The 54,042-nt window shown below is 39.8% G+C and carries 46 protein-coding genes, 2 tRNA genes and 1 pseudogene; 25 read left to right on the top strand and 24 right to left on the bottom strand.

What is annotated here, in order from left to right:
- On the top strand, positions 1-238 hold a 238-nt coding region (locus FJR11_RS11725), incomplete at its 5' end, for a WD40 repeat domain-containing protein (protein WP_217358227.1).
- 37 nt (positions 239-275) lie between these two features.
- Here the strand turns inward: FJR11_RS11725 and FJR11_RS11720 are convergent.
- Complete coding sequence (locus FJR11_RS11720) at positions 276-2,657, bottom strand: phosphoketolase (RefSeq protein WP_168503840.1); 2,382 nt, start codon at positions 2,655-2,657, stop codon at positions 276-278.
- Positions 2,658-2,837: 180 nt separating this feature from the next.
- Here FJR11_RS11720 and FJR11_RS11715 point away from each other — a divergent pair, with 180 nt between their 5' ends.
- Complete coding sequence (locus FJR11_RS11715; RefSeq protein WP_168503839.1) at positions 2,838-3,281, top strand: VOC family protein; 444 nt, start codon at positions 2,838-2,840, stop codon at positions 3,279-3,281.
- A gap of 8 nt (positions 3,282-3,289) precedes the next feature.
- Positions 3,290-3,568, top strand: a complete 279-nt coding sequence (locus FJR11_RS11710; protein WP_168503838.1) for a hypothetical protein — start codon at positions 3,290-3,292, stop codon at positions 3,566-3,568.
- A gap of 226 nt (positions 3,569-3,794) precedes the next feature.
- On the opposite strand, the gene FJR11_RS11705 is transcribed toward FJR11_RS11710, so the two are convergent.
- Positions 3,795-5,363 (bottom strand): metallophosphoesterase, encoded by a 1,569-nt coding sequence (locus tag FJR11_RS11705; protein ID WP_168503837.1) that lies wholly within the window; start codon positions 5,361-5,363, stop codon positions 3,795-3,797.
- Between the two features lie 65 nt (positions 5,364-5,428).
- A complete protein-coding gene (locus tag FJR11_RS11700) occupies positions 5,429-5,917 on the bottom strand; it encodes a hypothetical protein (RefSeq protein ID WP_168503836.1) in 489 nt (162 codons plus the stop codon).
- Positions 5,918-6,082: 165 nt separating this feature from the next.
- Here FJR11_RS11700 and FJR11_RS11695 point away from each other — a divergent pair, with 165 nt between their 5' ends.
- Entirely contained in the window at positions 6,083-7,915 is a 1,833-nt protein-coding gene (locus tag FJR11_RS11695; RefSeq protein WP_168503835.1) for a serine/threonine protein kinase, read from the top strand.
- Positions 7,916-7,922: 7 nt separating this feature from the next.
- Here FJR11_RS11695 and FJR11_RS11690 read toward each other — a convergent pair.
- The 3 genes and pseudogenes from FJR11_RS11690 to tmk form a co-directional block, all read right to left on the bottom strand.
- A pseudogene (locus FJR11_RS11690) lies at positions 7,923-8,375 on the bottom strand (M48 family metallopeptidase); the annotation flags it as partial.
- A gap of 3 nt (positions 8,376-8,378) precedes the next feature.
- Complete coding sequence (locus FJR11_RS11685; protein ID WP_168503834.1) at positions 8,379-9,332, bottom strand: DNA polymerase III subunit delta'; 954 nt, start codon at positions 9,330-9,332, stop codon at positions 8,379-8,381.
- A gap of 2 nt (positions 9,333-9,334) precedes the next feature.
- Positions 9,335-9,961, bottom strand: coding sequence for a dTMP kinase (tmk, locus tag FJR11_RS11680; RefSeq protein WP_168504208.1), 627 nt, complete (start codon positions 9,959-9,961; stop codon positions 9,335-9,337).
- A 231-nt stretch (positions 9,962-10,192) separates the two neighbouring features.
- On the opposite strand from tmk, the gene FJR11_RS11675 reads away from it, so the two are divergent.
- From FJR11_RS11675 to FJR11_RS11665, 3 genes are all read left to right on the top strand, one after another.
- Positions 10,193-11,749, top strand: coding sequence for a Na+/H+ antiporter (locus FJR11_RS11675; protein WP_168503833.1), 1,557 nt, complete (start codon positions 10,193-10,195; stop codon positions 11,747-11,749).
- Positions 11,750-11,900: 151 nt separating this feature from the next.
- A complete protein-coding gene (purD, locus tag FJR11_RS11670) occupies positions 11,901-13,178 on the top strand; it encodes a phosphoribosylamine--glycine ligase (protein WP_168503832.1) in 1,278 nt (425 codons plus the stop codon).
- 191 nt (positions 13,179-13,369) lie between these two features.
- On the top strand, positions 13,370-15,400 hold the full coding sequence (locus FJR11_RS11665; RefSeq protein ID WP_168503831.1) for a cation:proton antiporter: 2,031 nt from the start codon (positions 13,370-13,372) through the stop codon (positions 15,398-15,400).
- A gap of 46 nt (positions 15,401-15,446) precedes the next feature.
- Here the strand turns inward: FJR11_RS11665 and FJR11_RS11660 are convergent, their stop codons facing one another.
- Positions 15,447-15,731, bottom strand: a complete 285-nt coding sequence (locus FJR11_RS11660) for an RNA chaperone Hfq (protein WP_168503830.1) — start codon at positions 15,729-15,731, stop codon at positions 15,447-15,449.
- 114 nt (positions 15,732-15,845) lie between these two features.
- Between FJR11_RS11660 and dapF the strand changes: the two genes are divergently transcribed.
- The 8 genes from dapF to FJR11_RS11620 all read left to right on the top strand — a co-directional run bounded on the left by dapF (position 15,846) and on the right by FJR11_RS11620 (position 24,193).
- On the top strand, positions 15,846-16,685 hold the full coding sequence (gene dapF, locus FJR11_RS11655) for a diaminopimelate epimerase (protein WP_168503829.1): 840 nt from the start codon (positions 15,846-15,848) through the stop codon (positions 16,683-16,685).
- A gap of 239 nt (positions 16,686-16,924) precedes the next feature.
- Entirely contained in the window at positions 16,925-18,268 is a 1,344-nt protein-coding gene (locus tag FJR11_RS11650; protein ID WP_168503828.1) for a histidine phosphatase family protein, read from the top strand.
- Positions 18,269-18,523: 255 nt separating this feature from the next.
- On the top strand, positions 18,524-19,786 hold the full coding sequence (locus tag FJR11_RS11645; protein WP_168503827.1) for a dihydroorotase: 1,263 nt from the start codon (positions 18,524-18,526) through the stop codon (positions 19,784-19,786).
- 92 nt (positions 19,787-19,878) lie between these two features.
- Complete coding sequence (locus FJR11_RS11640) at positions 19,879-21,315, top strand: FAD-binding domain-containing protein (protein WP_168503826.1); 1,437 nt, start codon at positions 19,879-19,881, stop codon at positions 21,313-21,315.
- Between the two features lie 393 nt (positions 21,316-21,708).
- Entirely contained in the window at positions 21,709-22,026 is a 318-nt protein-coding gene (locus FJR11_RS11635; protein WP_168503825.1) for a 2Fe-2S iron-sulfur cluster-binding protein, read from the top strand.
- Between the two features lie 74 nt (positions 22,027-22,100).
- Positions 22,101-22,283 (top strand): hypothetical protein, encoded by a 183-nt coding sequence (locus FJR11_RS11630; protein ID WP_168503824.1) that lies wholly within the window; start codon positions 22,101-22,103, stop codon positions 22,281-22,283.
- Between the two features lie 169 nt (positions 22,284-22,452).
- Entirely contained in the window at positions 22,453-23,496 is a 1,044-nt protein-coding gene (locus FJR11_RS11625) for a DUF3326 domain-containing protein (protein WP_168503823.1), read from the top strand.
- A 115-nt stretch (positions 23,497-23,611) separates the two neighbouring features.
- On the top strand, positions 23,612-24,193 hold the full coding sequence (locus tag FJR11_RS11620) for a CPBP family intramembrane glutamic endopeptidase (RefSeq protein WP_168503822.1): 582 nt from the start codon (positions 23,612-23,614) through the stop codon (positions 24,191-24,193).
- A 220-nt stretch (positions 24,194-24,413) separates the two neighbouring features.
- Here FJR11_RS11620 and FJR11_RS11615 read toward each other — a convergent pair whose 3' ends face one another.
- The 3 genes from FJR11_RS11615 to FJR11_RS11605 all read right to left on the bottom strand — a co-directional run bounded on the left by FJR11_RS11615 (position 24,414) and on the right by FJR11_RS11605 (position 27,481).
- Positions 24,414-24,893 carry a plasmid segregation centromere-binding protein ParR gene (locus tag FJR11_RS11615; RefSeq protein ID WP_168503821.1) on the bottom strand — a complete coding sequence of 160 codons (480 nt, stop codon included), beginning with the start codon at positions 24,891-24,893 and terminating at the stop codon, positions 24,414-24,416.
- A gap of 5 nt (positions 24,894-24,898) precedes the next feature.
- Complete coding sequence (locus tag FJR11_RS11610) at positions 24,899-26,050, bottom strand: ParM/StbA family protein (protein WP_168503820.1); 1,152 nt, start codon at positions 26,048-26,050, stop codon at positions 24,899-24,901.
- A 348-nt stretch (positions 26,051-26,398) separates the two neighbouring features.
- A complete protein-coding gene (locus FJR11_RS11605; protein ID WP_168503819.1) occupies positions 26,399-27,481 on the bottom strand; it encodes a Gfo/Idh/MocA family protein in 1,083 nt (360 codons plus the stop codon).
- 573 nt (positions 27,482-28,054) lie between these two features.
- On the opposite strand from FJR11_RS11605, the gene queC reads away from it, so the two are divergent.
- A complete protein-coding gene (gene queC, locus FJR11_RS11600; protein WP_168503818.1) occupies positions 28,055-28,741 on the top strand; it encodes a 7-cyano-7-deazaguanine synthase QueC in 687 nt (228 codons plus the stop codon).
- 309 nt (positions 28,742-29,050) lie between these two features.
- Here the strand turns inward: queC and FJR11_RS11595 are convergent, their stop codons facing one another.
- Both FJR11_RS11595 and FJR11_RS11590 read right to left on the bottom strand, forming a co-directional pair.
- Positions 29,051-30,397 (bottom strand): hemolysin family protein, encoded by a 1,347-nt coding sequence (locus tag FJR11_RS11595; RefSeq protein WP_168503817.1) that lies wholly within the window; start codon positions 30,395-30,397, stop codon positions 29,051-29,053.
- A 119-nt stretch (positions 30,398-30,516) separates the two neighbouring features.
- On the bottom strand, positions 30,517-31,221 hold the full coding sequence (locus tag FJR11_RS11590) for a hypothetical protein (RefSeq protein WP_168503816.1): 705 nt from the start codon (positions 31,219-31,221) through the stop codon (positions 30,517-30,519).
- Positions 31,222-31,477: 256 nt separating this feature from the next.
- Here FJR11_RS11590 and FJR11_RS11585 point away from each other — a divergent pair.
- A tRNA-Ile gene (locus tag FJR11_RS11585) sits at positions 31,478-31,550 on the top strand.
- A gap of 244 nt (positions 31,551-31,794) precedes the next feature.
- Here FJR11_RS11585 and FJR11_RS11580 read toward each other — a convergent pair.
- The 4 genes from FJR11_RS11580 to FJR11_RS11565 all read right to left on the bottom strand — a co-directional run bounded on the left by FJR11_RS11580 (position 31,795) and on the right by FJR11_RS11565 (position 34,748).
- Positions 31,795-31,867: transfer RNA gene (locus FJR11_RS11580), tRNA-Phe, on the bottom strand.
- A gap of 77 nt (positions 31,868-31,944) precedes the next feature.
- Positions 31,945-32,778 (bottom strand): metal ABC transporter permease, encoded by an 834-nt coding sequence (locus FJR11_RS11575; protein ID WP_168503815.1) that lies wholly within the window; start codon positions 32,776-32,778, stop codon positions 31,945-31,947.
- Positions 32,779-32,891: 113 nt separating this feature from the next.
- Positions 32,892-33,674 carry a metal ABC transporter ATP-binding protein gene (locus FJR11_RS11570; RefSeq protein ID WP_174763007.1) on the bottom strand — a complete coding sequence of 261 codons (783 nt, stop codon included), beginning with the start codon at positions 33,672-33,674 and terminating at the stop codon, positions 32,892-32,894.
- Positions 33,675-33,764: 90 nt separating this feature from the next.
- Entirely contained in the window at positions 33,765-34,748 is a 984-nt protein-coding gene (locus FJR11_RS11565) for a metal ABC transporter solute-binding protein, Zn/Mn family (protein WP_168503814.1), read from the bottom strand.
- 283 nt (positions 34,749-35,031) lie between these two features.
- Between FJR11_RS11565 and FJR11_RS11560 the strand changes: the two genes are divergently transcribed.
- Positions 35,032-36,600 carry an iron uptake porin gene (locus FJR11_RS11560; RefSeq protein ID WP_168503813.1) on the top strand — a complete coding sequence of 523 codons (1,569 nt, stop codon included), beginning with the start codon at positions 35,032-35,034 and terminating at the stop codon, positions 36,598-36,600.
- Positions 36,601-37,062: 462 nt separating this feature from the next.
- Here FJR11_RS11560 and FJR11_RS11555 read toward each other — a convergent pair whose 3' ends face one another.
- From FJR11_RS11555 to FJR11_RS11530, 6 genes are all read right to left on the bottom strand, one after another.
- Positions 37,063-38,787, bottom strand: coding sequence for an NFACT family protein (locus FJR11_RS11555; protein WP_168503812.1), 1,725 nt, complete (start codon positions 38,785-38,787; stop codon positions 37,063-37,065).
- A 179-nt stretch (positions 38,788-38,966) separates the two neighbouring features.
- Positions 38,967-39,242, bottom strand: a complete 276-nt coding sequence (locus FJR11_RS23560; protein WP_168503811.1) for a hypothetical protein — start codon at positions 39,240-39,242, stop codon at positions 38,967-38,969.
- A gap of 120 nt (positions 39,243-39,362) precedes the next feature.
- The gene (locus FJR11_RS11545) at positions 39,363-40,631 is read right to left on the bottom strand and encodes a glycosyltransferase family 1 protein (RefSeq protein WP_168503810.1); all 1,269 of its coding nucleotides are present in this window, start codon (positions 40,629-40,631) and stop codon (positions 39,363-39,365) included.
- 635 nt (positions 40,632-41,266) lie between these two features.
- Entirely contained in the window at positions 41,267-41,773 is a 507-nt protein-coding gene (locus tag FJR11_RS11540) for an RNA-binding protein (protein ID WP_168503809.1), read from the bottom strand.
- Between the two features lie 469 nt (positions 41,774-42,242).
- A complete protein-coding gene (locus FJR11_RS11535) occupies positions 42,243-44,369 on the bottom strand; it encodes a zinc metalloprotease HtpX (RefSeq protein ID WP_168503808.1) in 2,127 nt (708 codons plus the stop codon).
- 94 nt (positions 44,370-44,463) lie between these two features.
- Positions 44,464-46,092: a peptide chain release factor 3 gene (locus FJR11_RS11530; RefSeq protein WP_168503807.1), complete on the bottom strand. Its 1,629-nt coding sequence runs from the start codon at positions 46,090-46,092 to the stop codon at positions 44,464-44,466.
- A 321-nt stretch (positions 46,093-46,413) separates the two neighbouring features.
- Between FJR11_RS11530 and FJR11_RS11525 the strand changes: the two genes are divergently transcribed.
- From FJR11_RS11525 to FJR11_RS11515, 3 genes are all read left to right on the top strand, one after another.
- Positions 46,414-46,773, top strand: coding sequence for a DUF4870 domain-containing protein (locus tag FJR11_RS11525; protein WP_168503806.1), 360 nt, complete (start codon positions 46,414-46,416; stop codon positions 46,771-46,773).
- Between the two features lie 283 nt (positions 46,774-47,056).
- Positions 47,057-48,034, top strand: coding sequence for a porphobilinogen synthase (gene hemB / locus FJR11_RS11520; RefSeq protein WP_168495014.1), 978 nt, complete (start codon positions 47,057-47,059; stop codon positions 48,032-48,034).
- Positions 48,035-48,238: 204 nt separating this feature from the next.
- Positions 48,239-48,520: a hypothetical protein gene (locus FJR11_RS11515; RefSeq protein WP_168503805.1), complete on the top strand. Its 282-nt coding sequence runs from the start codon at positions 48,239-48,241 to the stop codon at positions 48,518-48,520.
- An 84-nt stretch (positions 48,521-48,604) separates the two neighbouring features.
- Here FJR11_RS11515 and FJR11_RS11510 read toward each other — a convergent pair whose 3' ends face one another.
- Both FJR11_RS11510 and FJR11_RS11505 read right to left on the bottom strand, forming a co-directional pair.
- Positions 48,605-49,093 (bottom strand): putative toxin-antitoxin system toxin component, PIN family, encoded by a 489-nt coding sequence (locus FJR11_RS11510; protein ID WP_168503804.1) that lies wholly within the window; start codon positions 49,091-49,093, stop codon positions 48,605-48,607.
- Positions 49,094-49,175: 82 nt separating this feature from the next.
- Positions 49,176-49,640 (bottom strand): hypothetical protein, encoded by a 465-nt coding sequence (locus FJR11_RS11505; protein WP_168503803.1) that lies wholly within the window; start codon positions 49,638-49,640, stop codon positions 49,176-49,178.
- A 252-nt stretch (positions 49,641-49,892) separates the two neighbouring features.
- On the opposite strand from FJR11_RS11505, the gene FJR11_RS11500 reads away from it, so the two are divergent.
- The 4 genes from FJR11_RS11500 to FJR11_RS11485 all read left to right on the top strand — a co-directional run bounded on the left by FJR11_RS11500 (position 49,893) and on the right by FJR11_RS11485 (position 53,989).
- Positions 49,893-50,876, top strand: coding sequence for an alpha-ketoacid dehydrogenase subunit beta (locus FJR11_RS11500; RefSeq protein ID WP_168503802.1), 984 nt, complete (start codon positions 49,893-49,895; stop codon positions 50,874-50,876).
- Positions 50,877-51,024: 148 nt separating this feature from the next.
- On the top strand, positions 51,025-52,437 hold the full coding sequence (secD, locus tag FJR11_RS11495; protein WP_168504204.1) for a protein translocase subunit SecD: 1,413 nt from the start codon (positions 51,025-51,027) through the stop codon (positions 52,435-52,437).
- Complete coding sequence (secF, locus tag FJR11_RS11490; protein WP_168503801.1) at positions 52,434-53,414, top strand: protein translocase subunit SecF; 981 nt, start codon at positions 52,434-52,436, stop codon at positions 53,412-53,414. The genes secD and secF overlap by 4 nt, the downstream gene beginning before the upstream one ends.
- A gap of 164 nt (positions 53,415-53,578) precedes the next feature.
- Positions 53,579-53,989, top strand: a complete 411-nt coding sequence (locus FJR11_RS11485) for a hypothetical protein (protein ID WP_168503800.1) — start codon at positions 53,579-53,581, stop codon at positions 53,987-53,989.
- Positions 53,990-54,042 lie beyond the last annotated feature (53 nt).

The following is a 54,042-nucleotide window of genomic DNA, read 5'->3' as shown; positions in this document are numbered from 1 at the left end:
TGGCAAGGAACTGCAAACCTTCAGTGGACATCTGGACAGCCTTGCAAGTGTTGTCTTCAGCCCCAATGGTAAGACTCTGGCTACGGCTAGTTATGACGATACTGTAATTTTGTGGAATTTAGATAATCTGACTCTAGATCCACTTTTGGTTAGTGCTTGTGATTGGGTAAAGGACTATCTCAAAAATAGCGATGGAGTAGAGAAAGATGATAGGATTTTGTGCGATCGCATTGATTAGGTAGAGACATTTCTGGAAACGTCTCTACATTCTCATCCTAATATGGCCAAGTCCAATCGCGGATTTCTGGCATATCTTCACCGTGTTGCTGGATATATTGCTTATGTTCAATCAACTTATCTTGCAATTTTTGCTTCACATAAGCTGCTTGAGAACCTAATTTTGGGACACGGTCAATCACATCCATAACTAAATGGAATCTATCTAAATCATTCATTACCACCATATCAAAAGGTGTGGTTGTTGTTCCTTCTTCTTTATAACCACGCACATGAATATTCTGATGATTTGTATGCCGATAGGTGAGACGATGAATTAACCAAGGATAACCATGAAAAGCAAAGATCACAGGTTTATCAGTTGTGAAAATAGTATCAAAATCTTTGCTATTTAAACCGTGAGGATGTTCACTCTTCGGCTGTAAAGTCATCAAATCCACAACATTCACAACCCGCACTTTTAAATCTGGGAAATGTTGCCGTAAAATATCCACAGCCGCTAAAGTTTCCAAAGTAGGAACATCTCCAGCACAAGCCATAACTACATCGGTTTCACTGTCTTGATCACTACTTGCCCATTCCCAAATTCCTAAACCTTTGGTACAATGTTTAATTGCCGAATCCATGTCTAAATATTGCAATGCAGGTTGTTTACCGGCAACAATCACATTGACATAATTCCGACTTCTTAAACAATGGTCGGTTACTGATAGCAAAGTGTTAGCATCAGGTGGCAGATAAACACGAATGATTTCGGCTTTTTTGTTAATTACGTGGTCAATAAAACCAGGATCTTGGTGAGAGAAACCATTATGATCTTGTCGCCAAACGTGGGAAGTGAGAAGATAATTTAAAGAGGCAATTGGTCTTCTCCAAGTAATATGACGAGTTGTTTTCAACCATTTGGCGTGTTGGTTGAACATCGAATCAATGATGTGAATAAAAGCTTCATAACAGGAAAAGAAACCATGACGACCTGTTAACAAATATCCTTCTAACCATCCTTGACAAGTGGTTTCGCTGAGGATTTCCATAACTCGACCGTCCGGTGATAAATGGTCATCTTCCGGGAGAGTTTCCGCATCCCAAGCGCGGTTTGTCACTTCAAATAAAGGATCTAAACGATTTGAGGCGGTTTCGTCAGGCCCAAAAACCCGGAAGTTGCGGCTTTCGTCGTTGAGTTTCATAATGTCACGCAGAAACTTACCCGTAACTTTGGTAGCTTCAGCGTTAACTGTTCCTGGTTTCGCTACTTCTACAGCATAGTTGCAGAAATCAGGCATTTTCAAATCCCGCAGCAAAATTCCACCGTTAGCGTGGGGGTTGTCTCCCATGCGACGCTGACCTTTGGGGGCTAATTCTGCGAGTTCGGGAATCAGTTGACCGTTTTCATTAAACAGTTCTTCGGGTTTGTAACTTTTTAGCCAATCTTCCAGCAGTTGCAGATGTTCGGGATTACCAACAACATTAGCAAAAGGAACTTGGTGTGATCGCCAATAATCCTCTGTTTTCTTCCCGTCCACTTCCTTGGGTCCAGTCCAACCTTTAGGAGTGCGTAAAACAATCATCGGCCATTGCGGTCTTTCTTTGCAATCATGTACCCGCGCTTCTCTTTGGATACTTTGAATTTCGGGAATGATTGTATCTAATACTGCTGCCATCTTTTGGTGAACTTCGGCAGGATCTGAACCTTCAACAAAGTAAGGTTTATAGCCATAGCCGATAAATAGGCTTTCTAACTCCCCATGCGGTATCCGTGCTAATACGGTAGGGTTAGCAATTTTGTATCCATTCAAATGCAGAATTGGTAAAACCGCACCATCAGTAACCGGGTTAATAAATTTGTTAGAATGCCAGCTAGTTGCTAGGGGTCCAGTTTCCGCTTCTCCGTCACCGACAACCGCCGCAACTATCAAATCAGGGTTATCAAATACTGCCCCGTAAGCATGAACTAAAGCATAGCCTAATTCTCCCCCTTCATGGATAGAACCGGGGGTTTCTGGGGCGACGTGGCTAGGAATACCACCAGGGAAGGAGAATTGCTTAAATAGTTTTTGCATTCCCTCTGCATCTTGGGAGATGTTGGGGTAATATTCGCTATATGTTCCTTCTAAGTAGGTATTGGCAACAATTCCCGGTCCACCATGTCCGGGCCCAGCTATGTAAATTGCGTTGAGATCGTATTTTTTTATAACTCGGTTGAAGTGGGCATAAATTAAGTTTAGCCCTGGAGTAGTTCCCCAATGTCCTAATAGTCGAGGTTTGACGTGTTCTTGTTTAAGGGGTTCTCTCAGTAGAGGATTGTCGAGAAGGTATATTTGTCCGACTGAGAGATAATTGGCTGCACGCCAATAGGCGTTAATTTTTTGTAATTCTGTGTCTGTTAAAGGTTTTGCTGGGGTTGTGGTTGCTAAGGTCATTTTCAACTCCAAAAAGGTATTTGCACGAATCAGGTTTATTGTAACATCGCTCCTTAATTCCCTACAAAAAGAGGGATTATTCTTGTATTCAATGACTTAGTTAATTTCCCTAAATATTATTGGCTGATATTTGCTAATAATCTTTGATATCTTTATATTAAAAATTATCACTTATCAAAGATGAATAACAAGACAATTCCCAACGGCTACCTCCGCAAAGTCCATCATATCGCTTTTAACGTCCGTGATATGGTAGCATCTCGCCATTTTTACGGTCATATTTTAGGATTACACGAACTCACAGGAGAAGAAGTACCTGCAACATTAATAGAACTGGTCAATACGGGAAAAGTCGCTAATTTTATCACTCCCGACGGGACAATTATTGATTTATTTGGAGAACCAGAATTATTACCACCAGATCCTGATCCTAGTAAGTCTTTTACTAGAGCATATCATTTAGCGTTTGATATTGATCCAGAATTATTTGATCAAGCATTGACGGTAATTCAAGAAAATAATCTAGTCATTGCTTATGGCCCAGTTTCCCGTCCCACTGGTAGAGGAGTGTACTTTTATGACCCCGATGGGTTTATGATTGAAATTCGTTGTGATCCTCATTAAATACCAAAATGGAAAAAGTATTAAAGGTCATTGAAGACGTAATTACTAACCCACCAATTCCCCACGAACCCCAGAAACAATCTTTAAAAAATTGGGCAATGTATTGCTTGCGGGATAGAGGTTTTATAGTTGTTTTTGCCCAAAATGCTGATTTTGCTGTGCAGTTTAAAAATGGGGACAAGTTCTATTTCAAAGTGACTAATAATGCCGATAATTTAGCCAATGATATCAACTGGATCGTTTGGGATGGTATTAATAAAACTACCAATTTGATTCCCCAAGCATAGATTTATGGGCGTTGCTGATAGGCTGCGTGGCGATAGCCATATTGAGGTATGAAATTCCCAAATTGAACCTTTAAAACTCTTACCTTTGCGCCTTTGCGTGAAACTAAAATTCATACCCTTAATCAGCAATGCCGATTTATGATTAATAACCGCAGACTCTGAATTAATCTGCGGTTTTCAACTACGATAGCAGTAATATTTGCCTAATTCGTCACCACTCAGAAGATTAAATTATCAAAGGTTTTAATTGCTGTTCACACCATTTTCCTGCAACTAATTCTGTAACTAGTGGTGTGATGATAAACTTAGCAGGAAAACCCTCCTTGACATCCACACGCACACAAGAATAAGGTTGTCTTTTTTCAAAACCATGACCACTCCGTCCTACATACAACAGCGAATCTGCAACTTTGCGAATAGAAAGATTATTATTATTAGTAAAGGTTTCCAGTAATTCTCCTCCTTCTTGGCGTTGGGAACGAAGACGGCGACCGCTACCACCAGAGATAATATAATTAATATGAGCATCGGCGTGTCCTGTGTTAACTGTCCGCAAATGTTCTAAACAATGAGCGTGTCCGCTAAATACTATATCTACTAATGGGCGTTCCTGGGTAATATTGCCTAAACTTTTCGCTACCTCATCAAAAACCCCCCGTAAACGATGACGGACAGCTAAAGTCTGTCTTTGATTCCATTTACTTCCTTCTGTAACATAAGATGGATGGTGGAAAAATAGGACTCGTCCCCTAACGGCTGAATTTTGCCAAGATGCAATCAATCTATCTTTTAACCATGCCAACTGTTCAAAATCAATATTAGTATTTGTGTGAGATTTTAATTGCTTTTCAATATCAATTTTGACTTCATTAATTTGGTCTAATTTTGCCCCAAGTTCAGCTATTAGTTCGGCTTCGTCAGGGTTTTCGGGATTTAGTTTGTCACACTTCGTCAATATCTGTAATTCTTCTGCATCAATTTCTTGACGACGGGTTTCTAATTCCCGACGGAAATTGTCCCCAGCTTGATTATTGGGTAAAGGATCTGGAGTATTAAAAGTATTAGAATCTAAGGCAAAAAAATCAATCCCACCATAACAAAAAGTATAATAGCGATTAGGTAAACGAGTAAAATTTCCCGGTTGATAACGTAAACACCGACCTTGATCAGTTTTTGCATTATAATGCTGATTTAAATGCTGTTCTAACTCGGCTGGAGAAACTGCCGCTAAATAATCTAAAAATGCTCTAGCATAAGCATCACCTTGATTTGAGCCATGCCAACCAATTTCAATATCTTTATAACGAAACATCTGCCGCAAAGATAAAGTTGGGCCAGTTAGCAACCGATATAGTAAAGGGACATCATAATAATCATGATTACCCAATACTGGTAAAATCGGTAACTTAAATATCATGTGATCATAAGCAATATTTTCTGGGTAATTACCACCAACCAAAAATTCCCGATAAGGGGCAATAAAATTGGCTGGGTAATATTCACGAGAACCCACCATATAAATCACATCACCAGTGTGCAACACAAACCGGCAATCATCACCATGATTTAACATCATTTTGGCAACTTCCCGTTGGGGATGATGTCCAGAATGGGATTTACTCCCAGTATCACCCATCACCATAAAAGAAAATTCTGAACTTTCTTCACTGCCATCATCTATCACCATAGAAGTTTGGTCAATTCCCTGCTGTAAAATACTCGGATGCTGCCACCGTACCCGTTGTTTCATCTTGTGAATTTTGACAGAAATCGCTGGTTCAGAAATCAATCTCATGGCAAAAAATTAGCTAATGTCTAAAGTGATTGTAACTAGAAAATCCTAGTAGTAGGCAATAAGACTCAATCTGCGGGTAAATTAGCAAACACCTGTTTTACCAAGTTCTGAGTTTTATTTTCTAATTGTTGCCAATCTACATCACCATATTCATCAATTAAGCTAGTATCAATATTAACTGCTGGATTCTCTGGACTATAATTCAGAAAACATACTTGATAACACAAATCCCACAAATCTATATTTGCTTGTTGCTGTTGACGTTGTAAAAGCAGGTGATATCCTGGATGGGGCATGGGCAAACTAGCCAGAGTTTTTTTTATTTCCTCTGCTTGTATTGGTGTTGCAGTTTCTATTTCTTGCACTAAGTGAGTGACTAAAGCTTTTGTATCATCATTAGTATTAGCAGGCCAAGTCAGCACATCTTGGTAAGTCCCTTGCCAATTGGATATATCCAACTGCTTGCGAATATTATCAACCACGCGAATAAAAGCAGGTTGCATCAAGATTTCAGCTTGTTCCCATGAGGTAGAATTAGTTATCTTAGGTGGCATAGCTAGTAAATAGGGATACTGATAGCAAAATTAACGATTTGATTTGATGAGAGAACTATACTTTTTATTTAAATCTTTTCTCAAGATACCTGATTTCAGAAAGGGAAATTTGGAGATATTTACTACTAGCGGGAAAATTAAGCTGTAAAGTTGGGGAGGGAAATTATGATAGGAAAATTACTAGATCATCGCTACCAAGTCATTCGCATCTTGGCGACAGGGGGATTTGGTCAAACCTATATTGCCCAAGATACCAGGCGGCCAGGTAATCCCATCTGCGTGGTTAAGCACCTAAAACCAGCTAATTCTGACTCTAACATCTTTACCACTGCTAAACGGCTGTTTAATAGTGAAGCGGAAACTTTAGAAAAATTGAGTAACCATGACCAAATACCCAGACTTTTAGCTTATTTTGACGAAAATAAAGAATTTTTTCTAGTCCAAGAATTTATTGATGGACATACTCTCAATGAAGAACTTATCCCCGGACAGCCTTGGAGTGAATCCCAAGTTATGCAAATGCTGTTGGAAATTTTAAGTATTCTAGAGTTTGTTCACCAAGAAGGTGTGATTCACCGCGATGTTAAGCCCGATAATATTATTCGCCGTGCGGCTGATTATAAATTAGTTTTAGTAGACTTTGGTGCAGTTAAACAATTACGATCCCCCTTGATAATGGTCGGTGGACAACAAACAGCTACGGTAGCTATTGGTACGCCTGGCTATATGCCTACAGAACAGGGTCAAGGGAAACCCCGTCCTAATAGTGATATTTATGCTTTAGGGATTATCGCTATTCAAGCATTAACGGGAGTCCCAGCTAGTCAATTGCAAGAAGACCCAGATACAGGGGAAATTAACTGGCAGCACTTGATTCCTGTTAATCCTGAATTAGTAGCAATTTTAACTAAGATGGTGCGTTACCATTTCAAAGAACGCTATCAAACAGCAACGGAAGCCCTGCAAGCTTGTCGAGAGTTGGTGAATATCACCCCGGAATTTTCCCAACCTCCCACGTCTCCACAAATTATTTATCAATCTCCTCAAACCCTAGCTTCCAGATTTACACAGCAAACAATGGCGGTTTCTCCCGCTAATCATCTTCGTTCTCAACCTGCACCTCAACAATATATTCCCCAAGAATCTAATAAACCTGATCCTTTACCTTTATTAATTGGCATATTATTGGCAGGTGGTGTGGCGGCTTTATTTACAAATATATTTCCCAATTTCAAGAATTTAACTGTTAATTGGACAGGAGAAAGTAGCAAATCCACAAATAAATGTTTGGCTGTAGTTAAGGCTGATTCTAATATTCGTTCTGAACCCAGTGCCATTAATTCTGATAATATCGTGAAAACTTTGGGTGCTGCGAATGAATTTGAGGTAACGGGTAAGCGAACAAAGCGAGGTTGGGTAGAAGTAAAACTTTCATCTGGACGTTTGGCTTGGGCGCATTCTGATATTATTTCTAATAATGATACATGGATTTCTTGTGTTCGGGATAAGGGTTTGGCAATTCAAATTGTAGATGATAGTCCTTTAATTGCATCCCGTCCTGTTCCTTCAGTTTCAGTTAAACCTAATGTAGAAACTCCCCAGCCTCAAGTATCTACACCACCGACTGAAGATAAATCCACAACGGTGGCAAAAGCTAGACAAAAGTTTGAATCAGGAGATTTGCAAGGGGCAATTTCTCTACTAAAATCAACTTCAGGAAATGCTGTTTCTAGTATTAAAGAAACCGTTGATACTGTTAATCAATGGCAAAGTGATTGGGCAAAGGCTGAAGCTTTAGCTAATGATATTAATAAAGCTATTGATAATGGTCAATGGGATCAGGTTTTAGCTTATCGAGATCATCCTGAAAAGCTTCCTAATATTAAATACTGGCGTGATAAATTAGAACCAATGTTTAAACAAGCTGCTGATAATGTTGTTAAACAGGCATTACCCCAGGAAAATAAACCAACTCCCACAGCAACGCCAACAAACTAATGATAACTTAATCCTCATTCAATTGATAACGGTTCAATTGTTCTTTATATATTCTCCAATTGGGCATAAATTTATCCATTAAAGCTTGGAATTTAGCCCCGTGAGTCCGTTCTAATAAATGGGTAATTTCATGGACTATCACATATTCTAAACAGAGAGGATCTTTTTTAGCTAATTCTAAATTTAACCAAATGCGTTTAGCTTGAATATTGCAAGTTCCCCATTTGTTTTTCATGATTTTTATTCCCCATTCATTTATATTCACATTAATTACCTTTTCCCATTTAGCTATTAATGGGGGAATTTGTGCTTTTAATTGTTGACGATACCAAGCGGTTAAGACTTTTTGACGTTGTTCTTTGTCGCTGCCTGGTTTTACCTTGAGACTTAATTCTTCATCTTTTAAGGGAACTCCAGAAGCATAATGATAACGATAAATTAAATTTTTTCGTCCATCCCATAATTAACTTATTTGCGATATCTGAAACAAAGCTAAAAAGGTACATTCCCAAACCAAACGAGGTTGAGCATAACAAAGTAAATATTTCCGAGTTTTTTCTAACTGTTGAATAATTTTCGGTTCATGTATTTGTTGCCAATAATATTGTTGTAAATAATCAATTAACCATAATTGCGCTTCTGTATCTAATTCCTTATCAATTTTCTTGCCTAATTCTAAAGCATGACGATAAGATGTTGGTGTTTTTTTCACCTGTGCAATAAACTCGCTAGGAATAGTTTGCAATTGTTGGTAAGATGAAATCGCATTTCCTGGACTACCAGCAGCTATATTCAAAACCTCTGGATGTTGCAAAATCTCCTCATTTCTTGTTTGCGTCAATACCTGAGTCATAGCCCCAGTATCCAAACGATAAAAAGGTATTTTTTGACAACGGGATACTAAAGTTGGTAACACAGATTCTGGGGAAGGGGCAATTAAAATTAACGTCGCTTTTCCCGGTTCTTCCAAAGTTTTTAATAAGGCATTTGCCGCAGATTCCGCCATAGTTTCCGCTTGTTCTAAAACTATGACATTTCGCGCTGCTTCTAACGGTGGCCGAGATAGAAATTGGGTAATTTCTCGAATTTGTTCCAACCGAATTACTGGTGGTGCTTTGCGTTTAACTCCCTTTTCTGCTGCTTCTGCTGGAGTTAATCTTTGTCCTTGATATTGATAAGTTGGTTCTACCCACAATAAAGCCGGATGATTTCTTTGCTGAATGCGATTGTGTAAAATGGGAATTTGATCAGGTTTTATCGAACTAGAAAAAAGTAATTCAATAAAACATTTTGCTGCTAAACTTCTGCCCACACCTTCTGCACCCACAAACATATAAGCAGGTGCAACTCGGTGTTGTTTCACGGACTGAGTTAATAATTCTACCGCTTGCTGTTGTCCGATTAATGGCGAAAACATAATTATGAAAACAGGCGTTGCTGTAAAATTTCCTGTATACTTTGTTGCACAAAATCTTGACTACCACTACCATCTATCCGCAGAATTCGGGATGGATTGGATGCAGCTAACTCCGTATATCCCTGCTGTACCCGCCGATGAAAAGCAATTGTTTCCTGTTCAATTCTGTCTAGTTTAGCTTGTCCACGTTTGCGCGATAGCCCTACTTCCACATCCACATCTAACCAAATCGTTAAATCACTGGCTAAACCACCCGTAGCAATTTGATTGAGTTGATTAATTATACTCATATTTAAACCCCTACCATAACCTTGATAAGCAATAGTAGAATCAATATAGCGATCGCACAAAATAAATTTCCCTGTAGCTAAATTCGGTTTTAATTCCTCTTCAATATGTTGCGCCCTATCCGCAGCGTACAATAATAGTTCCGTAACTTCCCCTATCGGCCTATTTGGTGACTTCTCCAATAATAATGCCCGCAAATCCTTTCCTAACTCTGTTCCCCCCGGTTCACGAGTCAGCACCACGGATATATTTAAACTTTCTAGCCACTGAGAACACAATTGCATCTGGGTAGTTTTACCACAACCTTCCACCCCTTCAAAAACAATGAATTTACCACTCATGTTGTTAAATTTTGCTACTACTGATTTTTTACCCATCCCTATTGATATAAACTTTATCACCAAAAGCCTGATGGGATAACAAGTACGGAAGAATCTTAATTCTTCTAGATATTCATCATTAATATATTGTTTATCTATGATTTTCGGCATAAAATTTGACTGCAAATATTTCTGGGAGGCACTAATGATTTTTTGTGCAAGTTCGCAATCACCATTCATCCAAAAAATATTATGTCACTAGAATCTGCGGTGGGTAATGCAGTTATTGAAACCAATTTAAAATCCTTCCTTTTGGTACTTTCTGTATCTTTAAGTGTAGCCACACTACCACAAATCTTTGCTTGGTTTCATCAAATTCCCTATACCTTACTGCTAGTAATTGTGGGTTTAGGACTAGCAACAGTAGACGTACGACTAGTCAATCTTTCTCCAGAGTTAATTCTTTCGATTTTTTTACCACCTCTCCTATTTGAAGCCGCTTGGAATTTGAAATGGACGGAGTTAAAACGGGATTTAGTGCCGATTTGCCTTTATGCCGTGTTTGGAGTCGTAATTTCCATTGCAGGTATAGCACTGGGTTTGCATGAATTGACTGGATTGTCTATGACGACGGCACTTTTAATTGGGGCCAGTCTTTCTGCCACTGATCCTGTATCTGTAACTGCTTTATTTAGAGAATTGGGTGTACCCAAGCGTTTGACTACTCTAATGGAAGGTGAAAGTCTGTTTAATGACGGTATGGCAGTTGTTGCCTTTGGCTTTTTGGTGACATTACCTTTAGGAACTAGCCAATTAGGACTGCAACCAATTTTGATTCAATTATTTGCTGTGGTTGGGATTGGGATGGCTGTCGGTGGTCTGATTGGGTTTGGGATTTCCTACCTGACACAACGCTTTGATTTGCCATTGGTGGAACAGTCGTTAACCTTGGTTGCTGCCTATGGGACTTATATTATTACTGAAGATTTAGGGGGTTCTGGGGTAATTGGAGTTGTGACTACAGGCTTAATTTTAGGTAACTTTGGCTCTCGCATTGGGATGAATCCCCGGACGCGGATTATTGTCAGCGAGTTTTGGGAGTTTTTGGCTTTCTTTGTCAATTCCATTGTCTTCCTGCTGATTGGTGACCAGATTCGGTTTGAGACTTTACAAGCCAATTTGGGAACAATTGCGGTGACAGTGGCCGCGATGATATTAACACGAGCGATCGCTATTTATCTTTTAGGTGGTTTAAGTAACTGGTTGGTTAAATCGGAAATCCCTATAGGGGAGCAAACTGTTCTTTGGTGGGGTGGACTGCGCGGTTCGGTTTCCATTGCCCTGGCCTTAAGTGTACCCGCGATTCTGCCGGGACAAGATGAAATTATTGCTACGGTGTTTGGAGTAGTGTTATTTACACTTCTAGTCCAGGGTTTAACGGTCAAGCCGTTGCTAGACAAGTTAAAACTATTGGGCAACCAACCCCTCCGTCAGCAGTATTCGGAAACCGTGGCTCGTCAAGTGGCACTAAATCGGGTACTACAACATTTACAACAACCTGAAAAACGTCCTGGGATTGATCCAGAGTTTTACCGTTACCAAGAAACACTAATTCGGGGAGAAATTGATCGCTTGCAAGCAGAAATAGAGCAATTGCAGGACGAATACCCAGATTTAGTTAAATTTATGTCTGAACAACTGCACACAGAACTACTGGCAATTGAAGCAGATGCCTATGCAGAATTTGTCAGAACTGGTTGGTTGAATAAGGAACTTGCTCCTTTACTACAACAAATATCTGATTCTTGAAGAGGCGACAAAGAAGTTAAAGAGGTTGCGGTATAAGTAGTCAGGACAATAGTAAATTATTAAATTTAATCATGACAATACCTTTCTAGCTTTCACAATTCAAGATGGTATCATATATTCTCGTTTTGCTTGATTAAGTGTGAGGAAATAAGTGAAAGTTTTAGTTATCGGTAATGGTGGACGGGAACACGCCCTAGCGTGGAAATTGCTACAATCTGATCAAATTGAGCAAGTGGTATGTGTACCAGGTAATGGCGGTACTGCAAGTATGCAGGGTTGTCAAAACTTGCCTTTAGCAGTGGATGATTTTGCTGGTATTAGCCAATATGCAGCAGCTAATAATATTTCTCTTGTAGTAGTCGGTCCAGAAGTGCCTTTGGCTGAGGGAATTACCGATTATTTGCAAAATCAAGGCTTAATGGTATTTGGTCCAAATAAAGAAGGGGCGCAAATAGAAGCAAGTAAAGCATGGGCTAAAGCTTTAATGGCAGAAGCAGGAGTTCCCACCGCCAAAGCTGCGGTATTTACGGAAGCATCACCAGCAAAAGCCTACATTCAAGCTGAGGGAGTGCCAATTGTCATTAAAGCCGATGGTTTAGCTGCTGGGAAAGGTGTCACAGTCGCCGAAACCATTGCCCAAGCTGAAGAAGCAATTGAAGCGATTTTTCAAGGACAATTTGGATCTGCGGGTAGTTCGGTTGTTATCGAAGAGTGTTTAGTCGGACAAGAAGTATCTGTTTTAGCTCTAACCGATGGTTTAACCATTCGCCCCTTATTACCTGCTCAAGATCATAAGCGCGTCGGTGAAGGTGATGCTGGAGACAATACTGGAGGCATGGGTGCTTATGCTCCTGCACCAATAGCCACACCGCAGTTAATGGCACGGGTACAAACTGAGGTATTAGAAAGAACTATCACAGCTTTACGGGCTAGGGGCATTGACTACCGAGGCATTTTGTATGCGGGGTTAATGATTTCGCCAGATGGTGATTTTCGGGTTTTAGAATTTAACTGTCGCTTTGGTGATCCCGAAACCCAAGTGATTTTACCAATGCTAGAAACTCCTTTGGAAGATTTGATCTTGGCTTGTGTAGAACAGCGGTTAGCAGATATGCCGCCGATTGCTTGGAAACAGGGGGCTGCGGCGACAGTGGTGGCTGCTTCTGGTGGTTATCCGGGAGAGTATGCCAAGGGTAAGGTAATTACTGGTTTTGCCGCCGCCCAGACAGCCGGAGCGACGGTGTTTCATGCCGGGACAAAGTTAAATGCAGCCCAGGAAATTGTTACAGATGGCGGTAGGGTGCTAAATGTGACGGGATTAGGTGCGGATTTCCAGGAAGCGATCGCCCAAGCTTATGCAGGTATCAAACATATTCAATTTGATCAGATGTATTATCGCCGAGATATTGGTTATCGGGTTTTAGGGTGATTTTTGGGTACATGAATTAAATTTTTTTCTCACGCAAAGGCGCAAAGGCGCAAAGGAAGAAGTGCGGGGACTTGATCACTTTTTGGTGGTCGGTCCAAATTTTTTCTTCTTGTATCCCAGCCCTCCCCGCAAATAGATAAAACTTTGTATGCTGAATCTATATGGTTCTTTATAGTTCTTAATTAAAACTGGTGCAAGAAGATTTTCGGTTAATTGTTGATTTGGTTTCGGTGTTTGCTGTCGCTGCTTGCGGTGGGTTACTGGCTGCGTTGTTAAAGCAACCTGTTTTGTTGGGATATATCATCGGTGGGATGGTTGTCGGTCCCACTGGACTGGGATTAATTAAGGAACTTGTCCAGGTGGAAACCTTGGCTCAGTTTGGGGTGGCGTTTTTATTGTTTGCTTTGGGTGTGGAGTTTTCTTTAACGGAACTCAAAAAGGTGAAGGCCATTGCTTTGGGAGGTGGTGGTTTACAAATTACCCTCACTATTCTTATCACTGTCTTGATATGTGCCGTTACAGGTGTTTGGGGTGCTTTACCCGCTAAAGGTGTATTTTTGGGTGCGATTTTGTCTTTGTCTTCTACGGCTGTGGTTCTCAAATGCCTGATGGAACGCAATGAGACGGAAACACCCCACGGACAGGTAATGCTGGGAATTTTGGTAGTCCAGGACTTGGCATTAGGATTAATGTTAGCTGTATTACCTGCCCTCCATCAACCAGGAGAAGCCATTGGCATCGCTGTGGTCATGGCATTGATTAAAATCGGCTTATTCGCCGCTGGTGCGGTTGTGGCGGGGATTTGGTTAATTCCCCCTTTACTGAGATTATTAGCCAGCACGGAAAGCAAGGAATTATTTTTATTAGGTATAGTCACTATCTGTTTAGGAATTGCCCTGCTCACAGAATATTTAGGACTATCTATTGAAATGGGGGCATTTGTCGCCGGTTTAATGATTTCTGAGGTGGAATATGCTGATGAAACTTTGACTATTGTTGAACCATTACGAGATATATTTGCTAGTTTATTTTTTGCGGCTATTGGGATGTTAATTGATCCAGTATTTTTGTGGCAAAATCTGGAATTAATTCTCGGATTAGTGGCTTTAGTTTTTGTGGGTAAGTTTTTAATTATTACTCCTTTAGTCAAGTTATTCCGCTATCCTTTAAAAACAGCTTTAATTGTTGGGTTGGGACTAGCACAAATAGGAGAATTTTCTTTTGTTCTGGCTAGTGAAGGGCAAGCTTTGGGTTTGGTTTCTCGGCGGATATATTTACTAATTTTAGGAACTACCGCTGTGACTTTGATGCTGACTCCTTTTGTCTTGCGGTTAGTGCCATTTTTATTCGATTTTGCTGAATCTATGCCTTGGCTGAAACCCTACTTGGTAGATGATCAAGCCCGCGATTTTTCGGAAGATTTACCCCGGAAAAATCATATAGTTGTTTGTGGTTATGGACGGCTTGGTAAGAATTTGGTGAAGTTGTTCCAGCAATATCAATTGCCTGTGGTAGTGATTGACCAATCAGAAAGTCGCATTCAGCAATTGCGAGAAGCAGGAATCCCCTATGTTTATGGTAATGCTGTCAGTCTTCATGTCTTAGAAACTGCGGGTGTAAATCAGGCTCAAGGTATGGCGATCTCTCTTCCAGATCCTGCCAGTATTCGGCTATGTTTAAAACGGGCTTTGGAAGTATGTCCAGAATTAGATACGGTTGTCCGTGCCACCCAAGATAAAAATATTGAAGTGCTTTATCAATTAGGTGCAAAGGAAGTCGTCCAACCAGAATTTGAAGCTAGTTTAGAAATGGCAACTCATCTCTTAATTGGTGTGGGTTTGTTACCAGAAGTTGTCCAACAAAAAATGCAGCAAATTCGCCAAGATCATTATTTGGATTTACGCCCTGAACGTTCCGCTGATGAAGTTTCTCAATATTTACAAAAAGTTACCCGTGATCTAAATCGTCGTTGGTATGATTTACCATCAGATTCACCTTTTATTGGCATGAGTTTAGAAGAAGTCAATATGCGTTATTTAACTGGGGTAAGTTTAATGGCTATTCGTCGGGCTGATGGGGAAGAAATTGATTATCCTAATAGTCAAACTACATTTCTTTTAGGCGATCGCTTATTAGTGGTAGGATCAGAGGAAGAACTCACAGCATTAGTCCAATTTGCCGAGGGAAAAATCACTATTGCCAACGAAATAGAGGCAGAGTAGAGACATTCTATCAAACATCTCTACCAGGATTTTTGAAGCACTTCCTCTAAGTCTCTACAGCCGCAACTTCAACATTAGCATTTTGTGGAATTAACCCTCTTTCGCTTACTATATCAGTTTGTGCTTTTATATAGGCGATCGCTTGCTTCCAAACCATAATTTGCTCATTGTTGCCATCGAAAACACATATGCAATTGTGGTCTTGCCAAAATATCCGACCTGTGATTAAATCACCAGTCATTAACCGAAATTCGACTGTGATTTTGTCTTTAATCCACTTTTGCACTTGACGGGTGCTAGGTAGTGATGTATCAAATTGATTACTTGCCATATTTGAGTGATTGGTACTTGGTGATTTGTGATTGCTCTTAAAAAATGACTAATTCCGCAGTTTTTGAATAGGATTAATGTAAGTTTCTTTGATAAATTATTTCAACAAGGCAAAATGGCAATCGAATTTACTAAGTATCACGGACTCGGTAATGATTTTATTCTCATTGATAACCGTTCCTCATTGACACCAGTATTGACACCAGAGAAAGCGGTACAGTGGTGCGATCGCCATTTTGGTATCGGAGCAGATGGTGTTATTTTCGCACTTCCTGGACAAAATGGCACTGATTACACCATGCGGATTTTTAACTCCGATGGTTCAGAACCGGAAATGTGTGGCAATGGAATTCGCTGTTTAGCCGTATTTTTGACAGAATTAGAAGGCATTGCCCGCACCCAAGATAAATATCGTATTCATACCTTAGCAGGTGTGATTACACCCCAACTCACAGATGAGGGTCAAGTCAAAGTAGATATGGGTGAACCTCGGTTACTAGCAGGGGAAATTCCCACTACCCTAGCACCTAGTGAGTTTCAAGTTATTAATCAACCCTTAGAAGTAGCTGGGAAAACTTGGGATGTTACCTGTGTGAGTATGGGAAATCCCCACTGTATCACCTTTGTCGAAGATGTTGCGGCGATTAATTTAGAAAGCATTGGCCCCCAATTTGAAAGTCATCCCGTATTTCCTAAAAAAACTAACACCGAATTTATTGAAATAGTCAATCGTAACTATTTGAAAATGCGCGTTTGGGAACGGGGGGCAGGAATTACCCTCGCTTGTGGAACCGGTGCTTGTGCGTCCTTGGTAGCGGGAGTATTGAATGATAAATGCGATCGCACTGCTACTATTGAACTACCCGGTGGACCCCTAGAAATTGAATGGTCAGAAATTGACAACCGGATTTACATGACAGGCCCTGCTGAACGGGTGTTTACAGGAAAATATTAAATTCCGCCTGATCGGTTGAGTAAGATACAAAAACCCCACCCCCAACCCCCTCCCCGCAAGCGAAGAGGGGGCTATAATTTTGGGTTAAGCGACAGCCCAACAACCTACGTAATTCTATTGTTTGAGCTTAACCGAAAAGTATTGATTGCTATGGGAGCGAGAAAACGAAAAAAATTAGCAATTACCTAGATAGGACATTTTGCAGTAGAATTAGGGCTTTAAATAGAGGAAGACAAAAAATGACCCGTGTGATCATCGTGCGTCATGGTCAAAGTACCTACAATATAGAAAAACGTATTCAAGGGCGTACAGATGCCTCATCATTAACCGCAAAAGGTGAAAATGATGCCAGTCAAGCAGGTAAAGCCCTCAGTAGTATTTCCTTTCAAGCTATTTATAGTAGTCCCCTCCAGCGAGCAAAATCTACAGCGGAAATTATCCGCAATCAATTAGCTGCACAATCTCCTGTGATTCAAATTGATGAACAGTTGGTAGAAGTTGATTTACCCCTGTGGGTAGGAATGACAACCAGTGAAGTTCAAGAACAGTTAACAGAAGACTACCGCACTTGGAAAGAACGTCCCCACGAATTGCGGATGCTAATCAAGGAAGATTCCGGGACTAGAGAACATTTCCCTGTACTGGCTTTATACGCTCAAGCCAAACAGTTTTGGCAAGAGGTTCTCCCCCAACATCAAGGAGAAACTATCCTGATTGTGGGTCATAATGGCATCAATCGCGCCTTAATTAGCACAGCTTTGGGAATTTCTCCCAGTCGCTACCATTGTTTACAACAATCTAACTGTGGCATTAGTATCTTAAATTTTGCCGGTGGTTTGGGTGAACCAGTGCAGTTAGAATCCATGAATCAAACCCAACATTTGGGGGAAACTTTCCCTTCTCTGCGTCCTGGTCACAAAGGCGTAAGATTATTATTAGTCCGTCATGGCGAAACAGAATGGAATCGTCAAGGCAAATTTCAAGGACAAATTGATATTCCCCTCAATGATAATGGCAGAAACCAAGCCGGAAAAGCCGCCGAATTTCTCAAAGACGTAAATATTGACTTTGCTGTTAGCAGTACCATGTCCCGTCCCAAGGAAACAGCGGAAATTATCTTAAAATATCATGCTAGTTTGAAGTTAGAACTATTTGCTGGTTTAAGAGAAATTAGTCATGGACTTTGGGAAGGCAAATTTGAATCAGAAATTGAGCAAGAATTTCCTGGAGAATTAGAAAATTGGCGCACAATACCGGCTCAAGTGCAAATGCCAGAAGGGGAAAATTTAACACAGGTAAGAGAACGTAGTGTTGCTGATTGGCATACCATAGTTAAAAATGCCGAAGCGCAGCAATTACAACTAGGCTTAGTAGTCGCCCATGATGCCACTAATAAAACCTTATTGTGTAATATTCTCGGTTTATCTAACGAGAATTTCTGGAACTTCCGTCAAGGTAATGGGGCTGTGAGTGTGATTGATTATCCCAATGGTAGTCAAGGTTATCCAGTGCTGCAAGCCATGAATATTACTGGACATTTAAGTAATAGTGTTCTGGATAAAACTGCGGCTGGGGCGTTGTAATTTGCAAGAATAAACTACTTATCGGAGATGTCTACTCCATTCCAGAAAATTCTGTTTAGTCAGGTAGACACAATTAAATATGAAATGGGCGGACATGACTTCGACATAAGCGTTTAGTCTAAAGCTGCCTACTCCACAAGAGTAATATATTGATTGTGGGGTGGGTTTCTAGCCCGCTCTAGTATTAAATCGCCAATTTGTATATTCAAACTGTAAAATAGACAACGGCTAGAGCATTGATAAGTAATATTCCCCATGACTAAAGAACTATTAAAACAAGTAAGAGTAATTGATCCTGTCCAGAAAACTGACACTGTAGCTGATGTATTAATTATTGACGGTTATATCCAATCTATCGCCCCACAAATTACAGATTTTAGTGCTGATACTTCTATTCGTGATTGTCAAGGCTTAGTTCTTGGGGCTGGATTAGTTGATTTATATAGTCATTCCGGCGAACCTGGTTTTGAAGAACGAGAAACCCTCAGTTCTTTCTTACAAGCTGCCGCTGCTGGTGGTTTTACTAGAATTGGTGTTTTACCAGATACATTACCAGTGATTGATCAACCTGCTTTGGTGGCACAGCTACAGCAACACAGAGATCGGGAAAAACCTTGTCCTCATCTCCACATCTGGGGGGCAATTACTTTAGATTTAGCAGGTAAACAGTTAACAGAAGTAGCAGATTTAGTTACAGCGGGGGTTGTGGGTTTTACTGATGCTAAACCTTGGGAAAATTTAGGGATAGTCAGACGGGTTTTGGAGTATCTGCAACCCTTTGGCAAATCGGTGGCTTTTTGGCCATGCGATCGCCATTTAGCAGCCAGTGGGACAATGCGGGAAGGTGCAGAAGCCTTGCGAATAGGTTTACCCCCCATCCCAGCTAGTGCGGAAACAACAGCGATAGCAGCTTTATTAGAATTAGTCGCGGATATTGGTACACCAGTCCATATTATGCGTGTTTCCACGGCTCGCAGTGTAGAATTAATCGCTCAAGCCAAAGCTCAAGGTGTCCCCATTACTGCTAGTACAACCTGGATGCACGTTTTACTCGATACAACATCTGTTAGAAGTTATCACACATCTTTGCATTTAGATCCGCCTTTGGGAAATCATCACGATATGTTATGCTTGCGGGAAGCGGTAAGAACTGGGGTAATAGATGCGATCGCTATTGATCACGCACCTTATACTTATGAGGAAAAAGTTCAAGCCTTTTCCGAGTCCCCACCGGGAGCAATTGGTTTAGAATTAGCATTACCCCTACTTTGGCACAATCTCGTAGCCACTGGGGAATTTACAGCTTTAGAATTATGGCGCGTTTTGAGTCATCAACCTGCGGCTTGTTTACAACAAGAGGTTACAGCCATTCAACCTGGTGAAAAAGCTGAATTAACATTATTTGATCCTCAGCAAGTCTGGAATGTAAATAAAGCAAATCTCCAGACGCTTTCTTATAATACTCCTTGGTTTGGGCAGGAAGTTACTGGTCGGGTTGTGCAAGTTTGGTATAATTGAATAAAATTTACAGGATTTCTATTTGATTTACCAGCATTATTCTTTTTAACTAACCGCAGAGGCGCAGAGGGCGCAGAGGTAAAGAAAAATAGATGTCTGATCTAATTTTGTTTTGGCATCGTCGGGATTTACGCATTTCTGATCATACGGGACTGGCTGCGGCTAGAGAAAAAAGTGCGAAGATTGTGGGTGTGTTTTGTTTAGATCCCCAGATTCTCGAAAGTGATGATATTGCTCCTGCTAGGGTAAAATATATGCTTGGCTGTTTGCAAGCACTTCAAGAAAGATATCGGCAAGCGGGTAGTCAATTATTGATTTTACAAAATGATCCTATCATCGCAATCCCTAAGTTAGCAGCAGCATTAAAAGCTAAAGCTGTATTTTGGAATTGGGATGTTGAACCTTATTCCCAAATACGAGATTTAGCAGTAATTGATGCTTTGAAAGTTCAAGGAATTGAGTTTCTTACTCACAATTGGGATCAATTATTGCACTCTCCAACGGAAATTTTTAGCGGTGCAAAAACTCCCTATACTGTTTATACTCCTTTCTGGAAAAATTGGATTACTAAATCTAAAGCTAAACCCGTTAAAACTTTAGCAAATATTGAAGGTTTAACAGCTAAAGAACAAGAAATTTCTCAACAAGCGGGAACAATTAATTTACCTTCTGCTGAAGATTTAGGTTTTATTTGGGATACAGAATTAATAATTTCTCCCGGAGAATTGGCAGCACAAGCACGATTAGATAATTTTGCAAAATCTGCTATTAATGAATATCAAGAACAGCGGAATTTTCCCGCAATTGATGGTACATCTCAATTAAGTGCGGCTTTGAAGTTTGGTGTCATTGGGATGAGAACTATTTGGGAAGCTACTATAGAAGCATTAGCCAATAGTAATAGTGAAGAAGTAAATGCCAGTATCCAAACATGGCAAAAAGAATTAGCATGGCGGGAATTTTATCAACACGCTATGTACCATTTTCCAGCCTTAGCTACTGGTGCATATAGAGATACTTTTAAAACCTTCCCTTGGCGAAATAATGAAACATATTTTCAAGCTTGGTGTGAGGGAAAAACAGGTTATCCAATAGTTGATGCGGCTATGCGGCAATTAAATGAAACCGGCTGGATGCACAATAGATGTAGAATGATAGTGGCGAGTTTTTTGACTAAAGATTTAATTATTAATCCTCAATGGGGAGAAAAATATTTCATGCAGAAACTCATTGATGGTGATTTATCTGCTAATAATGGAGGTTGGCAATGGAGTGCTTCTAGTGGTATGGACCCCCAACCATTACGCATTTTTAACCCAGCGAGTCAAACTCAAAAATTTGATGCAGAAGCAGAATATATTCGTCAATGGGTGTCAGAATTGCGTTCTATAGATACAGAATATTTGGTAACTGGGAAAATTCCCCCTTTAGAATGTCATCGTGTTAATTATCCCAAACCAATTGTTGATCATCAAAAACAGCAAGCTTTATTTAAACAAATATATCAGCAACAAAAAGCTGTTAGTTAATTTATTTGTCTGAATCAGGATTTCCAGGATTTGAGGATGTACAGGATGTTATTTACCAATTACCCATTGTTGAATGATATTATGTTCATAATTTTCTGAATTGAGATTATCAAAATCATTCTACATTCTATCCTGTAAATCCTTTAATCCTGGACATCCTGATTTAGACAAAAGCCTCATCTGTCAATTAATCTATTTTGATACAATAGCTACTAATTAATTATAATATATTATCCATATATACGGATATAAATTAATTAGTTAATGGCACAGTATCCTCTAAAAAGTTAGCAACATTAAAAAAGATAAACTTTCGCAAATCAGACAAGATTACTATATATTATCAGGTAGAATAAGATATTTGTCCGTTGTCAAAAGTTGCTGCTATATAATATGTCCAAAACTTACACCGTAGAAATTAACCACCAAGGTACAAAATATACTCTGCAAGTTCCCGAAAATGAAGTTATCCTCACAGCCGCTTCAGCTATTGGTTTAGACTTACCGACTTCTTGCGGCGCTGGTGTTTGCACAACTTGTGCGGCTTTGGTTACGGAAGGAACTGTAGAACAAGCAGATGGTATGGGTGTAAGTCCAGAATTGCAAAAACAAGGCTATGCACTACTTTGTGTTGCTAAACCTCTTTCTGATTTAAAAATTGAAACAGAAAAAGAAGACATCGTTTATCAAGCGCAATTTGGTAAAGCCTAGGTAATAATTGATAATTACCAATGTCCCAAAAATTGCTGTATTCTCAAAATCACAAATACAAAGGATTTAGGATCATGACAACTCACTTTATTACAGCCGAAATCGAATTACAAGAAACCCCAACCGAGTTAGAAAAAGCCATTACAGCGGAATTGCAAAAACAAGGTGAACCTCTGCGTTGGGCTATTACCGCTATTGACGAAGAACAACAAACCGCAACAGTGGAAGCTGTAGTTACAAGTCAAAATGTTCACTAATTAATTTAATAATTAATAGGTAGCGATCGCCTATAATCATACCAAGCGATCGCACATTTTTTCAACTAAAATCTATTAACTGTAATTTCATTTTAAACTAATTTGTTCTGATTTATTGGGTTTAGGTAAACTCCTAAATTTTGCTACAAATTAGCACTGATTATTAACTATGTACAAACCATATACCGTAATTTTAATTATACCCACAGGCATTGGGGCAGCCATTGGCGGTTATGCTGGTGATGCGTTACCAGTAGCTAGAGTTATATCACAGGTATGCGATCGCTTGATTACTCATCCCAATGTCATGAACGGCGCAAGTTTATACTGGAACATTCCCAACACTTTCTATGTTGAAGGTTATGGTTTAGATAAATTTGCGGCTGGAGAATGGGGTTTACGTCCCGTTCGTAGTAATAGAGTAGGTTTACTTTTAGACCAGGGTATCGAACCAGAATTAATGCTGCGACACTTGCAGGTAGCCGACGCAGCCAAAGCCACCCTAGGATTAAATATTACAAATCATGTTATTACTGATGCACCTTTAAACGTAGAATTACGAACTTCTCCATCAGGGACAAGTTGGGGAACAATAGGGAATCCTGATAGTTTATTACGGGCTGCTGAGAAATTAATTATAGAAGAAAAAGCCGAAGCGATCGCAGTTGTTACCCGGTTCCCCGACGACATGGACGAAATCGCAGTTCAAAACTATCGCCAAGGTGAAGGAGTAGACCCTCTAGCAGGTGCAGAAGCTGTCATTAGCCATTTATTAGTTAGAACTTTTAAAATTCCCTGCGCCCATGCTCCCGCCCTTGCTGCTGCCCCCCCAGCCCCCAATTTATCACCCCGTGCAGCGGCTGAAGAAATAGGTTACACATTCTTACCTTGTGTTTTAGTTGGGTTAAGTAACGCCCCGCAATTTATCATGAATACAGAAGTTCAAAATTCTTTATCAACTGATATTTGGGCGAATCAAGTTGATGCTGTAATTATTCCTGCCACTGCTTGTGGAAGCAGTGCTTTATTGAGCTTAAGCCAAAAACAATGTCAAATAATTACAGTTGCAGAAAATAAAACCTTAATCCAAGTTTCTGCTCCCATGTTAAGAATTCCAACCTTACAGGTAAACTCATACTTGGAAGCAGTCGGCCTATTAGTCGCTGATAAAGCAGGTATTAATCTTGGCTCATTAGTCACTAGTAATTGGTAATAACGGAAGTTGCTAATTAGAAATGTATAGGAAACAGGGGAATTAACAATCACTAATTACCAATTACCAATTACCAATTACCAATCATCAATTACCATTATTTATCTAAATTCCCGTGGTTGAACAACAAAATCAAGAACCAGAAATTCCTTACCTATCACGTACCCAAGTTTTAGTAGCAATGGGTGTAACTGCGATTATTCTCTGGATAGTTGCCAAGTTATGGTTGCGCTGGGGTAACATTATTCTCTTTAAGTGGCATTGGCGCGAACAAGACTTATTATTAGGAATTAGTTTAGGCATAATCATTACCATGTTAAGTGGTTTAGCTTATCGCCTTTTTCCTCCTTATCGTAAAAGTGCAGATTCTTATCTAGAAATGGTTCTCAAACCTCTAGCTTTACCGGACTTAATTTGGTTAGGATTACTCCCCGGTTTAAGTGAAGAATTATTATTTCGAGGTGTAATGCTACCCGCTTTAGGTGGAGATCATACCGCTGTGATAGTATCAAGTCTTTGTTTTGGAGTTTTACACCTTAGCGGTTCCGAACAATGGCCTTATGTAATTTGGGCAACTATAATTGGTATTATTTTAGGTTATAGCGCCCTATTAAGTGGCAACTTGTTATTACCAATAGTTGCTCATATCGTGACCAATTTGCTATCTAGCTATTTATGGAAAATCCAAAAACTTTAGATAGAGGGTAGTACCGCAGGGTGGAAGTCAAAAGTAATATACAGTGGGATTTTTGGCGATTTAAAATGGTTGCTATATTTACGCCGTGATGTAGTAGGGATTTTTGCTAATTTTTAATTTTTACACGAAATATCCCACCAATAATGCTGAAATAGCTTAGTGGTGGGACTTACGGTAGTTTAGTTAAGAGTTTTTCTCAAAGTAAAAACCCGGTCTTTTCTTAGAAATCATCAAGAAATTGACCAATACGACTAATTACAGGGTCTAATTCTTGAGGTTCAGATTTATGTTCTGGTATGCCTTGGGCCACGCTAACGCTATCAGGAGGAATATAAGTAAGTGGTTGCTGATTCAGGATGACTGCCAACTTTGCGACTTGTTGAGTAAGTTGCAACATTTGACTTTCCATAGCCTCCAAACGATGGGACTCCCTCATAAAAAAGCGTTCCTCAAAACCTGCCATTTGACGTTGCATCTCACCAATTTTTTGTTCAACCGTAGTTATACTTGCTGTATTAGAAGCTGGTTGTACAGATTCTGGGACACATAAAACTTTCCAGAGAGCCTCTTTACATAGGTCGCTAAAAGTTTTATCTGGCTGTGCCTCTAAGTAGTTTTCCACCTGCGCTAACAAGCTTTCATCAGCAATGTCTGGATTGAACGTAACGGATTTAACTACCTTTTTTGACCATTGGAACATCAGTTTTATGACCTAGCAGAGCGACTAGCAGCAGATAATTGCGCTTCTCCATAAATATACTGCCCCAAAGCATTGGCCTGCCGAGAAGGTGCAGCTAAATAAGCGTTGATTTGAGCTTCCTTGAGCAGACGTTGTATATCTTCCCAGAAAAACTCTCCACCACCACCTGTAATAATCACATCAGTTACCCGCTCTGGCAACCACGCTAACACACGAGAGCAGATTTCCCGTGAAAACTGCTCTGTCAAATTGGGGAGAAAATCATCCAAATTAGTAGGCTTACTAGCACCTTTGGGACGGTAAAAGCGATCGCCTTTAGGCTTATTAACCGCAGAAATTAATGCTAAAGATTGACTATCAGCGCCGCCTATTTCCGCAGCTACCATTTCATAAAACTTGCTCATCCCAAAGTCTTCACTTTTAGAAGCGGCTCTGGCAAAGCGGAAATTATCCACCATGAGCATATCAATGGTTTGGTGGCCAATATCAACAATCCCCACAGATATTTTTGTAAAATCGGGAACTGCTGTTGCTTTATTCGGTTGAGTTTCTGACCACAGCAAACTACCATATCCTTCAGGCATTACCCAGACTTTAGTAATGTTCAAAGATAAAGATTCACCTCGAAAATTCACTACATGAGGTCCAGTTACCAAGCTAGTTAACTGTGCCTTTTCTTTTTCAAATTGTTCCAAAGATAAGAAAGGTAGACCGAGGACAACCGCAATTTCATCTTTAAGTTTAAAGTACCCGGCAGATGATAACACTTTGATCAGTGCATCCTCTACTTTAGATTGGCCAACACCAAGACTTGCGCCAAAATCGGCGGCTAATTGCCCAACAGCATAGCCAGTACCTTGGTATTCCAGCCACAAATCCATTAGTGGGTCAGTTGCCTTAGCTTCAAATACACCACCGCGAACTTGCTCAATTGACATTCGCTTCACATTAGAAGAAATGAAAGCCACATTACCAGGTTCACGGCTCACACAGGTCTTTGTGGAGGTTCTACCTAAATCCACACTGAGAATAGTTTTACCGGAAACATTGGCTGGCTTTGCAGATCCAGCATTCATAGGTGTGGATGCTGCTGGAACTCGGTTCATGGGAATCGCAGCGGCATTCATTGGCGTAGCTGCGGAGGGTTGGTCTGTCATTGAAAGCTCCTCTGTAAAAAGTTATCACGCTCATCTTACAAAAAGGTGAGCTACAAAAAATTTTAGACTGGGTTAAGTGTAACTAGAAATACGTCAAAATTGATAATGGGCGATGGTCAATTTTTTATGATTTAGCATTTATGATGGCAGTTTTAGGCAGGTGTCAAGGTTTTATTCCTGATTTGGTGTTTTTACGCTTTTACTTGAGTTGCCGACAAATAAACACTATAGCAAGCAGTCCTACTTTCACTCCTAAAATGACTTCCAGAGGAGTTGCGGATAAATTCCCAGTCTCCACTTGTAATAGTGGGAGAAACAATCATTAATTCCCCCCACTGCCAGTGTTAGCTAAATAGTTGATGTCAAAGATTGGACTCTCGATTCCGAAGACCACTCTAATGGGTTCCAAACCCTTTCTTCTAAAGCCATCTGCTCAATTAAACTAGCCAAGCGCAAAGCTTTAAGAGCTTGTTCCCCACCCACAGAAGGCTGATTACCACCACGCACACAGTTGACAAAATGCTCTAACTCTGCACTGAGAGGTTGAACATTACTGGTATAAACCTTTTCGATTAAACCATCTTGTCTATATAAGACTTTTTGGTTGTCAAGATGAGGATTGATGGCGGTTTGCCGATGTACTAAAATCTCATTATTGAGAAAATCTGCTTCTGTAAAGGAATTTTTACAATGGGCAACTATGCGGCGAATTTTGCGGTGAGTAACTTTGCTGGCCGTCAGAGTAGCAACAACACCATTGGCAAAGCCCAATGTCGCTGTCACATAATCTAAATAACCTGAGTCTAAGGAACGAGTCCCACTGGCAGTCAATTTCACCACTGGTGAGGCAGCTAATTCTAGTAGTAAATCAATGTCATGGATCATTAAATCCAGCACTACGGAAACATCATTCGCCCGCGCTGAATAAGGACTCATGCGGTGAGATTCTAAAGCCAAAACTTCCTCGGTTTTGAGGACTTGACTAAGTTCCCTAAATGCGGGATTGAATCGCTCAATGTGACCAACTTGCAAAATACACTGAGATTCTGCCGCAGCGTTAACTAGAGATTCTGCCTCAGAAATACTAGCTGCTATCGGTTTTTCAATTAAAACATGGATTCCTGCTAACAAACAGTTGATACCCACAGCATAGTGGAGCCGTGTAGGTACAGCCACACAAATTGCGTCTACGTGGGGTAGTAAGTCGCAGTAATCTTCAAAAAAACGGGCTTTGTATTTGCTGGCAGTTTCTAAACCACGTTCGACGTTAATATCGGAAACACCGACTAGTTCCACATCTTTCATGGAACTCAGCACGCGGGTATGATGTTGTCCCATGTTGCCAACCCCAATCACGCCTATGCGGATATGGTGTGACTGATTGCGCTGTGAATATAGATTTGGTTCTGACACTGATATGCTATCTTGCACTATTGTTCTCTCCTCAACCACCAAATTTAGAGACGCTACGGTCGTTGGCCTTTATACTTAAACGCCAGGTTTGATTTGTCTTAAACCATCCAGATGGTAACATAGTGATTATCTTTATGAAGAATTTCAAAGTTTGGGTTCAGTTCCCGCCATCTGGTTATCTTTTCAGTCAACAGTTGTTAATTATCCTGTTTTATTCATCTAGGAGAAAAATTATGTGTTTTTTTTGTTGACTTTGTAAATTTCATAACTCCTTAATAGAAATTATCAGGTACGTATTGAGGGAATTAACTAAATCCAATAAATACCCGGTTTTTATAGTGGTCAATTAATCACCTTTTCTATAAGTAAAATTACAAGTCATCAAATAGTTAATACTCAGAGTATAATGTTTTGGACGATTTATACAATTAATATTCTCATTTGTGAGAGTCTTTTTGTACATATTTAATTTTTATTTGTGGTATTTTGTTGATTTTCCCATCTTTTGGCGGCAATTTGTGAAGAAATAGGTAATTGGTAAAATTGCCCTTTAATGTCCCTATTTCTTGATCTTCCCTTTCCCATTCCCATATGAAAGCTGTAATTCTCTTATCTGGTGGCTTAGATTCCTCGACTGTTCTTTACCAAGCAAAGGCTGATGGCTGTGAATGTTACGCTATTTCTTTTGATTATCAACAACGACATCGCAAAGAATTAAATTCCGCTTTAATGGTTGCCAAGGCGGCTGGAGTAATTCAACATCAAGTAGTTAATTTTGATTTACGACAATGGGGTGGTTCAGCACTTACGGATAACAAAATTGATTTACCTGAAGGGCGATCGCTCGATGACATGGCGCATAATATTCCTATCACCTATGTTCCTGCCCGAAATACCATCTTTTTAAGTTTCGCTTTGGGTTATGCAGAAGCGATCGCTGCCCAAAAAGTATATATTGGTGTTAATGCTCTAGATTATTCTGGCTACCCAGATTGTCGTCCTGATTATATCCAAGCCATGCAGGATGTTTTCCGCTTGGGAACAAAACAAGGACGTGAAGGACAACCAATTGAAATTATTGCACCACTTATTAATTTGAAAAAAACCGAAATTATCCAACTGGGCAACCAATTGGGAGTTCCTTGGGATCTCACTTGGTCTTGCTATGCTGGTGGTGATATTGCCTGTGGTGTCTGTGATTCTTGCCAATTAAGGTTAGCCGCTTTTGCCGAGTTGGGTTTAGAAGATGCTGTTCCTTATGCTGGGACAAACAATTAAAGAACTGCGCCCATTACCAAAGGAATGAAGGAAGCTGAAACCCTTATTTGGTAAGTATTACAGCGATTTTTGTTCGATTTTGAAAAAAATTTTGTTTGATCAGGGTTCATTTGCTGTTGGGCGTGGTAATATGAATATACTATTATAATGGAACATGAGCAAAATTATTATTTAGGCACGCATTCCCATTATAAGAATATCACCCTTGGCGGAAAAAGTCAACCGATTCAAACCTAAAAAAAAGAAATTTTTTTTAAATTTTTGCCAAAATTTTCACTTTTATCGCCTTTTTAGACCAATTACCATATCCTAAGAATTTAACATTTTAATTTGGATTTGGTGAAGACGGGGACCGATAACTGAGATGACAGTAAATTCAAGATTGTCATAATGGAAGATTTCGCCCTTATTAGGCATTTTCTGGCATTGATAGAGGAGAAAGCCGCCCAAAGTCTGATATTCTCTAATTAAAGGTAAATTGAGATGTAAGATTTGGTTAACTTCTTCTAAGTTAATTTGAGCTTGAACGAGAAACGTCTGTTGGTCTACCATTTGAATGAGCAAATCATTGATACCGTCAAGTTCCCCAGCATGACCAATAATTTCGGCAATAATATCTTGAATAGTTACCAGTCCCACAGTGCCGCCAAATTCATTAACTACCATCACCATAGCGGGTTTCTCTTGCTGCATCATTGGCAAAAGTTCACTTAAAAGAGTTTGTTCTGGCACAAATCGGGGGGGACGCATCCACGGTTGAATTTGTGTCTCTGGGGTGATTTTTCCTAAAGCTAAGGGTTGTGCTAAATCTTGAAAATAAACTATACCGCGAATGTCGTCTAAAGATTCGCCAATGATAGGATAGCGAGAGTGACCAGTCGATGTGATTTCCTGAAGTAATGTGTGAAAGCTGGCGGTTATGGGTAAAGCAATAATGCTAGTGCGGGGAATCATAATATCTTCGGCGGTAATATCCCCAAATTCAAAGACATTATTGAGCAGTTCCCGTTCGGCATTTTCTAAACCCGTAGATTCTCGTTCTGTAGAGATAATTAATTGTAATTCTTCCGGTGTCACTGGAGGTCGCCAACTTTGACCAGTGTATTCAATGCCAAATAATCGTAATAGCCAATGAGTTGATTGGTTAAGAACCCAGATAAAAGGACTGAAAAAACGGACTATGGATTTAACCGATGGACCTAAAAGCCTAGCTAGATGTTCTGAATACAACATTGCCACAGATTTAGGACACAATTCACCTAAAACTATTTGTAGATAAGCAATGGCAAAAAAGGCAATGGGGACTGATAAAGAATGAGTTAGGAGGTAATTAATTTTGAAGGGTAACGGCCAGGAATCGAGCCATTTTTCTACCAATACAGCAATTGTACTTTCGCCAATCCAACCCAGTGCCAGACTAGAAAGGGTAATACCTAATTGGGCTGTAGATAATAGTCTATCAAGACTGCGTTGTAATGTCTCGACAGCGATCGCTCGGATGTCACCAGCTTGCACTAATTGTTGAATCCGTGTGCGCCGCACTGTCACCATGGCAAATTCTGCCGTTACAAAAAAGGCATTGATAGCAATCAGCACTAGCACGCTACATAATCGCAGCCCCACATCTGTCCAACTTAAGGTAGAAAAAGCACTCACTGTCTAAGATAGTGTAGAATTTGACACTGGGGGAAAAAGAATTTAAGTTTTAGACTGAGGTATAAAAAATACAATCTAAAATTATGCACCGCAGGGAAGCCGAAGTCCAAAATTGAATGTTAATTACCTTTCTCTACAGGAATATCAGACAATTGTAACTTGAGTTTTTGAGCAGGATAATCAGTTAAAGATAGAGATATCTGTTTTACGTCATCAAGTAAAGCTGTAGGAATGCTGATTGTACCTTTAAACTCTGCACCTTTGGCGGGCAGTTCTGCGGGTAAGCCTTCTGTAATTGCACTCAAAGTTCTACCTTTATCGTCGGTAATATCTAAAAAGCTATAGAGAAACCGCACAGAATCACCACCTTTATTCTGCATATTCACTCTTAGCAATAAATCACCACCAGAATAGCGCACAGATTTTACAGACATGGTTACGCCTTCACTTTCAGCAGAGATCGGAAATCCGGGTTGGGATGCTTCTTCTGCTACTTCTTGGGGTTTTTCCTTGGGCTGCGGCTTGGTAGCTTTAATCTCTTCTTCATCTTCTGATTTGTCTGGTTTATTGCCTTTGTTTTTATCGTTAATTCGTGATTTAACTGATTTGAGAATATCTTCCTCTTTCAGAAAAGCTTCGCTTCCTAGCTGGGGATTATTAGTTTTGCTGCTGTTAAATTTAGTCACAGGACGACCATCCGGTGTAGTGACACCCTTAAGCGCCATACTCCCGAAGGTAAAGCCCAAAAAACCACTTGCAGAACCTGCACCCAACATCAGGGTTAACAAAATTAAAGTTAGTAGTACAGTAGTATTTATTTTCATCGGTGAGAAATTATTACGCCAGGGAAGGAGTATTAGATTTAGTTACTTTATATGCTACTAGGGATTTTTGAATTTGGCCTTGTCTATCCTAGCAAGATTCACCATCTGACAGCTTGGATATAAATAAAAATCTGGAATTGTTCTTGATAATTGTTTATAGGTTGCCAAATTATGGTACAATGGTGTACTGTGGTTAAAGTGAAGTCATAAATCAATGACTAAAGCTAAACCACAAGGTTAAAATTCGAGTAAATAGGCGCCTTTGGCCGATTGGGGAGGCAACGAACTCATAATTCGTCTTCAGGCTGGTTCGATTCCAGCAGGGCGCACTTTTTTAAAGTTACAGCGGGATTCAGAATTAAATCAGGGAAGTTAGAATAATCTAGAACCTGAAAAAGCGTTTGAGTAGAAAACAGTAGCTTTACCTTCTACAACTACCTCATTGAAGGTAATTAAAATTCATAGTCAAAATCAAGCCCAAAAATGCAAAAACTCCCACTAGAAATTTACTCAATTTCAGTAGGAGTTATCTAAATACCTTGATTACCAAGGGTTTCAGTTATCTTAATAAAATGCCAGGAACGAGACTTGAACTCGTGACACGAGGATTTTCAGTCCTCTGCTCTACCAACTGAGCTATCCCGGCAGGGGGCTTTTTCTTCACCACCAATATTGAATTTAGCATAGGAAAAAAGATAAGTCAAGGGGTTATCCAAAAAAAATTTAGCTAACCTTCATTGTCAATTTTACCCAGCTAAATACAGCCACAAATACGAGAAACTGCACAAAAACAATACTTGGACCAGAAGCCAGGTTAAATAACCCAGAAACCATCATTCCTGCGATACTACTGCTACAGCCGACAACCACCGATAGAATCAGAAAGCGGCTAAAATGGTGACTCATAAGTTTAGCTGTGGCTGCGGGAATCACTAAAAACGCATTTACCAACAAAACACCAACGGCTTTAATCGCTACAGCTACAGCGAGAGAAAGCAAAACAACGAATCCATAACGATATAATTGCACAGGCACACCTTGTACTTGAGCAACATCAGGATTAAGAGTTAATAAAATCTGTTGTGGCAGAGTTGATAATAGAAAAACGCTACTACCCACAAGTACCAACAGCGTCAAAATTAAATCTGTGTTATCTATCGCTAAAATATCGCCAAACAACACGCCCATTAAGTTACCGCGATATCCCTTAATAAAACTGGTAAGAATTACCCCAATAGCTAAAGCCCCAGATAGCACTATACTGAGAACGCTATCACTAGCCAAATCAGTTTTATCAATTAGGTAAAGAACAACAACCCCAAAAATTAACGTAAAAGGCAGTAACATCCAAGTAGGATTGGTGTTGAGTAACACGCCTAAAGCCACACCTACCAAGGCTGCATGACCAACCGCATGACTAAAAAAAGATAACTGCCGTAAAGTCACAAAACTGCCCAGTAAACCCCCCAGTATGCCCATTAATACAGCACCCATAATGGCACGCTGCATAAAGGGAAATTGCAATAAATTCACCAAGTCATCATAGTTAATGGTCATAGGAAGAGGAGTCAGGAGTCAGGAGTCAGGAGTCAGGAGTCAGGAATCAGGAGGGGAAAGAAGGAAAGAAGAAACTACCCAGTCCCCAATCCCCAGTCCCCAGTCCCTGTTCCCTAATGATGATGTTCATAGCGACTAAAACCAGGACCATAAGTAGCCAGAAGATTTTGTGGAGAAAGGGCTATTTCCGGTTTACCAGAACAAACAAGAGTTTGATTCAGACAGATGACGCGATCGCAATGACGGCTTACCATATCAATATCATGGGAAACTTGTAATACTGTCCAATTCTCTTCTCGTTTTAATTCATTTAACAAAGCATAAAAATCCGTTGTTCCTTGGACATCTACTCCAGCAAAAGCTTCATCCAATACTAACAATTTTCGTGGTGTTACCAAACAATAAGCTAATAATACCCGTTTGAGTTGACCACCACTAAGAGTCCCAATAGCCTGATTTCGCAAGCGATAAGCATCAGTACGGTGTAAAGCTGCGGTGACTGCTGCTGATGTTTCCCGTTTTTGTTGCCAAAATTTCGAGAAAAATGAATTTTTTCTATTCCCTATTCCTAAAGCTACCAATTCACTAACTGAAATTGGAAAACTGCGATCAAAAATAAAGTTTTGTGGCATATAACCCAACTGGTTACGCAAACTTGCTAGTCTGGAAATTGGGCGACCAAAAACTTCAATTGTCCCCGCACTTCGGGGAATTAAATCTAAAATAGCTCTGACTAAGGTACTTTTCCCAGCCCCATTCGGACCAACTATAGCTGTATCTGTTCCTGCTAACAACTCAAAGGAAACATCTCGTACAGCTAAATAGGTATTTTGGTAAACTGTTAACCCGGAAACTTTTAATATTGGTAATGTAATTTCTGCTTGTTCGTCATTCATGGAATTTAGGATTTGAGATGCCAATAATTTATAGTGATATATAGCAATCTGATTTGATTTAGGTAGGGGTTTAGCACTGCTAAACCCTCATCACTTGCACCCAGCGGATAAACTCTCCAAATTAGCTTTCATTGCCTTAAAATAATACTCTGGATTGGTATCACCCGTTTCTAAAGAATCCAAAGTCCGCACAGTTAACCCCAAATCTTGGGAAATACTTGTCAGTAATTTGTTGTCTAAACCCGGTTCGCTGAATAAGGCTTTAACTTTGTATTTTTTAACTGTATTCACCACTTTTTGGACATCTGTTGGGGAAAGTTGCTTTTCAGGAATTTCTACTACTGCTAATTGTTTAATGTTATAACGTTTGGCAAGATAGGGAAAAGCATCATGAAAGGTGATAAAGGTGCAGTTTGGTGTTTGTTTAATAGTTTGTTGAAATTCATTATTTAAATTATCTAATTTCTGGATATATGCTGCGGCATTAGCTTGATAATTGACTTTATTTTCTGGATCTGCGGTAATTAAACCATCTCGAATATTGATAATTTGCTGTTTTGCTAAAACTGGATCTAGCCAAACATGGGGATTGCCAAATTGGTGATCATGATCATGTTCTGCTGCTGCTGTTTTATCTATGGGGGAAATTTTATTAATAGCTGAAATACCTTTACTTGCATCAATTTCCACTAATTGAGAATTCTCGGCATTTTTAATTGTATCTGCCAAAAACTCCTCTAAGCCTAAACCATTTTTGACTAATATCTTCGCTGTAGCGATCGCTTTTACATTAGCTGGTGTCCCTTGATATTCATGTACCTCAGTACCCGGCTTAACTAAAATCTCTACATCTGCTACATCTCCAGCTACCGCTTTAGTAAACAAATAAACTGGTAAAAATGTTGTAACTACCTTAGTTTTTGGGATTTTTTGGGCTGGGACTGGCTCTGTTTTTACAACCTCACCACTGTTAGGATTATTACATCCATAAACTGCTGACAAAATTATTAAGGTAATTAGAGGTAAGAAATTTCTGGGTTTTTTATCTGTTTTGATTTCTTTGGGACTATTCATCGTTTCTAATTGACAATAAAACTTAATTGTGATTATATTACCATAATGAGATTCATTCTCATACAAATTATAAAAAATACTACTGTATCGAGAATTACAAACTATTTTGGGATTTCAGGTAATACTGCCGTATACTAAGATTTTTCCAGTTCATAAAGATTTCTTAACTTTTCTTTGTTAAAAAATCTACTTAACTGGTAAAATACTGAGAATAATTCTTGATAGCTATACAGTTTTAGATTAAGTATGGCATGATCAACTTCAACAATGGGTGTGAGGAAAAATGCAAAAATTTTGGACGTATTTGATTACCAGTTCCAGCGTTATCGGTTCCATGCTATGTATGAATTCGGTCGCATGGGCAGAAACATTACCAGCAAATAATTTAGAGCCACAAGTTAATAATAATAGTCAACAAGAGACGATATCACAAGTTACCTCCGTATCTCAGTTATCCGATGTGCAACCTGGTGATTGGGCATTTCAGGCTTTACAATCATTGGTAGAACGCTATGGATGTATAGCAGGTTATCCCAACGGTACTTATCGGGGTAATCGGGCGTTGTCACGATATGAATTTGCCGCCGGTTTGAATGCTTGCTTAGATAGAGTCAACGAACTCATTGCTACTGCTACGGGTGATGGCACGACAAAACAAGATGTAGCCACAATTCAAAAATTGCAAGAAGACTTTTCCGCAGAACTAGCCACCTTACGGGGGCGTGTAGATGCGGTAGAAGCCAGAACTACTGAGTTAGAAGCCAATCAATTTTCGACTACCACCAAGCTGCAAGGGCAAGTTGTCGCAGTTGTTAGTGATGTTTTGACAAATAAACAAGTTAATGGTGCGGATATTACTGGTAAAAATACCACTTTAGGGGCAAGGGCGCGGTTAGAGTTGGTAAGTAGTTTTACAGGCAAAGATACACTGTTTACCAGAATCCAAAGTAATAACATTCTCAGCCCTGATATTAACACCACCGAAGGCAATTTATTTTTTGCGGGGACTACTGGTAATACCAATGCTTCCATAGATGCCTTGTACTATGCTTTCCCTGTGGGTAAAAATACCCAAGTCAAACTAATTGCTAATGCTGGTGCAGCAGACGACGTTACCAATACGGTCAATCTGTTTGATGGTGATGGTGCATTTGGGGCTGTGTCTACCTTTGGCACAAGAAACCCGATTTATGGACAATTAGGTGATAAAGGCATAGGAATTAACCATCAGTTTGGCGATAAATTAGCCCTAAGTTTAGCTTATTTGAGTGGTACTGCGAATAACCCCACTCCTGGAAATGGCTTGTTTGATGGGAGTTACGGTGCTTTAGCACAGTTAACCGTCAAACCAAGCGATCGCATTTCTCTGGGTTTAACTTACATCAATTCCTATAAACAACCACTACTCACAGGTAGTAATAGCGCAACCTTCCAGGATTTGAGTGATGCAGCTTTTTCTAGTAATTCCTATGGTGTTCAAGCATCTCTAGGTATTAGTCAAAAATTTGTTCTCGGTGGTTGGGCTGGATATACCAACAGTCAAGTTTTGACAGGTACAAAGGGAGGTGTGGACACTTGGAACTATGCTGTTACTCTTGGTTTCCCAGACTTGGGTAAAAAAGGTAACTTAGCTGGTGTGATAGTGGGTATGGAACCCAAAGTTACCAGTTCTAGTGTTGCTGGATTAGCTAAAGATCCAAATACCTCCTATCACATTGAGGCATTTTATCAATATAAACTCAGCGACAATATTACCCTTACCCCGGCTGTGATTTGGCTGACAGCCCCAGATCATAAGGATACTAATGATAATGTAGTGATTGGTGCTTTGAGAACTACCTTCAGTTTCTAATCAAAGCAATCAAATAAATCTCACAAATCATAGTTCAGATGTTGTTTTTATTCCCTTGGGAAAGATGTCTGAACTATGATTTTTATCATGAGTGTGATGACCGTGATTCAGAAAATAACATCAGACTCCTGTATTCTATTTAGGGTTTGCTGAACTTTTAAGCCCACAAAAAAACCAGCCCTCCCACAGGCTGGTTTAGAAAAAAACGTTGTTCGAGTTGTCTTCTCAAGAGAGTTAAAACCAAATTGCGCGTTCCCAAAATTCAACGGGCAACTTTTCTTAACAAGATTGTAGCAGCCAGTACAATTTTTTCATGAAAATATCTCAAAAAATATCTACCCTTGGGCGAGTAGGTTTTCCATTCTAGGAAAGATGAGGGAACAGGGAACAGGGAACAGGGAACAGGGAAAATATTTTCTACTGACAACTGACAACTAACAACTAACAACTAACAACTAACAACTAACAACTGACTAATTGTGGTTTTCCCCAAATAATCGTTTCTTGTTTATAAACCACAAGTCCTGGTTTAGTTCCTTTGGGTTTATAGACGTGCTTGAGTTGGGTGTAAACTACTGGTACTTGGTCACTTTGACGGGCGCGACTGAAGTAAGCCGCAAGATTGGCACTAAATTGTAAATCAGCTTCTTCGGCCACTGTACCCGGTTCTAGACGCAACAGGACATGACTCCCCGGAATTTCTTGGGCGTGAAACCACAAATCATAATCCCCAGCCACACGGAAGGTCAGTTGATCATTTTGAATATTATTGCGACCAATGAGGACTTCAAAGCCACTAGGACTGCGGTAACGATGGAAATTAGTGCCGGGGGTGTCGTTGCTGCTACGGCTGCGGTATTCTAGTCCTTCTAGATATTTTTGCCCAATTAGTTCATCTCGGATTTCTTCTAAAGCCTGTAAATCTTCTAGATTTTGGTATTTGTCTATTTGCGAAATTGCGGCTTCTACTTGTTCGAGATAGTCAATTTCTGCTTGGACAGAAAATAGTAAGGGTTCAACAGCAGCGCGGGCGCGTTTGAGTTTTTGGTGCTGTTTGTAAAGCTTTTGGGCATTTTGGACGGCGTTTTTATCTGGCAACAGGGCGATCGCAATTGGCTGTTCAGTTTCAAAATCTGGTAAACTGATTTCCTGCATTCCCGGTTGCCAATGGTGCAGGTTAGCCATTAATAAATCAGCTTTTTGGCGATATTCCTCAGCTTGATCTGATTGTTGCAGGCGATCGCTAAAAGTTTTCGCCTTAACCCGTAATTTACCCAGAATATTCAACAATTTCTGACTTAACTGATGACGCAGTTGCACAAATAACTGTTCATTTAGTTGATCAGAATAATAACGGTAAAGTAACTCTTGGATATTTTTTGTGGGTGCAATTCCACCCCAACCCATAACCGTATATCCGGTTTGGGTCCAAGCAGGTTGGAATTTACCTACATCTAAAGCTTGTAACCATTCTTGCCAACGTTGAAATAAATTTTGCCAATCTTGGGGAGTAAGTGCCTCGGTGTTGGTATCTGGTGTAATATTTGCCGCCAGCAACATGGTATCTAGCAAAGCCGAACTTAAACCACTATAACTTTTGAGTAATTGGCGTTTAATCCCTCCGGGGACTAAACTTACCCGTTCTTGCCAACGTTCCAGGGATTCGCTTAAATTGGGGATTTTGCCCGTCAGTTTTGGTGGTGTTTCGTAATTTTGTCCGGTTTGAATGGGACGAACGCTAGATTGTTGCTGACTAACTTGATGGGCAGCGGTGATAATTTCATTACTAGCATCAGTTAAAATCACATTACTGTATTTACCCATCACTTCCGCATAGAGGTGATACAGGGCGGTTTCTTCAGGACGACGGGCAAATTGTAAATCAATTACCCGTTCCCAAGGGGAAATCGCTTCAATTCCTACCAAAGCCAACCCACCCAACTGGTGTTTTAATTGTTGACTAAAAGTAAAAGTATCTGGGACGCGTGGTGGTGGTTCACTAATACAAATATGGGCGGCTTGGGGATGCCAAGAAATATCTAACCAACCCCGTTGATTTAAAGTTCGTAAAGCAATGGCAATGGTAAAGCGATCGCGCTGATATACTTGTTCTATGCGTGCAGGCAACCAATTAGCGCGGATTTCGCCGCAAGCAGCAGTTAAAGCGGTAAAGTCAAGGGGTTGCAAAACAATTACCCCTTTTCTGCGAGAAAATTACTGTTCTTTTGGCTTTCTTTTTTAATATCTTCTTGGTTCATCAAATAAATATTTTTTGGGTTACTAACTATATTTTCTCCGATTTCAAATAGAAATTTTGGATCTTGAATCTTTAATCCAAAATCCAAAATCTAAAATCTAAAATTGAATTATCCTTGCCAGGGTGAAGGGATAGGTGTAGTAGAAATCACCTTTTCCGCCATCAGCCTCACGGCACTTCTGCCACAACTTGGGCATTCTACTTCTAAATACTGTGAAGATGATACGTCTACCTCACATAATATCCCTTGTTTGCAGTGCCAACACTCACAAATTACCCTACATACTGGTTGATTGCAGTCAAGGATCTTAACGTGCTGAAAATTTTGGGATTCGCTGTCTGGTTTCCTGGGTTTAGGGAATTTTTTGATTTCTTGAACTTCCATCATTTCACCGTCTAACTGCAAGTATGTTTAGAGCTTACTTGATGCTTTCCTATCTTACAACTATGCACGAATAATCTCTATTTAGCCAAGGTTGTCATGTATCTCCAAAATTATCAGTTGTCAATTACTCACTAATGCAGGTTCTCTAACAGATTGCTGTAGCAGTTGAGTATATAGTTCATCTAGCTGACTAGCTACACCATTCCAGCTAAATTTATTAATAACACGCCTTTTAGCCGCTTGACCCAATTCTTGCTGCCATGCAGGATTACTGAGAATTTTATCAATAGCGTGATTAAAAGCGGGGACATTTTGCGGCGGTACTAATAAACCAGTTTCTTGATTAACAACGGTAAATTGCAATCCACCCACATCACTGGCGACTACAGGTGTACCACAGGCCATGGCCTCAATAGCTACTAATCCAAAGGGTTCGTAGTGGCTGGGAACAACACAAACATCAGCGGCGGCGTAATAAGCTGGTAATATCTCCCGACTCAGACAACCAGGAAAGGAGGTGCATTCACCCATGCCTAATTCGTTGACAATTCCAACAATCCGATCTCGTTCTTGACCATCACTATTCCCAGGTGTGCAACCACCACCAATAATCAACTGTAATTGTTTGGATTCATAAAATTTAGATTCACCCATAGCCCGAACTAAGGTTTCTATGCCTTTCCGGGGGTCAAATCTGCCTACATATAACACCAATTTAGCTTCTGGACTAATTCCTAAAGTAGCTCTTGCGGCTTCTCTGTCCACTGAACCAAACCGCTGAATATCTGTACCGCAGGGAATAATATCAATTTTACCTTTTTGGGAAACAAGCGATCGCATATGTTCCAGTTCTTGGGGACTGGTAGCCACAATTCTTTCTGCTGTTTCTAAGACTTGTTTTTCTACTATTAAACGTTGACTTGCTACCAGGGGAATATTTTCAATGGTGTTATATTTGATCACTCCTAAAGAATGGTAGGTATGAACCTGTTTAGTTCCTTGTCTTTTCTTCAATTCCATTCCTACCCAACCAGATAACCAATAGTTAGTGTGAACTAAATCATATTTAATCCCAGCTTCTTTTTGAAATTCTAGTAACTGATCTACAAATTCTGGCAAATACTGAAAACCTTGATCTCGTGGCACAAATTCCACTGGTCCTGCTGTTAACCGAATAGTCTGACAATGAGAGTTATGTTGAACTATTGTTTCTTGATCAGCACTGACTTTTCGGCTAAACATATCCACCTGCCATCCTAGCTGTGCTAGGGCTTCACCCACTTGGCGGACATAAACATTTTGTCCCCCTGCCTCTTCTCTCCCAATTTCAATTGCTGGATCACCGTGGACTGAAATTAAGGCAATGTGTTTTTTAGTGGTAGCTTTCATAGATTTATTATGTTACTGATTTTAACAAGATAGAAGGGAGTTCAGAAATTGCTCTTATTAAACTAAAATCTGGATTTTGTTGGGGAACTTTGCATAATTAATATTTATTCTATTTTAATTATTACCAAACTATTGGTTAATCTCCCCCAAATTCTATACTTATACTTAATACCTTTGATAGATATTCTCATGGGTCTTTTTAGATGGCCAAGGGAATATTATCTATCATGGTATATTAGTTAACCAATGATAGAACCTATCTGAAGTAGCAAAGCTAAATCTCTCTATGGGATATTTGCAGTTAGTTACTGACAAATTTCATGCAATCAAAATAATTTCCATCAAAGTTAAATACACCTTAGTGCAGTTGCCGAAAATATCACCTTAATTGCCATCATTTTCTCAAAAACATTGATTTAATTAAGATAAGTGTATTGGCTTATACTATTCCCACATTGTCATAATTTTTGTTAATTTAGATACAGTTTTAGTAATAAATTCTAAATTTTGTGTAATTACGCTCTCAAACTGCAAAAAATCGCCAAAATAAACAGTGCAGATAACCTTATGTGGCTACCCGCACTGCTTGTTGGCTTTAAAAATTAGTTTGAAAGCCCATTGATGGAACAGACAATTTAGTTGGTAGTTTGTGCGGCCAACATCTGTTTGAGCTTTTCTAAATCCGCTGCCCAACGGGGATCTGGACGAAAAGCTTCGTTATCAATGTTAGTAGCCGTATCACGGGTACCACCACCACTACCACGCCGAGACTTTTTACCTTTATCCCGACGGCTGCTTTCTTTGTTGCTGCTAGGAACAGGGGCGCTAATACCTTGTCCTTGGATCACTGGCTTGGGAACTTGTGGTTGTTCTTCGCCTTCCTCACCTTTAGTCCGTGGTAAAGCCTTTTCTAGCTTAATGGGTGTATCTTTGAACAATTGACCATTATATTTTTCAATAATTTGATCTGCTTGTTCATCATTATTCACCGTTAAAAACCCAAAACCACGGCATTTGCCTGTTTTCCGGTCTTTAATTAGTTTAGTAGTAACAGCATCGCCTTCTTCTGCAAACACAGCTTGCAACTCTTGACGATCTATTTCTTCTTTTGGCAAATTTCCTATATATAGGCGAATGGACATGGACTATACCTCCAAATTGGGAATAAACAGGGCAAGACAAAAAAAATCAATTGGCTTTGGCTTTTGAATAGATACTATGGACTAAAACTGCCACAAACCAATTTTTTCAATCCAAACTATCAACTTATAGAATACAGTTTTTTGTTGGGATCAAGCTTATTTGGCACGAAAGCGCATCTGCACTCGTCCGCCAATAGTACCTTAATTTTAGGAATTGTAAATTTAATAGCCCACTACCTACCACAGTAAATTCATTCTTCTTAATTCTTGCCCGCAGAATAAAATGCCATTACTTAACACTATCATGGTATTTTCTACGTAGCTAGTTCAGCAGCAACTTTTCCGCCAATAGTATGACTGCATCGTAACATAAAACACATTTTTGATGCAAGAGGCAAGAGGCAAGAGGCAAGAGGTAAAAGTAAATATTTTTCCCAAACCCCTTTGTTTGTGATCTGTCATCTGTTACTTAAGAACCTGTGAGCATAATATAAGCACCCCAGGCTTGGGCGAAAACTGCAATTACAGTAGACCAAATAGGATGAGGGCTATTAATTTTTTTGCCACCTTGAGTTTCTAGGGTTTGGATATCAATCCAGGGAGTTCCCCCACGTCGTAACCAACCTGTAACAGTGATTTGTCTGCCAATTAAGTCTTGAGGATTGAATGACTTTCCTAGCCAGGGAATATGATGTAATTTCATTAAACCTTGACTAGATTGCAGGATGAGGTCTTGTGCTAAACAATTACCAATCCCAGGACGGCCTATTAGTTTACCAGTAAAGCGGACTCTAATGCTATCAATTGGTAAAATACAGGGATTGGCTAATAGGCTAGTCAGGTTTTCATCTTTTTGGGCATTGACAGGTGTAATATCGGGGAATAAAGCATTTATCCGCATAACTGTGCCAATGCTAAAGCCAATCAACATACAACCTGTGACAAAAGACCAATTATCATAAATCCACTTCAAGTTTAACAAATGGATGGTGTATGCTGTTTGCCAAACTAACCAAGTTAGACCAGCGAAGATAACACCCAGGGGAATTCCCAACCAAGGGGCAATTTGTAATAAGAAGGATTGAGGCTGAATCAGAATCGGCTGTGCTGGGTTTGTTTGATGTAATTCAGTATCTAAATGCCAGTAGCGAGCTATTTGACAAAGGCGTTCAATGCGATCGCCCATTAAAGGATGACAACTATTAATTGTCAACCATTGCCGATAGGGATGAAAATTTTCCCACTTTAAAAATGATTCAAAAGGTAGATGACCAGCGGTGCTACCCAAAATTATACTGTGTTGGTATGCAACGGGGGCGAGAAGATTGAGGCTTTCTAATTGCCAACAAGTCCGTTCTTGAAGGCTGATATCATGGGCTACGCCAATGGAGATTTTTAGAAAAGCGCGAATTAGTCCATTGGGATTACCAGTGATTTCTGCGGATAGGCGATCGCTATGGTCAAGCCGTAACCGGGCATTAAGCAAGGCTGTACCAGTCAAAAGACACCAAATTCCATAGGTAATCGCCGCTAAAACCGTACCTGGCCAACGCCAAATTTTATGTTGATGTTGATTTCCCCAAACTGATATTTGCTGATATAGTCCATAAAATGGTAAGGTTACTAACAGGACTAGGGACATCACCATAAAATCCCAACGCCCAATTTGCCCTAAAGATAAAGCATAGATAGCAGCTATTTCGTCATCTGCCAGTTGTTCTAATAAACCTTGACTAACAGTTATTCTGGCTGTGCGGGGGAGGTTGCCATAGCTGATCATCATGGGAGCAGAAATTGGCAAGATTCTCAGTTGGGGACTTGGCCAGCGCCGCTGTTGACAAGTGCGTTGTAATACCCTGGATGTCTCACGACTATAGGAATTTAATTTCTCTTTGGTTAACTCTTCTTGACCAGAAAATCTTGCTAGTATCCAGTCGAGTAACCAAGGAGACGATACCATTAAGATGACAAATAATCCTAAGATCAAAGAACTAGGATCACGATATAAAATCTGGATGGGTTCTAAGTAGGGCAGTTGATATAAAATTTGATTGGTTAAGCCCAATACTAATTTAAGCATTTCTCGGCACATCCAAAATAGGGCAATGAATGTTCCGAGGGCAAGTAGTCGAGAGGGAATGATATTAGGTTTGCGTAAAGGCTGCCAAACTTTAGCGCGTCTGGCATTACGCCAATAAATGCTAACTGGATTGATATTCGTGTTCCCATCAGCGCCAACATAAGCGGTTTGTGGCTTTTGTTGGGAAGGGTTTAAACTGGGAATAACTCTAGTATTGGTTTTGCGAGATTTTTTCTTCTGGTTTTTGCGTTTATGCAGGTGTTCAAGAGCAAGTGTTGCCCACTCTTGAACCTGGGGATTACTATTAGCAATGAGATTTTGGCACAGGGCGATGGCCTTAGAGACTTCGCCAGTGCGAGCATAGGACATAACTAACCCAACCTGTGCCTGTAAACAAATTTTTTCTTGGTTTTGATCTTTGGCCAGTGGTTCAAGGTTAGCGATCGCTGTATAGTAATTCCCCTGCTTGAGAGCAGCTAAACCAGCTTCCAAACATGATTCAGCGTGGGAAGGCATACAAACTTTGGGACTCCAATCGGTTCTGGGTTACAAATAGCACTAATTGAGATACCCTGATAATTGGTAATTGGTAATTGGTAATTGGTAATTGTCAATTTTCCACTGATTGTTGATGGGAAAAGACGGGAGCGATCGCACTTAATTTCAACTCTGGATGATCACCCTCTAACTGTTGACAATTCCATTCATTGCGGAATAATAATACTGGTCTTCCCATGCTATCTTTAACAGTAGTGGTATTAAATAAACGTCCCACCTGCTTTAAAGCTTCCCAACCACCCTCAACCCAGCGGGCGACACTGTAGGGTAATAAATCGAGAATAGTTTCTACACCATACTCATTTTGTAAGCGGAACTGTACCACCTCAAATTGCAATTGACCAACCGCTGCTAAAATTGGCTCACGCTTGGCTTCATCAGTGGAGTACATAATTTGGACAGCCCCTTCTTCTCGCAATTCGGAAACACCTTTTTGAAACTGTTTAAATTTTGAGGGGTTGGGATTTCTCAGCGTGGCAAACAGTTCAGGAGAGAAATAAGGAATTCCCTCATATTCTAGCTTTTGTCCTGTATAAATTGTATCGCCAATTGCGAAAACACCCGGATTATTTAAACCGATTACATCCCCTGGATAAGCGACATCAATAGATTCCCTTTCTTGGGCAAACAGTTTTTGCGGACGAGATAGACGGACAACTTTGCCAGTTCGAGCATGATTTACTGTCATATCTTTTTCAAACTTGCCTGTGCAAACCCGGACGAAAGCCACTCTATCTCGGTGTTTCGGGTCCATGTTCGCTTGCAGTTTGAAAATAAATCCAGTAAATTCTGGATAGGTAGGGGGAATATCGCCGACACTACTGCTATGTGTACCTGGTTTGAGAGCAAAATCCAGGAAGTTCTTGAGGAATAATTCCACCCCAAAGTTGGTCATGGCACTACCAAAGAACACTGGAGTCATTTTGCCAGCGTGTACTAAGTTTAAATCTAGTTCTGGACAAACTCCCTCTAAGAGTTCTAATTCGTCTTTAAGTTGGTGGTAAAGTTCTTTTTCTAGTAATTCTTCAAGTCGTTTATCGCCTATATCGAGGATAGTTTCCTTTGCTTCTTTACTACCATGGGAACTCCGTTCAAATAAATGAATTTGCTGCTTTTGACGGTCAAATACACCTTTAAAGCGATCGCCCATACCAATCGGCCAATTCACTGCATAGGTCTGTAATCCCAATTCTTTCTCAATTTCATCCAATAATTCTATCGGTTCTCTGCCTGGACGGTCGAGTTTATTCACAAAGGTAAAAATCGGGATTCCCCGCATTTTACAGACTTCAAACAGTTTTCGGGTTTGGGGTTCTAAACCTTTCGCTGCATCTATCAGCATCACGGCATTATCCGCTGCGGCTAAAGTCCGATAGGTGTCTTCACTAAAATCTTGGTGTCCAGGGGTGTCGAGTAAATTAATTTGACAGTTGCGATAGGCAAATTGCAATACAGTAGAGGTTACGGAAATTCCCCGTTGTTGCTCCATGGCCATCCAGTCAGAAGTCACTTTTCGCTGGTCTCTGCGGGCTTTTACTGCCCCAGCTTCGTGAATAGCACCCCCGTATAATAATAGTTTTTCAGTTAACGTAGTTTTACCAGCATCAGGGTGGGAAATAATCGCAAAGTTGCGACGCTGTTCCACCGCTTGACCTAGTTCTGCTTGGAGTTCAATGGACATATTTGTAATTTATTTGTAACTTCACTAAATGTAATCTTTTTCAGGACTAGGAATCAAATTTGTCAATTCTATGAATTCTCTTATGGGGAGTGTCAAAGGTAAGGTAGTTGACAAATCCCGGACTTTCCACTATTATATCATTATAGTGGAAATCTGTGCGCCCATATATATAAGGGCTAAAACTTCCCAAAAGCATTAACATTAGAATCAACATTATTAGAATTACAGGATTTCAGATTTATTTTCATGCTGAAATCCGACAAATTGTAATTCAAACAATAGGATAAAATTGGGTCATAAAAATGATTTATGGAGAAAAAAATGTACGACAGCGATAAACGTAAACTATTATCTGCGTTGTGTCATGGAGCAATTTTTTTCAGTACCACAATTGTCTCCATTGGTTTACCTATAGCTATATTATTTGTATCAGATGATCCGGTTGTCAAAGACAATGCCAAGGAATCTATCAATTTTCACTTTAACGTTTGGTTATATGGAGCGATTCTGGGAGTTTGGTTTTTTCTGACTGGTTGGTTGGTTTTACCTCTAATCATCTTGTTACCAGTCGCAGGTTTAGGATATATTATCCACTGGGGATTAACAATCTGGGCATTAATTGGCGTTTTTAGCAATCCTGATAAACCTTGCCGTTATCCATTTATTTTCCGAGTTTTCTAGGATAAGATCAGGAAAAATATGGTAGCTTGATTAATCACAGACTTTTGATTAATCAATTTACTAAAATCAATTGACTGAATTTTTTAAGATTGTTTTTTGTAAATTTGTTATAAGTAAAAGTCCATCAAGCTGTAGAATATAAAATTGCCCCACAGCTTCATCAACAGTAGGGCAAAAGACAGTTACGCACTGCTTGTAGTTTGTCTGAATAGAGCAAGCTAAAAACTTGCTTTTGTGACGCTTTATTCTGTGTCCATTGTATTGTTTTGTCTGCACAAAATTTATGTTTCCTATCCACCGCCCCCGTCGCCTCCGTAGCCATACTCAATTACGCCGTATGGTACGTGAAACCGTTTTAACTACTAGCGATTTGATTTATCCATTATTTGCTGTCCCAGGAGAAGGTATAGCCAAGGAAGTCAAATCTATGCCCGGTGTTTACCAACTTTCAGTAGATAAGATTGTTGAGGAAGCTAAAGAAGTTTATGATTTAGGAATTCCGGCAATTATCTTATTTGGAATTCCGGCAGATAAAGACATAGATGCTACTGGTGCTTGGCATGATTGTGGTATTGTTCAAAAAGCAGCAACCGCAGTTAAAAATGCCGTTCCTGATTTAATTGTTATGGCTGATACTTGTTTATGTGAATATACAAGTCATGGTCATTGTGGTTATTTACAAGTTGGTGATTTAACAGGTAGAGTTTTAAATGATCCAACTTTGGAATTATTAAAGAAAACCGCAGTTTCTCAAGCTCAAGCTGGTGCAGATATTATTGCACCTTCGGGAATGATGGATGGTTTTGTCCAAGCTATTCGCGCAGGTTTGGATGAAGCGGGATTTGAAGATATCCCCATTATGTCCTATGCTGCTAAATATGCTTCAGCTTATTATGGGCCGTTTCGAGATGCTGCGGACTCAACACCGCAATTTGGGGATAGACGCACTTACCAAATGGACCCCGGTAACGCTAGGGAAGCACTGAAGGAAATTGAGTTGGATATTGCTGAAGGTGCTGATATGCTGATGGTTAAACCAGCTTTGGCATATATGGATATTATCTGGCGCGTTAAGGAAGCTACTAATTTACCTGTGGCGGCTTACAATGTGTCCGGTGAGTATGCAATGGTGAAGGCTGCGGCTTTAAATGGTTGGATTGATGAGCAGCGCGTTGTTATGGAAACTTTGACTGGGTTTAAACGGGCTGGTGCTGATTTGATTTTGACTTACCACGCTAAGGATGCGGCTAGGTGGTTGTAAGTTAGGATATTATCTCACGCAGAGACGCAGAGGCGCGGAGAGGATTTTGAGTGTTTTTGTGTTTGGGCGTGAGATTTTTTGGTATTGTTTATGCAAAAACAAAGTAAAGATAATAAAGATTATTTTGCGTAATAATACTGTTGTTTTAATAACATGATATTTATATATTCATATTACGAATGGTTTATCTTAGGAACAATTAATATGGTTAAGCTAAATTTTTACGGAGAAAAAGGCACTTTGGTTTTTTCAGATGAATATAGTCATGCTGAAGGAGGAATTGTAGATTTTTATCTTGGACAAAAATATGATTTTGGCTTATCTAATAGAAGTGGAACAATTATTGAATATAATGAATATGGTATCACATCAAAGATTTTACCGGGTTACGATAACTATGTAACAGTTAAGTTTGATGATGGAAACATCAATGATTTTAATCTGAATTATATCTATCACGAAATTAACTATATACCTATACCTTAAGTAATAGTAAAAATAATCTAAAAAGCCAGAAAAACAGCCTAATTTTTCTGGTATTTTTTTATTATCCCAAACAAGAGTATCTAATTAGGAAATATTAGAAGTATCAATAACTTCATTAGAAAAAGCATTTTTAATGCTTTCGTAATCTTTAAATTCCTTTAAAAACTGATGTGGATTAACTATTTGTATTTCTTGGTAATTTTTTAAAGGTAATAAGTGTTCTCTGTCCAAACTTATGATGTAATCAGCTTTACTTTCTAAAGCAGCAGCTAAAATCATATTGTCTTTGATATCTATATCATCTAATTTATAGCAAGTGTAATAACCTGATATGATAATTATATTTGATTTTATGCCGCCAAAAAAAGTCCGAACATAATCTTGGGTAAAACCGTGTTTTTGTCTAGTAGCAACATCTTGAGTTTCTAAAAATATTTGAGGGCTTACAATAGCCAAAAAATTGCCCTCGCGTAAGTTATCTATAACTTTTACGGGGGCGCTTGTTGTACTTCTTGATTTAAAAGATGCTAGATAAACAGAGGTATCAATTACAGCCCTAACCTTGGTTTCCATTGGAAGTAGAATATTTTACGGTTTTCATAGCTATCTAACCTCATGCCAGAATAAAAGAACTTTATACGTCTTATTCTGAACACTAAAGGAAAGACAAAATTTCTTTTGCTTCCTCAATTCTACTCTTTTCCAAGGGTTTTGACCTTAATTCTCTGACTTCATCTGTTATCGTCGCAGATTCCACTGTGTCAAGAATTACATCTTGATAATGTTTGAGAGCTTCTGTCAACGCATTTAAGCCTTTTTGAAGAGTCAGGTTTACAAATTGCTGTTTTTCTTTGATAGTTGACTCTATTGAAGTTAATTGTTTTGTCAATTCTTCAATGTTGCTTAATTCATTTTCCAGATTCTCTGATGACACAGTGCTGGTATAGTAATCCCAGTCGGTTTCAATTTGATTTGCTCTTTCTTGGAACTTTTGGCTAATTTGCAGAAATAAATTTCCGAAATCAAGATATATTTTTGTTGTGTGGGCTTGAGGTTTGCAGTCTATCTGCTTTGGTAAGTCTGCGATTAATTGAGAAACGTCGCGCTCTAGTGTCAGCATTTTATTTATGCTCTTAGCTTGACAATGGGATATAAAGATGTTGTTTGTATTTTACCCCACTTTAACCAACCTTTATTATTTTTGCGTGCAATTATTCTTGAGGTCAGATATCATGAATTTTCTACCGCTACGTGCTTAAAGTGGATTATAAAGAAAATTATCCCATGTTCTCAACAAGAGTGCGATCGCTGACGGTATTCGGGACAATGGCACGATAAAATTCTATAACGATAAATTGCGATAAAGGTCTAAATGGCAGAAACACTATTTTTCAACGCCCTGCGGGAAGCTATTGACGAAGAAATGTCCCGCGATTCTAGCGTATTCATTCTGGGTGAAGACGTAGGACACTATGGCGGTTCTTATAAGGTTACTAAAGATTTACACCAAAAATATGGTGATTTGCGAGTTTTAGATACCCCTATTGCCGAAAATAGCTTTACTGGGATAGCTGTAGGGGCGGCTATGACGGGGTTAAGACCGATTATTGAAGGTATGAATATGGGCTTTCTGCTCCTGGCCTTCAACCAAATTTCTAACAATGCGGGGATGTTACGCTACACTTCCGGTGGTAACTTTAAAATCCCCATGGTGATTCGTGGCCCTGGGGGTGTGGGTAGACAGCTTGGTGCGGAACATTCCCAACGTCTTGAAGCTTATTTCCAAGCTGTTCCTGGTTTAAAAATTGTGGCTTGTTCCACACCTTATAACGCTAAGGGATTGCTGAAAGCAGCTATCCGCGATGATAACCCGGTGTTATTTTTTGAACACGTTTTACTTTATAACTTAAAAGAAGACCTGCCAGAAACAGAATATATACTTCCCCTAGATAAGGCTGAAGTTGTCCGTCAAGGTAAGGATGTGACAATTCTCACTTATTCGCGGATGCGGTATCATGTGCTGCAAGCGGTGAAAACTTTGGAAAAAGAAGGTTATGATCCAGAAGTTATTGACTTAATTTCCTTGAAACCTCTTGATTTTGAGACTATTGGCGCATCAATTCGCAAGACTCACCGGGTGATTGTTGTGGAAGAGTGCATGAGAACTGGGGGTATTGGTGCAGAATTAGTTGCTTCCATTAATGACCGCTTATTTGATGAATTAGATGCACCTGTGTTGCGGCTTTCTTCTCAAGATATTCCTACACCTTACAATGGTAATCTTGAGCGTCTAACTATTATTCAACCAGAGCAAATCGTCGAAGCAGTCCAGAAAATGGTGGCTTTGCGAGTTTAGGAAATTGTTAGTTGTCAGTTGTCAGTTGTTCTTTGTCCGTTGCTGTGAACCACTGACTACTGACTACTGACCACTGACCACCTCAAACTTCTCCTCACAACTGGCAAAAAGAACGTTATTATAACCTTTGTCAGTTGTGAGTGATGGTATGCAAAAACAGCGATCGCTATTAGCGTTAATTATAGTTTTGGTCATCGCCGCTATTACGGTGATTGTGACAATTCCTGTCCCCTTGGGATTAGACCTACGGGGTGGTTCACAGCTTACAATTCAGGTGAAACCAACGGCGGAAATTCCGCAAATCACCGAAAGAGAATTGGAAGCTGTAAAAAAAGTAGTGGAAGGGCGGATTAATGGTCTTGGTGTTTCTGAGCCAGTAATTCAAACTATCGGTACAGATAAGATTTCCGTACAACTACCTGGTGTCAATGATCCAGAACAAGCAGAACGGGTATTAGGCGGTACAGCGCAGTTAGAGTTCCGTGTCCAAAAACCAAATACAGAAACTCAACTTTTTGCCCTTCAGGTAACACGAAATGACCTGAAAACCAAGCGGGATGAGTTGAAAAAGAACCCAGATCAAGCAGCAATTGATAAAAATAAGCAAGAGTTTGATAAAAGTAATCAAGCGATCGCCGAATTGTTTGAAAGTACGAATCCACCCCTAACAGGTAAATATCTCAAGGATGCCTACGGTGAACCCAATCAAGGCACTAACTGGAATGTGGCCATCCGTTTTGATCCCAAGGGTGGTGAACTCTTTGCTGGACTAACAAAAGAACTGGCTGGAACTGGTCGGAGTATTGGTATTTTCCTAGATAATGAAGTCATCAGTTCACCCACTGTGGGCGTAGAACACGCTGCCACCGGCATTACTGGCGGTGCTGCTATCATTACAGGTAATTTTAAAGCCCAAGAAGCCAATGATTTAGGGGTACAGTTGCGCGGAGGTGCATTACCTGTTCCTGTGGAAATTGCGGAGAGAAGAACGGTAGGAGCTACTTTAGGAAAAGATAGTATTCAAAGAAGTATCTACGCTGGTATTGGTGGTCTGACTTTAGTATTAATATTTATGGTGTGGTACTATAGATTACCAGGAGTGATAGCGAATATATCACTATTGATCTACTCCCTACTGACTTGGGCTGCATTTTGTTTATTGAGTGTCACTCTCACATTACCGGGAATTGCAGGTTTTATTCTCAGTATCGGTATGGCGGTTGATGCTAACGTCTTGATTTTTGAACGCACCAGGGAAGAATTACAATCAGGTAAATCTTTATATCGTTCCGTAGAATCAGGTTTTTACCGCGCCTTTTCTAGCATTTTAGATAGTAACGTTACTACCTGGATTGCTTGTGCTGCATTATTTTGGTTAGGTTCAGGACTAGTCAAAGGCTTTGCTCTGACCTTAGCTTTAGGCGTAGGGGTGAGTATGTTTACCGCAATTACTTGTAGTCGCACATTGATGTTTTTAGTTATTTCCATTCCCTCTTTGCGGAAAACAGAATTTTATGCTCCTAATGTGCCAGTAACAAATAAGACAGGAGTGGCACAATGAGATTAGATATTAACAAAGCCAGGGGTACTTGGTGGACTATTTCCGCTGTTATTATTTTGGCCGGTATCATTTCCATGGTGATATCTTCCTTCAATCCCAGTATTAAAGCACCTCTGCGTCCCAGCTTGGACTTTATTGGGGGAACAAGGTTGCAATTTGTGCGGGACTGTGGACAACCTGGTAACTGTGACCAGCCAATAGATATTAATCTGGTGCGAGAAGTGGCTAAATCTCAGGGACTTGGAGATAGTAGCATTCAGTTAATCTCGGAAAAAATAGGAAACAAGAATGTAGAGAATGGTATTACTATTCGCACCAAAAATCTGGAGACAGAACAACGGAGTAATTTGCAAACTGCCTTAACTGAAAAAATCGGGGCTTTCGACCCCCAAAAAAATCAAATTGATTCCGTTGGTGCGACTTTAGGAAAGGAGTTATTTACTTCTGGGGTGTTAGCTTTAATAGTTTCCTTTATCGGGATTACTATTTACATGACTTTTCGGTTTCAGTTGGACTATGCCTTATTAGCTATTGTGGCGTTGTTTCACGATATTTTGGTAACAACTGGCATTTTCTCAATTTTAGGCTTAGTTTTCGGCATTGAAGTAGATAGCCTTTTCATTGTTGCTTTGTTAACTATCACAGGGTTTTCAGTCAATGATACTGTGGTAATTTATGACCGCATTCGGGAAACTATTAAACTTCATCCTGAACAACCAATTGCTGAAGTTGTTGATAATGCTGTTAACCAAACTTTATCTCGGTCAATCAACACGACTTTAACCACTTTACTGACATTAACTGCTATTTTCCTATTTGGTGGGGAAACGCTGCATTATTTCTCTCTGGCTTTAATTGTGGGCTTTTTAATGGGGGCTTATTCTAGTATTTTCATTGCTAGTACACTCCTGATTTGGTGGCGAGAACGCAGTCAAAATTACCCAGTTAAAACCCCTGTGACTTCTCCAGAAAGTTAAATTCATTCATGGAAAATACCTCGTTCCTAGCCTCTGGCTGGGAATGCCTAATTTGAGGCTCTGCCTCCTTGTCACTAGAGGCAGAGCCTCAATGATAAACATTCCCAGTCGGAGACTGGGAACGAGATTAACGAGATTTTGTAGACGCAAGCTATACTCTTCCTATGGATAAACCTGAAGAACCACAAATTGAGGTAGAAGAATTGGGATTAGATTCTGCTTTTACTCAACAAATCCACAAGCTACATCAGCTTACAGTATACGGCAGATGGTTATTTGTCGGCTGTTTGTGGCTAATAATAGCTCCTGTTTGCTTGTGGGATTTACGGGTAGAAATTTCCTTGTTACAACAATATTTTACCTGGGTAGCATTACGATATACACTAATTTTTCATCCTCTATCTGCCCTGGGTTTAAGTTTTTGCATAAGTGTGACAACTTCTGTTTTAATCTGGCAAAGTCGCAATATTCTCTGGGGATTACCATTGGTAGAACAGGAAAAATTAAAAAAGCAAGTTTATCGTATTCGTCAACAAGGATCTTCTCACCCTTTATGGAAGTGGGTTTGTCAATGAACACCGGAACAGTGAATAAAAAGGAGGTTTTTAATTGAAGTGTTGCATATACA

Source organism: Anabaena sp. UHCC 0187, from assembly GCF_009712035.1.
Taxonomy (GTDB): domain Bacteria; phylum Cyanobacteriota; class Cyanobacteriia; order Cyanobacteriales; family Nostocaceae; genus Dolichospermum.
The sequence above is the reverse complement of the archived record's forward strand: the minus strand, read 5'-3'. Positions and strand labels throughout refer to the sequence as shown.

Coding starts and splice junctions, on each gene's coding strand:
- FJR11_RS11720 (WP_168503840.1), bottom strand. CDS start 2,657: ATGACCTTAGCAACCACAACCCCAGCAAAACCTTTAACAGACACAGAA.
- FJR11_RS11715 (WP_168503839.1), top strand. CDS start 2,838: ATGAATAACAAGACAATTCCCAACGGCTACCTCCGCAAAGTCCATCAT.
- FJR11_RS11710 (WP_168503838.1), top strand. CDS start 3,290: ATGGAAAAAGTATTAAAGGTCATTGAAGACGTAATTACTAACCCACCA.
- FJR11_RS11705 (WP_168503837.1), bottom strand. CDS start 5,363: ATGAGATTGATTTCTGAACCAGCGATTTCTGTCAAAATTCACAAGATG.
- FJR11_RS11700 (WP_168503836.1), bottom strand. CDS start 5,917: ATGCCACCTAAGATAACTAATTCTACCTCATGGGAACAAGCTGAAATC.
- FJR11_RS11695 (WP_168503835.1), top strand. CDS start 6,083: ATGATAGGAAAATTACTAGATCATCGCTACCAAGTCATTCGCATCTTG.
- FJR11_RS11685 (WP_168503834.1), bottom strand. CDS start 9,332: ATGTTTTCGCCATTAATCGGACAACAGCAAGCGGTAGAATTATTAACT.
- tmk (WP_168504208.1), bottom strand. CDS start 9,961: ATGAGTGGTAAATTCATTGTTTTTGAAGGGGTGGAAGGTTGTGGTAAA.
- FJR11_RS11675 (WP_168503833.1), top strand. CDS start 10,193: ATGTCACTAGAATCTGCGGTGGGTAATGCAGTTATTGAAACCAATTTA.
- FJR11_RS11660 (WP_168503830.1), bottom strand. CDS start 15,731: ATGGCAAGTAATCAATTTGATACATCACTACCTAGCACCCGTCAAGTG.
- dapF (WP_168503829.1), top strand. CDS start 15,846: ATGGCAATCGAATTTACTAAGTATCACGGACTCGGTAATGATTTTATT.
- FJR11_RS11650 (WP_168503828.1), top strand. CDS start 16,925: ATGACCCGTGTGATCATCGTGCGTCATGGTCAAAGTACCTACAATATA.
- FJR11_RS11645 (WP_168503827.1), top strand. CDS start 18,524: ATGACTAAAGAACTATTAAAACAAGTAAGAGTAATTGATCCTGTCCAG.
- FJR11_RS11640 (WP_168503826.1), top strand. CDS start 19,879: ATGTCTGATCTAATTTTGTTTTGGCATCGTCGGGATTTACGCATTTCT.
- FJR11_RS11635 (WP_168503825.1), top strand. CDS start 21,709: ATGTCCAAAACTTACACCGTAGAAATTAACCACCAAGGTACAAAATAT.
- FJR11_RS11630 (WP_168503824.1), top strand. CDS start 22,101: ATGACAACTCACTTTATTACAGCCGAAATCGAATTACAAGAAACCCCA.
- FJR11_RS11625 (WP_168503823.1), top strand. CDS start 22,453: ATGTACAAACCATATACCGTAATTTTAATTATACCCACAGGCATTGGG.
- FJR11_RS11615 (WP_168503821.1), bottom strand. CDS start 24,893: ATGTTCCAATGGTCAAAAAAGGTAGTTAAATCCGTTACGTTCAATCCA.
- FJR11_RS11610 (WP_168503820.1), bottom strand. CDS start 26,050: ATGACAGACCAACCCTCCGCAGCTACGCCAATGAATGCCGCTGCGATT.
- queC (WP_168503818.1), top strand. CDS start 28,055: ATGAAAGCTGTAATTCTCTTATCTGGTGGCTTAGATTCCTCGACTGTT.
- FJR11_RS11590 (WP_168503816.1), bottom strand. CDS start 31,221: ATGAAAATAAATACTACTGTACTACTAACTTTAATTTTGTTAACCCTG.
- FJR11_RS11575 (WP_168503815.1), bottom strand. CDS start 32,778: ATGACCATTAACTATGATGACTTGGTGAATTTATTGCAATTTCCCTTT.
- FJR11_RS11570 (WP_174763007.1), bottom strand. CDS start 33,674: ATGAATGACGAACAAGCAGAAATTACATTACCAATATTAAAAGTTTCC.
- FJR11_RS11565 (WP_168503814.1), bottom strand. CDS start 34,748: ATGAATAGTCCCAAAGAAATCAAAACAGATAAAAAACCCAGAAATTTC.
- FJR11_RS11560 (WP_168503813.1), top strand. CDS start 35,032: ATGCAAAAATTTTGGACGTATTTGATTACCAGTTCCAGCGTTATCGGT.
- FJR11_RS23560 (WP_168503811.1), bottom strand. CDS start 39,242: ATGGAAGTTCAAGAAATCAAAAAATTCCCTAAACCCAGGAAACCAGAC.
- FJR11_RS11545 (WP_168503810.1), bottom strand. CDS start 40,631: ATGAAAGCTACCACTAAAAAACACATTGCCTTAATTTCAGTCCACGGT.
- FJR11_RS11540 (WP_168503809.1), bottom strand. CDS start 41,773: ATGTCCATTCGCCTATATATAGGAAATTTGCCAAAAGAAGAAATAGAT.
- FJR11_RS11535 (WP_168503808.1), bottom strand. CDS start 44,369: ATGCCTTCCCACGCTGAATCATGTTTGGAAGCTGGTTTAGCTGCTCTC.
- FJR11_RS11530 (WP_168503807.1), bottom strand. CDS start 46,092: ATGTCCATTGAACTCCAAGCAGAACTAGGTCAAGCGGTGGAACAGCGT.
- FJR11_RS11525 (WP_168503806.1), top strand. CDS start 46,414: ATGTACGACAGCGATAAACGTAAACTATTATCTGCGTTGTGTCATGGA.
- hemB (WP_168495014.1), top strand. CDS start 47,057: ATGTTTCCTATCCACCGCCCCCGTCGCCTCCGTAGCCATACTCAATTA.
- FJR11_RS11515 (WP_168503805.1), top strand. CDS start 48,239: ATGGTTAAGCTAAATTTTTACGGAGAAAAAGGCACTTTGGTTTTTTCA.
- FJR11_RS11510 (WP_168503804.1), bottom strand. CDS start 49,093: ATGGAAACCAAGGTTAGGGCTGTAATTGATACCTCTGTTTATCTAGCA.
- FJR11_RS11505 (WP_168503803.1), bottom strand. CDS start 49,640: ATGCTGACACTAGAGCGCGACGTTTCTCAATTAATCGCAGACTTACCA.
- FJR11_RS11500 (WP_168503802.1), top strand. CDS start 49,893: ATGGCAGAAACACTATTTTTCAACGCCCTGCGGGAAGCTATTGACGAA.
- secD (WP_168504204.1), top strand. CDS start 51,025: ATGCAAAAACAGCGATCGCTATTAGCGTTAATTATAGTTTTGGTCATC.
- secF (WP_168503801.1), top strand. CDS start 52,434: ATGAGATTAGATATTAACAAAGCCAGGGGTACTTGGTGGACTATTTCC.
- FJR11_RS11485 (WP_168503800.1), top strand. CDS start 53,579: ATGGATAAACCTGAAGAACCACAAATTGAGGTAGAAGAATTGGGATTA.